Annotated in this window: 59 protein-coding genes, 1 tRNA gene and 1 other RNA gene (2 of these 61 cut by a window edge); 56 read left to right on the top strand and 5 right to left on the bottom strand. The window is 41.1% G+C overall.

What is annotated here, in order from left to right:
• The 17 genes from RCG22_RS19070 to RCG22_RS19150 form a co-directional block, all read left to right on the top strand.
• On the top strand, positions 1 to 859 hold the final stretch of the coding sequence (locus RCG22_RS19070) for a bifunctional 2',3'-cyclic-nucleotide 2'-phosphodiesterase/3'-nucleotidase (protein ID WP_308104246.1). The gene continues 3,110 nt to the left of window position 1, outside the view; only the last 859 of its 3,969 coding nucleotides appear in the window; the start codon falls outside the window, past its left edge; the stop codon is at positions 857 to 859.
• A 413-nt stretch (positions 860 to 1,272) separates the two neighbouring features.
• On the top strand, positions 1,273 to 2,445 hold the full coding sequence (locus RCG22_RS19075; protein WP_308104247.1) for an ATP phosphoribosyltransferase regulatory subunit: 1,173 nt from the start codon (positions 1,273 to 1,275) through the stop codon (positions 2,443 to 2,445).
• Complete coding sequence (gene hisG / locus RCG22_RS19080; RefSeq protein WP_308104248.1) at positions 2,438 to 3,073, top strand: ATP phosphoribosyltransferase; 636 nt, start codon at positions 2,438 to 2,440, stop codon at positions 3,071 to 3,073. The genes RCG22_RS19075 and hisG overlap by 8 nt, the downstream gene beginning before the upstream one ends.
• Before the next feature lies 1 nt (position 3,074).
• On the top strand, positions 3,075 to 4,355 hold the full coding sequence (gene hisD, locus RCG22_RS19085; RefSeq protein ID WP_308104249.1) for a histidinol dehydrogenase: 1,281 nt from the start codon (positions 3,075 to 3,077) through the stop codon (positions 4,353 to 4,355).
• A gap of 152 nt (positions 4,356 to 4,507) precedes the next feature.
• Complete coding sequence (gene tnpB, locus RCG22_RS19090; RefSeq protein ID WP_308104251.1) at positions 4,508 to 5,683, top strand: IS200/IS605 family element RNA-guided endonuclease TnpB; 1,176 nt, start codon at positions 4,508 to 4,510, stop codon at positions 5,681 to 5,683.
• A 103-nt stretch (positions 5,684 to 5,786) separates the two neighbouring features.
• The gene (hisB, locus tag RCG22_RS19095) at positions 5,787 to 6,374 is read left to right on the top strand and encodes an imidazoleglycerol-phosphate dehydratase HisB (RefSeq protein WP_308104253.1); all 588 of its coding nucleotides are present in this window, start codon (positions 5,787 to 5,789) and stop codon (positions 6,372 to 6,374) included.
• A gap of 82 nt (positions 6,375 to 6,456) precedes the next feature.
• Positions 6,457 to 7,083, top strand: coding sequence for an imidazole glycerol phosphate synthase subunit HisH (gene hisH / locus RCG22_RS19100; protein WP_308104254.1), 627 nt, complete (start codon positions 6,457 to 6,459; stop codon positions 7,081 to 7,083).
• Positions 7,080 to 7,802 carry a 1-(5-phosphoribosyl)-5-[(5-phosphoribosylamino)methylideneamino]imidazole-4-carboxamide isomerase gene (gene hisA, locus RCG22_RS19105; protein WP_308104255.1) on the top strand — a complete coding sequence of 241 codons (723 nt, stop codon included), beginning with the start codon at positions 7,080 to 7,082 and terminating at the stop codon, positions 7,800 to 7,802. The genes hisH and hisA overlap by 4 nt, the downstream gene beginning before the upstream one ends.
• Before the next feature lie 55 nt (positions 7,803 to 7,857).
• Entirely contained in the window at positions 7,858 to 8,619 is a 762-nt protein-coding gene (hisF, locus tag RCG22_RS19110; protein WP_308104256.1) for an imidazole glycerol phosphate synthase subunit HisF, read from the top strand.
• Positions 8,616 to 9,233, top strand: coding sequence for a bifunctional phosphoribosyl-AMP cyclohydrolase/phosphoribosyl-ATP diphosphatase HisIE (gene hisIE / locus RCG22_RS19115; RefSeq protein ID WP_308104257.1), 618 nt, complete (start codon positions 8,616 to 8,618; stop codon positions 9,231 to 9,233). The genes hisF and hisIE overlap by 4 nt, the downstream gene beginning before the upstream one ends.
• Before the next feature lie 502 nt (positions 9,234 to 9,735).
• The gene (locus RCG22_RS19120; RefSeq protein WP_308104258.1) at positions 9,736 to 11,229 is read left to right on the top strand and encodes a tetratricopeptide repeat protein; all 1,494 of its coding nucleotides are present in this window, start codon (positions 9,736 to 9,738) and stop codon (positions 11,227 to 11,229) included.
• A 221-nt stretch (positions 11,230 to 11,450) separates the two neighbouring features.
• On the top strand, positions 11,451 to 12,407 hold the full coding sequence (gene trxB / locus RCG22_RS19125; protein ID WP_098260037.1) for a thioredoxin-disulfide reductase: 957 nt from the start codon (positions 11,451 to 11,453) through the stop codon (positions 12,405 to 12,407).
• A 397-nt stretch (positions 12,408 to 12,804) separates the two neighbouring features.
• Complete coding sequence (locus RCG22_RS19130; RefSeq protein WP_098260036.1) at positions 12,805 to 13,263, top strand: NUDIX hydrolase; 459 nt, start codon at positions 12,805 to 12,807, stop codon at positions 13,261 to 13,263.
• Between the two features lie 19 nt (positions 13,264 to 13,282).
• The gene (rapZ, locus tag RCG22_RS19135; RefSeq protein ID WP_098260035.1) at positions 13,283 to 14,176 is read left to right on the top strand and encodes an RNase adapter RapZ; all 894 of its coding nucleotides are present in this window, start codon (positions 13,283 to 13,285) and stop codon (positions 14,174 to 14,176) included.
• Positions 14,173 to 15,156: a gluconeogenesis factor YvcK family protein gene (locus RCG22_RS19140; protein WP_308104260.1), complete on the top strand. Its 984-nt coding sequence runs from the start codon at positions 14,173 to 14,175 to the stop codon at positions 15,154 to 15,156. Before rapZ ends, RCG22_RS19140 begins: the two co-directional genes overlap by 4 nt.
• 48 nt (positions 15,157 to 15,204) lie before the next feature.
• Positions 15,205 to 16,152 carry a DNA-binding protein WhiA gene (gene whiA, locus RCG22_RS19145; RefSeq protein ID WP_098260034.1) on the top strand — a complete coding sequence of 316 codons (948 nt, stop codon included), beginning with the start codon at positions 15,205 to 15,207 and terminating at the stop codon, positions 16,150 to 16,152.
• A 144-nt stretch (positions 16,153 to 16,296) separates the two neighbouring features.
• Positions 16,297 to 16,554 (top strand): HPr family phosphocarrier protein, encoded by a 258-nt coding sequence (locus RCG22_RS19150; RefSeq protein WP_066258757.1) that lies wholly within the window; start codon positions 16,297 to 16,299, stop codon positions 16,552 to 16,554.
• 94 nt (positions 16,555 to 16,648) lie between these two features.
• Here the strand turns inward: RCG22_RS19150 and clpP are convergent, their stop codons facing one another.
• Positions 16,649 to 17,260, bottom strand: coding sequence for an ATP-dependent Clp endopeptidase proteolytic subunit ClpP (gene clpP / locus RCG22_RS19155; protein WP_098260033.1), 612 nt, complete (start codon positions 17,258 to 17,260; stop codon positions 16,649 to 16,651).
• A gap of 204 nt (positions 17,261 to 17,464) precedes the next feature.
• Between clpP and RCG22_RS19160 the strand changes: the two genes are divergently transcribed.
• A tRNA-Arg gene (locus RCG22_RS19160) sits at positions 17,465 to 17,536 on the top strand.
• 340 nt (positions 17,537 to 17,876) lie between these two features.
• Positions 17,877 to 18,881: a quinone oxidoreductase family protein gene (locus tag RCG22_RS19165; RefSeq protein ID WP_308104261.1), complete on the top strand. Its 1,005-nt coding sequence runs from the start codon at positions 17,877 to 17,879 to the stop codon at positions 18,879 to 18,881.
• Positions 18,882 to 19,097: 216 nt separating this feature from the next.
• Here RCG22_RS19165 and RCG22_RS19170 read toward each other — a convergent pair whose 3' ends face one another.
• Positions 19,098 to 19,691 carry a TetR/AcrR family transcriptional regulator gene (locus tag RCG22_RS19170; protein WP_308104262.1) on the bottom strand — a complete coding sequence of 198 codons (594 nt, stop codon included), beginning with the start codon at positions 19,689 to 19,691 and terminating at the stop codon, positions 19,098 to 19,100.
• A gap of 334 nt (positions 19,692 to 20,025) precedes the next feature.
• On the opposite strand from RCG22_RS19170, the gene RCG22_RS19175 reads away from it, so the two are divergent.
• From RCG22_RS19175 to RCG22_RS19300, 26 genes are all read left to right on the top strand, one after another.
• Positions 20,026 to 21,204 carry an acetyl-CoA C-acetyltransferase gene (locus RCG22_RS19175; protein ID WP_308104263.1) on the top strand — a complete coding sequence of 393 codons (1,179 nt, stop codon included), beginning with the start codon at positions 20,026 to 20,028 and terminating at the stop codon, positions 21,202 to 21,204.
• Positions 21,205 to 21,247: 43 nt separating this feature from the next.
• A complete protein-coding gene (locus RCG22_RS19180) occupies positions 21,248 to 22,099 on the top strand; it encodes a 3-hydroxybutyryl-CoA dehydrogenase (RefSeq protein ID WP_308104264.1) in 852 nt (283 codons plus the stop codon).
• A gap of 45 nt (positions 22,100 to 22,144) precedes the next feature.
• A complete protein-coding gene (locus RCG22_RS19185) occupies positions 22,145 to 23,332 on the top strand; it encodes an acyl-CoA dehydrogenase (protein WP_308107205.1) in 1,188 nt (395 codons plus the stop codon).
• A gap of 76 nt (positions 23,333 to 23,408) precedes the next feature.
• On the top strand, positions 23,409 to 24,383 hold the full coding sequence (locus tag RCG22_RS19190) for a CoA transferase subunit A (protein WP_308104265.1): 975 nt from the start codon (positions 23,409 to 23,411) through the stop codon (positions 24,381 to 24,383).
• Complete coding sequence (locus RCG22_RS19195; protein WP_308104266.1) at positions 24,383 to 25,213, top strand: CoA-transferase subunit beta; 831 nt, start codon at positions 24,383 to 24,385, stop codon at positions 25,211 to 25,213. The genes RCG22_RS19190 and RCG22_RS19195 overlap by 1 nt, the downstream gene beginning before the upstream one ends.
• A gap of 135 nt (positions 25,214 to 25,348) precedes the next feature.
• Positions 25,349 to 26,128, top strand: a complete 780-nt coding sequence (locus RCG22_RS19200) for an enoyl-CoA hydratase (RefSeq protein WP_308104267.1) — start codon at positions 25,349 to 25,351, stop codon at positions 26,126 to 26,128.
• A gap of 35 nt (positions 26,129 to 26,163) precedes the next feature.
• Positions 26,164 to 26,931, top strand: coding sequence for an electron transfer flavoprotein subunit beta/FixA family protein (locus RCG22_RS19205; RefSeq protein WP_308104268.1), 768 nt, complete (start codon positions 26,164 to 26,166; stop codon positions 26,929 to 26,931).
• A 15-nt stretch (positions 26,932 to 26,946) separates the two neighbouring features.
• Positions 26,947 to 27,924, top strand: a complete 978-nt coding sequence (locus RCG22_RS19210; RefSeq protein ID WP_308104269.1) for an electron transfer flavoprotein subunit alpha/FixB family protein — start codon at positions 26,947 to 26,949, stop codon at positions 27,922 to 27,924.
• 102 nt (positions 27,925 to 28,026) lie between these two features.
• Complete coding sequence (locus tag RCG22_RS19215) at positions 28,027 to 30,147, top strand: (Fe-S)-binding protein (RefSeq protein WP_308104270.1); 2,121 nt, start codon at positions 28,027 to 28,029, stop codon at positions 30,145 to 30,147.
• A 363-nt stretch (positions 30,148 to 30,510) separates the two neighbouring features.
• Positions 30,511 to 31,833, top strand: coding sequence for an RNA polymerase factor sigma-54 (gene rpoN / locus RCG22_RS19220; RefSeq protein ID WP_308104271.1), 1,323 nt, complete (start codon positions 30,511 to 30,513; stop codon positions 31,831 to 31,833).
• 13 nt (positions 31,834 to 31,846) lie between these two features.
• Positions 31,847 to 32,110 (top strand): glutaredoxin family protein, encoded by a 264-nt coding sequence (locus tag RCG22_RS19225; RefSeq protein WP_098260066.1) that lies wholly within the window; start codon positions 31,847 to 31,849, stop codon positions 32,108 to 32,110.
• 128 nt (positions 32,111 to 32,238) lie between these two features.
• The gene (locus RCG22_RS19230) at positions 32,239 to 33,261 is read left to right on the top strand and encodes a sugar-binding transcriptional regulator (protein ID WP_098260031.1); all 1,023 of its coding nucleotides are present in this window, start codon (positions 32,239 to 32,241) and stop codon (positions 33,259 to 33,261) included.
• A gap of 53 nt (positions 33,262 to 33,314) precedes the next feature.
• A complete protein-coding gene (gap, locus tag RCG22_RS19235) occupies positions 33,315 to 34,322 on the top strand; it encodes a type I glyceraldehyde-3-phosphate dehydrogenase (RefSeq protein ID WP_098260030.1) in 1,008 nt (335 codons plus the stop codon).
• A 156-nt stretch (positions 34,323 to 34,478) separates the two neighbouring features.
• A complete protein-coding gene (locus RCG22_RS19240) occupies positions 34,479 to 35,663 on the top strand; it encodes a phosphoglycerate kinase (protein ID WP_308104272.1) in 1,185 nt (394 codons plus the stop codon).
• A 34-nt stretch (positions 35,664 to 35,697) separates the two neighbouring features.
• A complete protein-coding gene (tpiA, locus tag RCG22_RS19245) occupies positions 35,698 to 36,459 on the top strand; it encodes a triose-phosphate isomerase (protein ID WP_166253097.1) in 762 nt (253 codons plus the stop codon).
• Entirely contained in the window at positions 36,452 to 37,984 is a 1,533-nt protein-coding gene (gene gpmI / locus RCG22_RS19250; protein WP_308104273.1) for a 2,3-bisphosphoglycerate-independent phosphoglycerate mutase, read from the top strand. Before tpiA ends, gpmI begins: the two co-directional genes overlap by 8 nt.
• A gap of 37 nt (positions 37,985 to 38,021) precedes the next feature.
• Positions 38,022 to 39,320, top strand: coding sequence for a phosphopyruvate hydratase (gene eno, locus RCG22_RS19255; protein ID WP_088089549.1), 1,299 nt, complete (start codon positions 38,022 to 38,024; stop codon positions 39,318 to 39,320).
• Between the two features lie 137 nt (positions 39,321 to 39,457).
• Positions 39,458 to 39,691 (top strand): preprotein translocase subunit SecG, encoded by a 234-nt coding sequence (gene secG / locus RCG22_RS19260; protein WP_166253105.1) that lies wholly within the window; start codon positions 39,458 to 39,460, stop codon positions 39,689 to 39,691.
• Between the two features lie 181 nt (positions 39,692 to 39,872).
• Positions 39,873 to 40,619 (top strand): alpha/beta hydrolase, encoded by a 747-nt coding sequence (locus tag RCG22_RS19265; RefSeq protein ID WP_308104274.1) that lies wholly within the window; start codon positions 39,873 to 39,875, stop codon positions 40,617 to 40,619.
• Positions 40,620 to 40,646: 27 nt separating this feature from the next.
• Positions 40,647 to 43,076 (top strand): ribonuclease R, encoded by a 2,430-nt coding sequence (gene rnr, locus RCG22_RS19270; protein WP_308104275.1) that lies wholly within the window; start codon positions 40,647 to 40,649, stop codon positions 43,074 to 43,076.
• Positions 43,077 to 43,592: 516 nt separating this feature from the next.
• Complete coding sequence (smpB, locus tag RCG22_RS19275) at positions 43,593 to 44,060, top strand: SsrA-binding protein SmpB (protein WP_066258732.1); 468 nt, start codon at positions 43,593 to 43,595, stop codon at positions 44,058 to 44,060.
• A 183-nt stretch (positions 44,061 to 44,243) separates the two neighbouring features.
• Positions 44,244 to 44,580: a transfer-messenger RNA gene (gene ssrA, locus RCG22_RS19280) on the top strand.
• 463 nt (positions 44,581 to 45,043) lie between these two features.
• The gene (locus RCG22_RS19285) at positions 45,044 to 45,616 is read left to right on the top strand and encodes an IMEF encapsulin system ferritin-like cargo protein (protein ID WP_308104276.1); all 573 of its coding nucleotides are present in this window, start codon (positions 45,044 to 45,046) and stop codon (positions 45,614 to 45,616) included.
• Between the two features lie 40 nt (positions 45,617 to 45,656).
• Positions 45,657 to 45,851, top strand: coding sequence for a hypothetical protein (locus tag RCG22_RS19290; protein ID WP_308104277.1), 195 nt, complete (start codon positions 45,657 to 45,659; stop codon positions 45,849 to 45,851).
• A gap of 34 nt (positions 45,852 to 45,885) precedes the next feature.
• Positions 45,886 to 46,734, top strand: a complete 849-nt coding sequence (locus tag RCG22_RS19295) for a family 1 encapsulin nanocompartment shell protein (protein WP_308104278.1) — start codon at positions 45,886 to 45,888, stop codon at positions 46,732 to 46,734.
• 3 nt (positions 46,735 to 46,737) lie between these two features.
• Positions 46,738 to 47,118, top strand: coding sequence for a 2Fe-2S iron-sulfur cluster-binding protein (locus tag RCG22_RS19300; RefSeq protein ID WP_308104279.1), 381 nt, complete (start codon positions 46,738 to 46,740; stop codon positions 47,116 to 47,118).
• A 41-nt stretch (positions 47,119 to 47,159) separates the two neighbouring features.
• Here the strand turns inward: RCG22_RS19300 and RCG22_RS19305 are convergent, their stop codons facing one another.
• The 3 genes from RCG22_RS19305 to RCG22_RS19315 all read right to left on the bottom strand — a co-directional run bounded on the left by RCG22_RS19305 (position 47,160) and on the right by RCG22_RS19315 (position 49,849).
• The gene (locus RCG22_RS19305; protein WP_308104280.1) at positions 47,160 to 47,627 is read right to left on the bottom strand and encodes a hypothetical protein; all 468 of its coding nucleotides are present in this window, start codon (positions 47,625 to 47,627) and stop codon (positions 47,160 to 47,162) included.
• A 212-nt stretch (positions 47,628 to 47,839) separates the two neighbouring features.
• The gene (locus RCG22_RS19310; RefSeq protein ID WP_308104281.1) at positions 47,840 to 49,195 is read right to left on the bottom strand and encodes a M20 family metallopeptidase; all 1,356 of its coding nucleotides are present in this window, start codon (positions 49,193 to 49,195) and stop codon (positions 47,840 to 47,842) included.
• Between the two features lie 327 nt (positions 49,196 to 49,522).
• Positions 49,523 to 49,849, bottom strand: coding sequence for a DUF192 domain-containing protein (locus RCG22_RS19315; protein ID WP_308104282.1), 327 nt, complete (start codon positions 49,847 to 49,849; stop codon positions 49,523 to 49,525).
• 288 nt (positions 49,850 to 50,137) lie between these two features.
• Here RCG22_RS19315 and RCG22_RS19320 point away from each other — a divergent pair, with 288 nt between their 5' ends.
• From RCG22_RS19320 to RCG22_RS19370, 11 genes are all read left to right on the top strand, one after another.
• Positions 50,138 to 50,299, top strand: coding sequence for a Flp family type IVb pilin (locus RCG22_RS19320; protein ID WP_308104283.1), 162 nt, complete (start codon positions 50,138 to 50,140; stop codon positions 50,297 to 50,299).
• Positions 50,300 to 50,426: 127 nt separating this feature from the next.
• Positions 50,427 to 50,588, top strand: a complete 162-nt coding sequence (locus RCG22_RS19325; RefSeq protein ID WP_308104284.1) for a Flp family type IVb pilin — start codon at positions 50,427 to 50,429, stop codon at positions 50,586 to 50,588.
• Between the two features lie 128 nt (positions 50,589 to 50,716).
• On the top strand, positions 50,717 to 50,878 hold the full coding sequence (locus RCG22_RS19330; protein WP_308104285.1) for a Flp family type IVb pilin: 162 nt from the start codon (positions 50,717 to 50,719) through the stop codon (positions 50,876 to 50,878).
• A 95-nt stretch (positions 50,879 to 50,973) separates the two neighbouring features.
• Positions 50,974 to 51,483 (top strand): A24 family peptidase, encoded by a 510-nt coding sequence (locus tag RCG22_RS19335; RefSeq protein ID WP_308104286.1) that lies wholly within the window; start codon positions 50,974 to 50,976, stop codon positions 51,481 to 51,483.
• Entirely contained in the window at positions 51,483 to 51,881 is a 399-nt protein-coding gene (locus RCG22_RS19340; protein ID WP_308104287.1) for a TadE family protein, read from the top strand. The genes RCG22_RS19335 and RCG22_RS19340 overlap by 1 nt, the downstream gene beginning before the upstream one ends.
• Positions 51,882 to 52,829, top strand: coding sequence for a pilus assembly protein TadG-related protein (locus tag RCG22_RS19345; protein WP_308104288.1), 948 nt, complete (start codon positions 51,882 to 51,884; stop codon positions 52,827 to 52,829).
• A gap of 28 nt (positions 52,830 to 52,857) precedes the next feature.
• Positions 52,858 to 53,493, top strand: coding sequence for a Flp pilus assembly protein CpaB (gene cpaB / locus RCG22_RS19350; RefSeq protein ID WP_308104289.1), 636 nt, complete (start codon positions 52,858 to 52,860; stop codon positions 53,491 to 53,493).
• The gene (locus RCG22_RS19355) at positions 53,490 to 54,665 is read left to right on the top strand and encodes a CpaE/TadZ family protein (protein WP_308104290.1); all 1,176 of its coding nucleotides are present in this window, start codon (positions 53,490 to 53,492) and stop codon (positions 54,663 to 54,665) included. Before cpaB ends, RCG22_RS19355 begins: the two co-directional genes overlap by 4 nt.
• Positions 54,666 to 54,678: 13 nt before the next feature.
• Positions 54,679 to 56,058 carry a TadA family conjugal transfer-associated ATPase gene (locus RCG22_RS19360; RefSeq protein WP_308104291.1) on the top strand — a complete coding sequence of 460 codons (1,380 nt, stop codon included), beginning with the start codon at positions 54,679 to 54,681 and terminating at the stop codon, positions 56,056 to 56,058.
• 2 nt (positions 56,059 to 56,060) lie between these two features.
• Positions 56,061 to 57,023, top strand: a complete 963-nt coding sequence (locus RCG22_RS19365) for a type II secretion system F family protein (RefSeq protein WP_308104292.1) — start codon at positions 56,061 to 56,063, stop codon at positions 57,021 to 57,023.
• Between the two features lie 52 nt (positions 57,024 to 57,075).
• Positions 57,076 to 57,671 carry the 5' portion of a type II secretion system F family protein gene (locus tag RCG22_RS19370; RefSeq protein ID WP_308104293.1) on the top strand. 289 nt of this gene lie beyond the right edge of the window, so the window shows 596 of its 885 coding nt (coding positions 1-596); it begins with the start codon at positions 57,076 to 57,078; the stop codon falls past the right edge of the window.

A 57,671-nucleotide genomic window follows, 5' to 3' on the forward strand; every position in this document is an offset into this window, starting at 1 on the left:
CGGTGAACAAGTAAGAACGCTATTAAATCAGCAATTTGCAGCAGATAGAAACCGTATCATGCAAATTTCAGGTTTAAAGTATACCTGGACCAATAATTTGCCACTTGGGCAAAAGGTGCTCGATATTTACCTGCCGAATGGTTCAAAAATTGACCCAAATAAGGTGTATTCTGTTACGGTCAATAACTTCATGGCGGACGGCGGCGATGGATTTGTTGTCCTTAAACAAGGAACGAATCGTGTCACAAGGATGACGGATATCGATGCGTTTATTGATTACGTTAAATCCTTCACTGGTCCAGTTTCAGCCCAAATTGAAGGCCGAATTTTAATTGACAAGGTCGCACCTAATGCGCCAACTGTTAATGAAGTGACCGATCAATCGACACAAATCACTGGTAATACTGAAGATGGTGCAAAGGTTGAGGTAAAAGCCGATGGTCAAGTGATTGGTACGGCTAAAGCACAAGCTGATGGCTCGTTTACACTAACCATAGCTGCTTTAAAAGCGGGAACTGAAGTCGTGGTTACAGCAACAGACGCTGCTGGTAACACTAGTGCAGAAACAAAGGTAGTAGTAAAAGATGTAACGGCTCCAGACGCACCGGAAGTTGGACAAATCATTGCCCCGGCTAAGAGTGTTACTGGAAAAGCAGAGGCTGGTTCAACTGTGGAAGTCTTTGAAGGAAAATTATTGTTAGGCAAGGCAGTTGCTGATGAAAACGGAGTATTCACTATTTCATTTAAATCAGCACAAACCCATGGAACAGTCCTAACCTTTACCGCAACGGATGCAGCAGGGAATACTAGTAAGGCTAGCTCCGTTACTCTCGTTAAAAGCAATTCAAAGTTCTGGTAAAAGACTAGCTTTGTAACTCGGAGCACCCCTGAAACTTTTCAGGGGTGCTTCTTTTTATGGATGGAAAAAGTAAAATATTGCAAATTTTTTTAGTCTGGTTTTCGCAACTGGGCTTTTTTGTAGTAAACTTACTATTAAAATTGTCGTTTCGCGGAATTAATCAGAGTTTGGCGGAATAGTTTGTCAAGTTGGCGGAATCCTCCTCAAGTTCGGCGGAATCTTTACCGAGTTTGGCGGAATCCTACCCAAACCAGGCGGAATCCACTCCAAATTGTTTCAATTTTTTGATTGACGAAATGTTTCCCTAAGAGTAAACTAAAACTACTTTACTTCATTATCACATTAGCAGACTAAAGTAATTAGAAAATATTCAATATACTAATAAAGTATTCTAACGATAAAGGATGAGCAGGATGAGTCGCTTATTTATGTTTGAAAAACCCTTGGGCATGAGAGACACGCTGCCAGAGTTATATGAAAAGAAACATCGTGTTCGTACCTTAATGGAGGATACGATCAAACTTTGGGGCTGCCAATTTATTGAAACACCAACACTTGAATACTATGAAACCGTTGGAACCGCATCGGCCATTCAGGATGCCCAGCTGTTTAGATTGCTTGATAAAGAGGGCCATACACTGGTGTTGAGGCCCGACATGACCGCACCGATTGCCAGAGTGGCAGCTTCCAAACTACTGCAGGATGACATGCCGCTTCGGTTAGCTTATTCTGCTAACGTTTACCGGGCACAGCAGCGCGAAGGCGGCCGTCCGGCTGAATTCGAGCAAATTGGTGTCGAATGCTTGAATGACGAAACCGTTTCTTGTGATGGAGAGGTCATCTCCCTGCTTATTTCCTCTTTGAAAAAATCAGGATTATCAGAGTTCCAGGTATCGATCGGCCATATTGGCTTTGCTCAGGAATTATTTTTACAAATCCTTGGCACAGATGAACGAGCCAATTCGTTAAGAAGATTCCTTTATGAAAAAAATTATGTCGGTTACCGGGAGCATGTTAACTCACTATCGCTATCGTCGATTGATAAGCAAAGACTTCTGCAATTCCTTGACCTTAGGGGCGGAGTAGAAATCATCGGTACCGCACTCGACTTGATTGAAAATGAACAAGGCAAGCAAGCTATTTTACAATTAAAGGAATTATGGGATTGTCTCAATGATTATGGTGTACAGGATCAAGTAAAATTTGATTTAACCATCGTCAGCCATATGAGCTACTATTCTGGTATTTTATTTGAAGTATATGCAGGAAAAGTCGGCTTTCCAATCGGGAATGGCGGTCGCTACAGCTTAATTGAGAAATTTGGAAAAAATGCAAGTGCGACCGGGTTTGCGGTTCACCTGGATCGATTATTAGAGGCACTCGGCAGCTATGACATTGCAAACACTGTGACCTGTATCTTTTTCAGTCAGGAGCGACGAAAGGAAGCCTTTCAATTAGCTGAAGAAATGCATGAACAGGGTCATCGGACCGTACTTCAGGACATCAATGGTGTTAAGAATCTTGATGCCTATACAAAGAAATTTGCGGATACAACCTACTTACTCGGAGGGCGTGCCGATGAATAATGTGCTAACGATTGCGATGCCGAAGGGGCGGATTTTTGAAGAAGCAGCTGACCTGCTTAGAAAATCTGGTTATCAGCTTCCGCCTGAATTTGATGATTCACGAAAATTAATAATTGAGGTTGAAAATGAGGGGCTGCGGTTTATTTTAGCAAAACCGACAGATGTTCCAACATACGTCGAGCATGGGGTCGCCGATATTGGGATTGCCGGTAAGGATGTATTGCTTGAGGAAGAGCGCGATGTCTACGAACTTCTCGATTTACGAATCAGCGCTTGCTATCTAGCGGTTGCTGGACTTCCAGGAACAAAGATGAATGATGTAGCACCAAGAGTGGCCACTAAATATCCGAATGTAGCCGAGGCTTATTTCCGTGAGCAAGGGGAACAGGTTGAGATTATTAAACTAAATGGTTCGATTGAATTGGCACCAATTATCGGTTTATCCGATCGAATCGTCGATATTGTTTCGACCGGACGGACGATGAGAGAAAACGGCCTCGTCGAGTACGAGAGAATTGTTGATGTGACATCAAGGCTGATTGTCAATCCAGTCAGCTATCGAATCAAAGACAATCAAATCGACGATTTAGTGACACGACTTAGTAAAGTTGTTTCAGTGGAGGATTAACATGAAAATACTTAAAGTGAGTGAACTGATTTCGATAAAACGTTCGATTGAAACTGGGACTTCAGAACAGCTGGATGTTGTCAAAAAAATTATCGCGGAAATTCGCACGCGTGGTGACAAAGCGTTAAGAGAATTCACGGAAAAATTCGACCGAGTCAGCTTATCTACTTTTTCCGTCACAGAAGAAGAAATTGAGACTGCCTACCAGCAAGTGGATGAACGCTTTATTTCGATCGTCCAGGAAGCGGCCGAAAATATTCAAAACTTTCATGAAAAGCAGCTTCGGCCATCCTGGATGACCACGGAAGAAAATGGAACCGTTCTGGGTCAAAAAATAACACCGCTTGATTCGGTTGGAGTGTATGTGCCAGGAGGAACAGCTGCCTACCCATCATCCGTCCTCATGAACGTTATTCCGGCAAAAGTGGCTGGAGTGAAACGGATTGTGATGGTCTCACCTCCGGACGACCAAGGTCTTTTGCCAGCAGCGGTCCTTGTCGCAGCGAAAGAAGCAGGTGTTGAAGAAATCTATAAAGTTGGCGGGGCACAGGCGATTGCCGCCCTAGCCTATGGAACTGAAACGATTCAATCGGTTGATAAAATTACCGGTCCGGGAAATATCTTTGTGGCACTCGCAAAACGAGAAGTTTTCGGGGATGTTGATATTGATATGATCGCCGGTCCGAGTGAGATTGCCATTTTGGCAGATGACACGGCGAAGGCAGACGAGTTAGCGGCAGACTTGCTTTCACAAGCAGAGCACGACCCGCGCGCATGCAGTGTTCTCGTGACTCCATCGATTACGCTGGCCGAAGCAGTGGCTGAGGAAGTGGAAATGCAACTATCAACGTTGCCGCGAAAAGATATCGCCGCACGTTCCATTTCCGATTACGGTGCCATTTACGTCACCGCTGATATCGACGAAGCAGTCGAAACGGTTAATCAATTGGCACCTGAACATCTAGAAATTATCACCGAGAACGCCATCGAGCTGCTCGGGAAAATTCGCCACGCTGGGGCCATCTTTATTGGCCGGTACAGCTCTGAACCCGTGGGAGACTATTTTGCAGGTCCCAATCATGTGCTGCCAACAAACGGTACAGCACGATTTTCAAGTCCGCTTAATGTCGATGATTTTCAAAAGAAATCAAGCGTAATTATCTACAGTGAGAAGGCTTTAACTGAGAATGGCGCAAAAATTGCTGAATTTGCCCGGATGGAAGGGTTAGAGGCCCATGCCAGGGCAGTGGAAATTCGTTTGAAAAATGACGGAAAGTTATAGTTTTTATCATCTTTCTGACAGAATACCCCTTCCTCAAGGAATGTGAAGGGCGAAGCCCAATGAGTAGGGAGGGAATGAATGTCGGTTGGTGATAGCCAAAACATTCCTCCCTATGCTATAATAAGAACAAACGTTCCCTTGAGGTGAAATATATGCTTGTAAACAAGGCATTCAAGTTTCGCATCTACCCAAACAAAAAACAAATTGAACTGATTAACAAAACTATTGGCTGTTCAAGATTTGTATACAATTTCTTTCTTGGCAAGCAAAAAGAAAAAGATGCTTACTGGTATATCGTAGAAGAAATGAGGCAAAACGGTCAGCTCCAAGCGAATAACTGGAAAGGAAAATTCTTCAACAAATATGAAACAGTGAAATCACTTCCTGAACTAAAGAAAAATTACTCATTTTTGAAAGAAGTCGATAGTATTGCTTTGCAAAAATCAGTAGAAATTTTAGCTGATTCCTATATTCGCTCCTACAAAAAGCAAAACAAACAACCTCGATTTAAGTCAAAAAAGAATCCAGTGCAATCTTATACAACAAAGTATACAAACGGAAATATAGCTGTCATAGACAATTACATCAAACTTCCCAAACTAGGGAACGTCCGTTTTGCAAAAAGTCGTGAAGTCGAAGGTCGTATGATAAGTGCCACGATCAGGAGAAATTCCTCTGGCAAATATTTTGTTTCTTTAGCTACTGAATCGGAAGTAAAAGAATGGCCTAAAACCAATTCAGCCATTGGAATTGATGTCGGACTGAAGGATTTCGCTATTCTTTCGAATGGAACGATTTACTCTAATCCGAAGTTTTTTCGTTCATTAGAAGAAAAATTGGTCCATGCACAAAAAGTTATGAGTAGACGAACGATAGGTGGTGAGAACTGGTATATAGCCAAAAGAAAAGTCGCTCGTATTCATGAGAAGATTGCGAATGCAAGAAAAGATTATCTGAACAAGATTTCTACCGAAATTGTCAAAAACCACGACATTATTGGAATGGAAGACTTGTCAGTATCGAGCATGTTAAAGAACCACCATCTTGCCAAAGCAATCAGCGAAGTATCTTGGTCACAATTCAAAAGCATGATTGAATACAAGGCGAAATGGTACGGTAGACAAGTAGTAACCGTTTCAAAAAACTTCGCTAGTAGTCAGCTTTGTTCTTGTTGTGGCTATAAAAATAAAGACGTTAAAAATCTCGGATTACGTGAATGGGAATGCCCTAAATGTCATACCCATCATAATCGAGATATTAACGCAGGAATCAATCTTAAAAACGAAGCATTAAGACTTCTAACCGCAGGGACTGCGGGGATAGCCTAATAAATAACTGGTGGATACACTGGTGTTCTTAGGAATCCTCTTCTTCAAACAACCCGTATGGGTGTTAAGGAGGGGTAGTTCAACACATAAGGGGGTCGCTTTCATGGAAAGAATCGCAAGTATCGAACGGAATACTAATGAAACGCAAATACAATTGAGATTAGAAGTAGATGGTGAAGGTCAGTCTAATCTTGAAACGGGTGTCCCGTTCATGAGCCATATGCTTGATTTATTCACGAAGCATGGTCAATTTAATCTGACTGTCAATGCCAATGGGGATACCGAAGTCGATGATCACCATACAACAGAAGATATCGGGATATGTTTAGGACAGGCACTTCGTGAAGCCCTGGGAGACAAGCGCGGCATTAAGCGCTACGGAAATGCCTTTGTACCAATGGATGAAGCGTTGGCACAGGTAGCCGTCGACCTCAGTAACCGTCCTCATCTCGAAATGCGGGCAGAATTTCCGGGACAAAAGGTTGGTACCTTCGACACCGAGCTTGTTCATGAATTTCTATGGAAGCTTGCCTTAGAGGCGCGGATGAATCTTCATGTCATTGTTCATTACGGGAAAAATACACACCATATGATCGAAGCCGTCTTTAAAGCACTCGGACGTGCCCTCGACGAAGCTACCACCATCGACCCGCGTATCAAAGGCGTACCATCGACCAAAGGGATGCTCTAAGATAGGAAAAGTAGTGGTGTCAGGCACCATTCAAGATTGGTGTCAGGCACCAGGATAATGCACCAGGAAAGGGATGTTTTCGATGATTGGCATTGTTGATTATGGGATGGGGAATTTATTCAGCGTGAGTAAAGCACTTGAGCGACTCGGTGCTGAATATTTTATTTCCGCCAATAAGAAGGATTTGCTTCAAGCTGATGGATTGATTCTTCCTGGGGTTGGTTCCTTTCGAGATGCGATGGAACGCCTGCCAGTGGAGACCATCAAGGAATTTGTGGCAACGGGTAAACCGCTTCTTGGTATTTGCCTTGGGATGCAGCTGTTGTTTGAGCAAAGTGAGGAAAATGGTCCAACGAAAGGGTTAGGATTGCTACCGGGAAATGTTCGCCGCTTTCCAGGCCGAACACCAGAAGGCGAAACGTACAAAGTTCCGCATATGGGCTGGAACCGGCTTGAATTCGTCAACGAATCGCCTCTTTTAAACAATGTAGAAGAGGATTATGTGTATTTCGTCCATTCCTATTATGTGGATGCAACAAACAGCGATGTTTTGCTGGCAAAGACTGATTACCACGAACAAGTATCAGCAGTTGTTGGCAGGGACAATGTGATGGGGATGCAATTTCATCCGGAAAAAAGCAGCAAGCTTGGGATGGCCCTTCTCAATAATTTTTTACAAATGGTGGAGGAAAGGAAGGCAGTTCGATGAGCTTAACAATTTATCCTGCAATTGATATGCGGGGAGGCAATTGTGTCCGTCTTCTTCAAGGAGACTATAATCAAGAAACGGTTTACGGGAACTCGCCCTTTGATATGGCCAAAAGTTTTGCTGCTGACGGTGCCGAGTGGATTCATATGGTCGACCTTGACGGGGCAAAGGATGGCAAGCGTGTCAATGACCGGTTTGTGATTGAAGCCGCGCAAAAGTTACAGGTTAACATTCAAATTGGCGGCGGCATTCGTTCCGAAGAGGACATCGTCCACTATCTTGAAAATGGGGTCGACCGGGTTATCATTGGAAGTATTGCAGTCTCGAAGCCGGAGTTTGCAATTGAGATGATTAAGAAATACGGTGGAAAAATTGCCGTGGGGATTGATGCGAAAAATGGCTATGTGGCGACACATGGCTGGCTGGATACCTCCGAGCTAAAGGCAGTCGACCTCGGCAAGCGTTTCGCCGAAGCCGGTGCAGAGACGTTTATTTTTACCGATATTGCCACGGACGGAACGCTTGCGGGGCCGAATATTGCGGCTGTATGTGAAATGGCTGAAGTAACTGGAAAAAATGTAATTGCTTCAGGCGGGGTTAGCAGTCTGGCCGATTTAAAAGCAATCGCTGCAAATAGAATTCAAGGTGCGATCGTTGGGAAAGCACTATACGAAAATCGATTTTCGCTGAAGGAAGCATTAGCATTGGCTGGCGTATGATACAGGCGTTTACATAGTATTCCCTGCAAAAAGAGGCATTGGAAGGTGAGAATGTATGACATTAACGAAACGAATTATTCCCTGCCTTGATGTAAAGGACGGACGAGTGGTAAAGGGCATTCAATTTGTCCAGCTGCGCGATGCAGGCGACCCGGTTGAATTGGCACGGTTTTACGATGAACAAGGCGCAGACGAGCTAGTTTTCCTAGATATCTCTGCATCAGTTGAAGGCAGGAAAACGATGGAGGACGTCGTCAAGGCAGTTGCCTCCCAGTTAGCGATTCCGTTTACGGTAGGTGGGGGCATTAATGCTTTGGAGGATATGAAAAGAATTCTGCGTGCCGGGGCGGATAAGGTCTCACTGAATACAGCAGCCGTCTTGAATCCAGAGCTGATCAAGGAAGGCGCCGGCTACTTTGGTTCGCAGTGCATCGTCGTAGCCATTGATGCGAAATTTGATGATACGGTTGGGACGTGGCGCGTATTTACGCATGGCGGTCGGACACCTACTGATAAACTAGTCATCGAATGGGCAGTCGAAGCGGCTAAGCTCGGTGCAGGTGAAATTTTATTAACAAGTATGGACAGTGACGGCGAGAAGAATGGATTTGATCTAGAACTGACCAAGGCAGTGAGTGAAGCTGTTCCGATACCAGTCATTGCATCGGGTGGGGCAGGAAATTCAGTACACTTTGAAGAAGCATTTTTAGCAGGGAAGGCAGATGCTGCCCTGGCTGCGTCTATTTTTCACTATAAAGAGACTTCAGTTCATGAAGTAAAAAACTATCTACGGGAAAAAGGAGTGACGGTTCGATGAATGTACGATTTGATGAAAAAGGCTTAGTGCCAGCCATTATCCAGGATGCCGGGACGAAAGAAGTGTTAACACTCGCATATATGAACGAGGAATCACTTGCGAAAACGATTGAAACGGGAGAAACCTGGCTTTTCAGCCGTTCGCGTCAGGAATTATGGCATAAAGGAGCAACAAGCGGTAATACACAAACGGTTGTCAGCATCAACTATGACTGTGATCAAGATGCATTATTAGTGCTTGTTTATCCAAAAGGACCAGCCTGCCATACGGGTGCAGTTAGTTGTTTTTCAGAACGAAGCTATACTGGAACATCCAGCCTAGCGGACTATCAAATCTTACAATCGCTTGAAAAAGTGATCGTCGATCGTGAACAGGAGCGTCCGGAAGGGGCCTACACTACCTACCTTTTTGAAAAAGGCGTCGATAAAATTTTGAAAAAAGTCGGCGAAGAAGCGGCGGAAGTGATTATTGCTGCCAAGAACCGTGACGCTGAGGAGTTAAGGTGGGAAGCAGCCGATTTACTTTATCACTTGCAGGTATTGCTGGTCGAACAAGGCCTTCCATTCAAAGAAGTTTTACGGACATTAGAAGAGAGACACAAGGACCGGTCGTAAATTGACTGGTTTTATTTATTGTATAGGAAATTATAAAATATTAAATTGTAGATAAATTGATTTAGTCTCTTTGAATCCAGCTCCAGCGCCCAACGGCTAGTGTCCTTCGCTCTCCGCCCTACGATAAGTCAACATCGAATCGCCTCCGGCTCTTCGTGTTTCCTTTATCTCAGTTGGAGCGCTCCAGGCCATACGCCGCTGAACGGGCGCTTGCGCCTTTTGTTCTTTTGAAACGGCATGGAAGGAAAATAGAGTGCTAATTAAACAAAGTGAACATTAATTATACGAAAGTTAGCACTAATTTTACAAAACTGAGCTCTTATTTTACAAAACACACCGATAATTATACGAAATTTTGATTAATTCAACAAAAATTGTAAAAATATTACCAGTCCTCCAAATCTACCTAACTCAAGGTAAATCTCTCCCTTACTATCCCTTCTCGAATAACTCCCAATTGTGGTATACTACATTAGTTATGTTAAAAATTGTGGAGGGCTTCATGGGTAAAGACGCGAAAGCAAGACTGCATATGGGAAAATTACTTACATTTGTTCCTACGGGGGAATATTATTTCACGAAGGGTTTAAAGGCATTCCATCGACGTGATTTTATCAAAGCAAAAAAATATCTTGGGCGAGCGATGCAGCTTGAGCCGGGTGAACCGATGATTATATGCCAGTTGGCGATTGTGTCAACAGAACTTGGCGAGTTTGAAAATTCCAACCGGCTCTTGCACCTCATCCTTGAAGAACTAGATCAAGAAATGGTGGAATGCCATTACTTTTTGGCGAATAATTATGCCCATATGGGATTTTTTAAAGATGCTTATCACCACGCCAAGCTGTATTTACAGCTGGATCCGGATGGTGATTTCAGCGAAGATACAGAGGATTTGCTTGATGTGCTAACATTTGAGGCTGAAGATCTGGAGGATGACCTCTATCAGCAGGATGACTTAATCGTCAAACAAGAACAAGCGCGTGACCTGCTTGAGTCAGGATACTTTCCGAAAGCAATCGAACTTCTCAAAGATGTTGTGAAAGATTATCCGGAGTACTGGTCGGCGTACAATAACTTGGCACTCGCTTATTTTTATTTAGGAAAAACGGAAAAGGCTGAATCGATTTTAGACGATGTATTGGAGCGAAATCCCGGAAATCTTCATGCCTTATGTAATCGGCTGGTATTTGCCCATTATCAGGGTCAAGCAAAGAATGTTGCCGGGTTAACAGAAATATTGAAGAAAATCCAGCCGCTTCTCAGTGAGCAGAAATTTAAGATTGGTGCCTCATTTGCTTTAGTGGGAGAATATGAACTCGCCTATTTATGGCTGAAAAAATTATATAAACATGGTTTTGATGGGGACGGTCCATTTTACTATTGGCTTTCACATTCGGCCTATTTCACAGGCAATGAAAACTTTGCAAGAAGTATTTGGAAAAAGGTGCTGGAGCTTAATCCGGACAAAGAAGGCTCGGAACCATGGAATAAAGAAGATGCACTGCCTACCGGTTTTGAAGACCTTTCAGGATCTATTTTTCAAAAACTAGACAGTGACTATGTGGAAGAGCGCCTATTCGCCCTGTTCTTAACAACCGTTTCAAGTAAAAAGGAAGAAATCATGACTTCCAAGCGGCTGTTTCAAAATCAAAAATTTACGTCTTTAGAAAAGGAATATATTTCACTTATTCGGTCGGGTAAACCATCAAAGACTGCTGAAGCACAGGAAATTGCCGAGCTTTTTTATGAGAATTATCAACCGATTGGAACGGTAGAGGCCGGTTTATACCTCATGTGGTTTTCCGTATATGTCGAGGTTTCGAAAGACAAACTACAATTGAAAAATAAACATGCCTGGGCTGGAGCGGTCGAGTATATGTGGCATAAGCTGCGCAGTGAAAAAGTTTCCCAGCAGGAGATTGCCGATCGATACGGTATTTCCTCAGCGACCATTGGTAAGTATGTAAAAATAGTGAATAACTATTTAAATTAAGCATATTGGTGGACGATAAAACGATTGTTATATACGATTAAGTAAGGGAACAATATACTTAATCGTATTTTTAATTTTATGGCTAGCTGCAGCGCCTAGGGGCTCGAGGTCATAAGCCAATCCGTCGAGAAGGTTAAAGAACAACCTTCCCGCCGGCTCGTCTTATGCTTGTCGCCCCTGCCCAAGGCGCTTCCGCTTTTCTAATTAAGGAGTGACAAGTTATGTCTGAAGATAAAATTTATGACATCATTATCGCCGGTGCTGGTCCTGCGGGGATGACAGCGGCTGTTTATACATCTAGAGCAAACCTTTCAACACTAATGATTGAGCGCGGGATGCCGGGTGGTCAAATGGCTAATACCGAAGACGTTGAGAATTATCCCGGCTTTGAAAGTATTTTAGGCCCGGACTTATCAACGAAGATGTTTGAACATGCGAAAAAGTTTGGTGCGGAATACGCCTATGGCGATATTAAGGAAATTATTGATCATGGCGACTATAAAATTGTCGTGGCCGGTTCCAAACAATATAAAGCCTACGCTGTAATCATTACAACTGGTGCAGAGTATAAGAAAATTGGCGTTCCAGGTGAAAAAGAGCTGGGCGGACGCGGCGTATCCTATTGTGCGGTTTGTGACGGGGCTTTCTTTAAAGAAAGAGAACTCTTTGTCATCGGTGGCGGGGATTCGGCTGTCGAAGAAGGTGTGTACTTGACCCGCTTCGCTTCGAAAGTAACGATCGTCCATCGCCGAAGCGAGCTTCGTGCGCAAAAAATCCTCCAAGACCGTGCGTTTGCTAATGAGAAAGTAGATTTCATTTGGAATCACACGATCAAGTCGATTAATGACAAAGATGGTAAAGTCGGCAGTGTGACATTAGTTTCCACTGAAAATGGTGAAGAACAAGTTCTGCCTGCTGATGGAGTGTTTATATATATCGGCATGGTGCCGCTATCGAAACCATTTATGAGCCTAGGTATTACCAATGAAAACGGCTATATTGAAACGAATGACCGTATGGAGACGAAGGTACCGGGAATTTATGCAGCCGGGGATATTCGTGAAAAAACATTGCGCCAAATTGTAACGGCAACCGGTGATGGCAGTATTGCCGCTCAAAGTGCCCAGCATTTTGTCGAAGAGCTTAAGGAAGAACTGAAACAAAAGAGCAGCAAATAGAAAAAAGCGATGTTTACAAAAACGTAACTATGTTTTAATTCTTCTGTAACAAAAGCGCAATATTTTTAGGGTATGATAAGAGCAGTAATTGACCCCCTTTAAAAATATATTCCTTTCATGCACAGGCCCGTAGCCTGTGCTATTTTTTTAGGCTGGTCAGCCTGTCCGTGTTTTTTTAAAAAAGTATGTTAGGAATGGTAATAAACTTAATAATAATTAACCGAAATATCAACTTTGTTTCATTGTGACTGTATCCTAAAAATAGTATAATAATAAGAATGAATTTAAAGTTATAGTAGGATATTTAGCATTACCGCTCCTAAGGTCGAATGCGACTCTTTATCAAGAACCCCGTGAACGGCTAAATAGCGTATGCTTTATAAAGAGGGTGAATGTTGTGCAGCGTGTCACCAATTGTGTATTGATCAGAGACGAAAAAATATTGTTGCTGCAAAAACCGCGACGCGGCTGGTGGGTAGCTCCCGGTGGAAAAATGGAGCCGGGCGAATCGGTTCGAGACTCTTGCATCAGGGAATACCGCGAAGAAACGGGAATCTATTTAAAAAATCCGCAGCTAAAAGGGATTTTCACAATGATTATGAAGGAAAACGACCAACTTGTTTCCGAGTGGATGATGTTTTCATTTGTAGCAACGGATTCAGATGGTATCGATTTAGACGAATCCGAAGAAGGTAAGCTAGAATGGCAAATGATTGACCAATTAAAAAATTTGCCAATGGCTGCCGGCGATTATCATATTCTTGATTACATGATTCACGGAAAAGGAATCATTTACGGTACTTTTACTTATACAAAAGACTTTCAACTAATCAGTTATCGATTAGATCCAAGCTAACTTATAGGAGGAATTATTAATGAGTACCGGTGCTGCAAGTGACATCCAAATGGTCATTATTACGGGAATGTCTGGTGCGGGAAAAACTGTGGCCATTCAGAGTTTTGAAGATTTAGGATTCTTCTGTGTTGATAATTTACCTCCAACACTCCTTCCAAAATTCCTTGAACTTATGAAGGAGTCCGGGAATAAGATGAATAAAGTTGCCCTTGTGATGGACCTGCGTGGAAGAGAATTCTTTGAACATTTATTTAAAGGATTAGATGAACTGGCCGAAACCTCATGGGTAACTCCGCAGATATTATTTCTAGATGCAGATGATGCGACATTAGTGCGCAGATATAAAGAGACTCGGAGGTCGCATCCATTAGCACCAACAGGACTGCCGCTTGAAGGAATTACACTTGAACGCGAGCTCCTGGAAGAATTAAAAGGCAGGGCACAATTAATTTACAACACTTCCCAGATGAAACCACGGGAACTTCGTGAGAAAATATTAACGGAATTTACGGCGAATAAACAATCAATCTTCACAGTCAATGTCATGTCATTTGGCTTTAAGTATGGAATTCCTATTGATGCGGATCTAGTGTTTGATGTGCGTTTCTTGCCGAATCCTCATTATATCGAGCATATGAGACCGAAAACAGGACTCGATGAGGATGTTTCTAGTTATGTATTAAAATGGAATGAAACGCATAAGTTTTTGGAAAAGGTAACGGACCTGCTTTCCTTCATGCTTCCGCATTATAAAAGAGAAGGCAAGGCACAGTTAGTGATTGCGATTGGCTGTACAGGCGGCCAGCATCGTTCGGTTACATTAGCTGAATATCTAGGTAAATTTTTCCAAAGCGATTATAAGACATGTATTTCTCATCGTGACATTGAGAGGAGAAAGGAAAAAACAACATGAGCATTTACGGACAGCCTCGAATTGTCGTCATTGGCGGGGGAACAGGGTTACCGGTTTTATTGCGTGGATTAAAACAGTATCCTGTGGATATTACCGCCATTGTGACAGTCGCGGATGACGGCGGCAGCTCTGGGCGCTTGCGTGAGGATCTTCATATCCCTCCTCCTGGAGACATTCGCAATGTGTTAGCATCCTTATCGGATGTAGAGCCGCTCGTTGAAGAAATGTTTCAACATCGCTTTAAAACGTCCAATGAACTTTCCGGACACTCGCTTGGAAATTTAATCTTAGCAGCAATGACTTCCATTACGGGAAATTTTGTCCATGCGATTCAGGAAATGAGCAAGATCTTAAATGTTCACGGGAAGGTCCTGCCTGCTGCCAATCAGAGTGTTGTTCTTCATGCTGAAATGGAGGACGGGACGATTGTCTCAGGTGAATCAAAAATTCCCTACTCTGGAAAAAGGATTAAAAAGGTGTTTATGACACCGGAAAATATTCGTCCGATACCAGAAACCCTTCAAGCAATCCGTCAGGCTGATTTGATCATCATTGGGCCAGGAAGCCTATATACAAGTATTCTTCCAAATTTGCTTGTCCCGAAAATTGGAGATGAGCTATGCCGGTCACAAGCAAAGAAAGTATATATTTGTAATTTGATGACCCAAGCTGGGGAAACTCATGGCTTTACCGCAAGTGACCATGTGAAGGCCCTATATGATCATATGAGCTGTGCATTTATTAATACGATTCTTGTAAATAATGAAGAGATTCCACAGGATATTCAGCTCCGCTATAATGAAGAGCTGGCTGACCCTGTTCTATATGACCTTCCGCGCCTGTTTGAATTAGGGCTTGAGGTAGTTCATGCGGATATCGCTTACCAGGAAAATGGGGCACTAAGACATGATCCGAAAAAGGTCGCAAAAATTTTATATAATTTGCTTTTAATTGAAACCAAAAAGCGTTATGAAACGTAAATATAGTACTTACTAAAAAAGTACGAGTTTGTAAAAGGGGGTGAAGGGATGTCTTTCGCTTCGGAAACGAAAAAAGAATTAACCAACTTGGAAGTAAAAACCTGCTGCATTCAGGCAGAACTATCAGCTTTAATCCGGATGAATGGTTCCCTTTCATTCTCAAGTCGTAAGTTAGTTGTTGATATTCAAACTGAAAATGCCGCGATCGCTCGAAGGATTTATACATTATTAAAAAAGAGTTACGATGTCCAAGTCGAGCTGCTTGTTCGGAAAAAGATGCGTCTGAAAAAGAACAACGTCTATATTGTCCGATTATCACAGCGGGCACGGGAAATTCTCGAGGATACAAAAATTATTGGTGAGGGTTTTACGATTATCCATAATATAGCACCGGAACTCATTAAGAAGAAATGTTGTAAGCGTTCTTATCTCCGCGGTGCATTTCTAGCCGGCGGTTCCGTCAATAATCCGGAAACATCTTCTTATCATTTAGAAATTGCTTCGCTTTATAAAGAACATAATGATTCTTTATGCGAATTAATGAATACATTTGAACTAAATAGCAAAACACTTGAGCGTAAAAAAGGATATATTACCTATCTCAAAGAAGCGGAGAAAATCACCGAGTATTTAAATATTATTGGAGCGCATAACGCCCTGCTTCGCTTTGAAGATGTACGAATTGTCCGAGATATGCGGAATTCTGTTAATCGTCTGGTAAACTGTGAAACCGCCAATCTTAATAAAACAATCGGTGCTTCGATTAGGCAAGTTGAAAATATCCGTTACATCAATGCTACGGTCGGGCTGCAAATTTTACCGGAAAAATTGAGGGAAATTGCAGAACTCCGCTTGAATTATACAGATGTTACCCTGAAGGAATTGGGGGAAATGGTTTCCGGTGGTACCATCAGCAAATCCGGGATTAATCATCGGCTGCGTAAAATTGATGCGATTGCTGAGAAATTGCGCTCGGGGGATGTCATTACTCGGTAGTAGCGAATGCTAAGGTGCAATAACCCTTTTAAAGGATCACATGTGAAAGAGATAACATGTATCGAATGAAGAGTGACCCTTAGATCATAATATGAACAAAGATCCAAGAAAAATAGAGTAAAAACCATGAGGAGGAATTGTGTAATGTTAGTGAAACAAGTGGAAGTAAAATTAAAAACGGGTCTTCAAGCACGACCGGCAGCTCTTTTTGTTCAGGAAGCCAACCGGTTTTCTGCAGATATTTTCCTGGAAAAGGACGGCAAGAAAGTAAATGCAAAAAGCATTATGGGCTTAATGAGCCTTGCCGTTGGCTCGGGTGTCATGATTGATATCGTCGCTGATGGCGATGATGAAGCATCTGCGATTGAAGCGTTAGCAGATTTTATCCAAAAAGAACATTAATGAGAAAAGAGGGCCGGAACCAATTGGAACCGGCTTTTTGGGTTACAAAAAAAGCAATCGGTTAAATGCCGATTGCTTCTGCTTTTATTATTTATTATTTATTTTTATTCTTCTCGTCTTCGATTAGATTACGAGTGATAATGTGGTCAATTAGACCGTATTCTTTTGCACGTTCTGCAGTCATGAAGTTGTCGCGGTCTGTATCTTTACCGATGACTTCAAGCGACTGTCCAGTACGCTCTGCTAAAATACCATTTAATTTTTCACGAAGGAAAAGGATCCGTTTTGCAGCAATCTCGATTTCAGTTGCTTGCCCTTGAGCACCACCTAGTGGTTGGTGAATCATGACCTCAGCATTTGGAAGCGCATAACGCTTGCCTTTTTCACCCGCAGCAAGTAAGAATGCACCCATGGATGCTGCCATACCGATACAGATGGTTTGGACCTTTGGTTTGATGAATTGCATCGTATCATAAATCGCCATACCTGCAGTGATACTGCCGCCTGGGCTGTTGATATAGAGCGAAATATCTTTTTCAGGGTTATCCGCTTCTAGGAATAATAATTGTGCGACAATGCTGTTAGCCACATGGTCATCGATCGCACTGCCAAGCATAATAATCCGGTCTTTTAAAAGACGGGAATAGATGTCATAGGCACGCTCGCCCCGATTTGTTTGTTCAATAACTGTAGGGATTAAATTCATTTTTCTTCCTCCTTTGATTGTAAAGAATAAAGTATTATGTATAGTTATCATACACTGATGGTCAATAAAGGTCAAACAATACCTCTCTAAAACTGTTCGACAACTTTCCATCATTCAGCATAACCATTCTTGTCTTTTTTAAACCAATTCTTTACTTGCAATATGAGGGAAACTGGCATATAATATGTAAGTCGCAACAAATTAGCGCTCGTGGTGCAACGGATAGCACGCAAGCCTCCGAAGCTTGAAATGCAGGTTCGATTCCTGCCGAGCGCATCAGAAAAGTTATCACTACGTTTTTTTACGTAGTGATATTTTTTTTGCACATTTTCAAAAAAATGATTGCCAGTGTATTGTTGTCGAAAAATTCGCAACTGAATAAAAAACATTATACAGGAATAATTATTTAAAGAATCATTGCTTTTTTAAAATATCGAAATATTAGGAAAAGTTGCTAAAAAACCTTGACACTTGATGGCAATTTTTTTAAAATTTCAATGCAGACTGCAGTCTCCTATATTAAATTGATAAAAAAACAGAGGTAGTTTTGTGCAAAAAAAGAGCAGATCTATTTAATTGTACTACATTAAGAAAATAATCATAAAGGAGGGGTAAAATGAAAGCGGTTGTATTAAGAGAATTAGGAGGTCCAAACCTGCTCAAATATGAGGAGGTAGAATTGCCTAAATTGGAATCGAATGAAGTATTGGTTCGTTTGAAATACGCGAGCCTTAATAGAAGGGATGTTTGGATTACTTTTGGAAAGTATCCCGGGTTAAAACTTCCCTCTATCTTAGGAGCAGATGGTACAGGGGAAGTGGTTGCCATTGGAGATAAGGTGGAAGGAGTTAAATTGGGCAGCCATGCAGTAATCAATCCGGCACTAAATTGGGGAGAGAATCCAGATTTCAACGGGCCGAACTTTTCTATATTAGGGATGCCTACTGATGGAACGTATGCCCAATATGTTGCTGTCCCTTGTGAAAATGTATCTGAAAAACCCAACTACCTTTCCTGGGAGGAAGCTGCTGCTTTGCCCTTGGCAGGATTAACCGCCTATCGGGCATTATTTACCAGAGGGGGTCTAAAAAAGGGAGAAACCGTTCTAATTCCGGGAATCGGGAGCGGAGTAGCATTGTTTGCTCTTCAGATGGCTGTCGCAAAAGGGGCAAGGGTATTTGTAACATCCAGTAGTGGTGAAAAAATTGAAAAGGCCAAACAACTTGGCGCTTCGGGAGGAGTTAACTATCGCTCAGATCAATGGGTAAAAGAATTGAAAAAGGTGATGGGGGGTGCTGACTTGATTATTGATGGAACAGGTGGAGAAAATTTCATCAACTTGATTAATCTAGCTAAGCCAGCAGGGCGAATTGTCAATTTCGGTGCAACAACAGGACCCGTTCCGCATTTGGTCCTCCCGAGGATATTCTTTAAGCATTTAGATATAAGAGGGACTACGATGGGCAACCCTCATGAATTTCAGCAAATGCTTCAATTATTTGACGAGCATCAATTACATCCTGTCATTGATCAATGCTTTCCGCTTTGTGAAGCAACACAAGCACAAAGGTATATGGAGAAAGGTCAACATTTCGGCAAGATTTTATTGGAGATTCCTTGAGGAAAGGAATAAATTCATTCATCCTAAGACTGTAACTGAATAAAGACAAAAAAATTATTTTAATAAAACATTAGATTTGGAAGCAGAAAAAACCTGCTTCTTTTTTTATTTATTCCTCTTGTTTCTCCTACATGCAAAATCTAAAAAATCCAAAATTCAATTCAAATGTTCTGATAATACTATCGCAGACCGTAGTCCCCTATGTATCCTTAAAAATTATGACTTCAAGCCCTCAATGATAGTACGCATTAATTTCCGGGTTTCAAGAATTAAATCTAAATCATCGGGACTAATGCACCAATCAAAAAGTGTCCCACGCATGCATCGCATAATTAAGATCGATATCTCATTGGCGGAAAGATCTTCTTTAATTTCGCCTGATTTCTGTCCTTCCGTTACAAACTGATTGATGATATTAGGTAGGACTCGCTTTTGATCCATAAAATAATTATGATCCGGTGATGCGTTGGTATATAAGGTATGGAACAGTTCCTTTCCCCAACAATCCCTAAGAAAAATCATTTGAGATTCAGAAAAAAGCATCAATTTTTCTGTTGCACTCTTTTCCTCTGGGAGTGACTGAGTCAATTCTAAATAAAACTCATCAATCTCCTTAAATTTTTCCAAGAAAATTTCGTATTTTGATTTGAAATGTGTGTAAAATGCACCTTTTGAAGTACCACTTAGTTTGACGATCTCATCAACTGTGGTTTTGTCAAAAGGTTTTTTACTAAAAAGAAATAATGCAGTCTCTAAAATCTTTTTTCGAGTTTGTCTTGCTTTTATTTTTCGAGGGGTTATACCTGACATCTTATAAATCTCCTTAAGTATACTTAAACAATTTTTGTTGTTGGTCCTTTAGTAGGTAATTTTAACATAAATGAATCAATATTTGAAATTAAGAAAGAAGTTTTTTCTCTCGAAGGAGGGAAAACACGCCTAAAATTCCGACTTGAAAAAATTATCAAAATACATTGACGAATGAAAGCGCTTAAATTAAAATAAATTCACAGACCATAGTCCGGGACCACAGTCAGGGACTACAGTCCTAAGAAGATTGGTATTTTTCTTCAAAATGGCTGGCCAGCCTCATAAGTTACAGCAAAATTGTTATTAACTTATCTTTTAGGGAGGAAAGCAAACAATGAGAAAAACGGTAATTGTTAGTGCGGCAAGAACCCCGTTTGGTAAATTTGGCGGTGCTTTAAAGGACATGCAGGCTGTAGAGCTTGGTGGAATCGCAATTAGAGAAGCTTTGGTTCGGGCAGGCATTGAAGGGGACCAGGTTGACGAAGTGATCATGGGAATGGTTCTCCAGGGTGGTGCAAAGCAGATTCCATCAAGGCAAGCTGCCAGAAAAGCGGGATTACCTTGGGAGGTCCAGACAGAAACGATTAATAAAGTCTGTGCTTCCGGACTTCGTAGTGTTACACTCGCGGATCAAATCATTCGTGCCAATGATGCGGATGTTATTGTTGCTGGCGGGATGGAGAGCATGAGCAATGCACCGTATCTATTGCCGAATGTTCGTTGGGGTTTACGAATGGGGGATGGAAAAGCGACTGATTTAATACTGAATGATGGGCTTACTGATGCCTTCGATGGGTTACATATGGCTGTTCATGGCAGCAAGGTTGCCGCTGAGTATGAGATATCACGTGAAGCGCAGGATAGCTGGGCATTGCGAAGTCAGCAACGTGCCATTGAGGCGATGAAAAACGGCAATTTTGACGAAGAGATTGTGCCCGTGCTACTGACTCAACGTAAGGGTGAACCGATAGTAATTGATAAAGATGAAGCACCGCGTGAAACAACCATTGAACAATTACAAAAGTTACCTCCCGTGTTCACAAAAGATGGTTCTATAACCGCCGGAAATGCTCCGGGATTAAATGATGGGGCTGGGGCAATGGTCTTGATGTCAGATGAGAAAGCTGCACAGCAAGGAATAAAACCGATAGCCACAATCCTTGGTCATGCCGCTGTTGGACAAGAGGCGCCTTATATCGCCACAACCCCGGGCCTTGCCATTAACAAGCTTTTAAAGAAAACAGGATATACAATCGATCAGATTGATTTGTTTGAGGTCAATGAAGCATTTGCTGCTGTCACACTAACAAGTGAAAAAATTGCCGGATATGATCTTGAGAAGGTAAACGTAAATGGCGGCGCAATTGCATTCGGCCATCCGATTGGCGCAAGTGGAGCGCGTATTATCATGACGCTGGTTTATGAACTGCAACGTCGTGGCGGTGGCCTTGGCATTGCGGCAATTTGCTCGGGAGCAGCTCAAGGTGACGCAATTCTTGTGGAAGTGCGATAGATAAATAATTTATAAGAGGTTGAAGAAATAGGGAGGTAGAACGATGGAAATTAAATCATTTATGGTGATTGGTGCAGGACAGATGGGAAGCGGCATTGCCCAGGTAGCAGCACAAGCCGGGCTGCAGGTGATTCTCCATGACATTAAAGAAGAATTTGTAAATCGTGGTCTTGGCATCATCACAAAAAATTTATCCAGAGATGTTGAAAAAGGGAGAAAAACAGAAGCTGAGAAGCAGGCAATCCTTGATCGCATTCAGCCTTCTACGAGTCTATCAAATGCCAAGTTTGCCGATTTTGTCGTGGAAGCTGCTGTAGAAAATATGGAAGTCAAAACACAAATTTTTAAAAAGTTGGATGAGATAGCTCCTCCACACGCCATTTTAGCAAGCAACACATCTTCTCTTCCAATTACAGAAATTGCGGCTGTGACGAACCGGCCAGAGAAGGTAATTGGTATGCATTTTATGAATCCGGTGCCTGTCATGAAACTAATTGAAATTATCCGAGGTTTGGCTACATCCGATGAAACCTATCAGATTGTGGCTGAATTGTCTGAAAATATGAAGAAAATTGCAGTTGAAGTAAATGACTTTCCGGGTTTTGTTTCGAACCGTGTGTTAATGCCGATGATTAATGAAGCTGTTTACTGTTTATATGAAGGAGTAGCAACTGCTGAATCAATTGATGAAGTAATGAAACTAGGTATGAACCATCCAATGGGACCATTAACCTTGGCTGATTTTATCGGTCTTGATACTTGCCTTTATATAATGGAAGTTCTCTATGAAGGGTTCGCTGATTCGAAATATCGTCCGTGCCCATTGCTTCGTAAATACGTAAAAGCAGGATGGCTGGGACGTAAATCAGGTCGTGGGTTCTACCAATACGAATAACAGAAGAAAAATAGGACAATGAGAGGCAGGAGAAAAATTATGTGTATGGATTTTACAGAAGAGCAAGAAATGATGCGAAAAATGGTGCGGGATTTTGCCCAAAAGGAAATTGCCCCATTTGTTGAACGAATGGAAGAGACGGATGAATATCCATTAGAAATTATCCGGAAGATGGGTGAATATGGACTGTTGGGCATCCCTATTCCAACTGAGTATGGCGGAGTAGGTGCAGATTTCACATCCTACATACTGACGATTAATGAGATTGCCAAAGTCAGCGCCACAGTCGGTGTAATCTTATCGGTCCACACCTCCGTGGGCACCAATCCGATCCTTTATTTTGGGACGGAAGAACAAAAGCAAAAATATATTCCGAAACTGGCATCTGGTGAGTACATAGGCGCTTTCGCGTTAACAGAGCCTAATGCGGGGTCGGATGCAGGAAAAATCCGGACAAGTGCAGTGAAAAAAGGCGACAAATATATACTAAACGGATCCAAGATCTTTATTACAAATGGTGGAATGGCAGATACATATGTGACATTTGCCGTAACCAATCCTGAAGCGGGTTCCAGAGGTATTTCTGCATTTATCGTAGAAAAAGATACCCCTGGGTTCTCCGTTGGGAAAAAAGAAAGGAAAATGGGATTACACGGTTCTAGCACAACAGAATTAATTTTTGACAATGCGGAAGTTCCAGTTGGAAATCTGTTGGGGCAAGAAGGTGAAGGTTTTAAAATTGCAATGGCTAACCTCGATGCAGGTCGGATTGGCATCGCTGCACAAGGGCTTGGAATAGCCGAAGCAGCTCTGGAATCCTCCATCCAATATGCGCAGGAGAGGATTCAGTTTGGCAAACCAATCGCGGCCAACCAGGGGATATCCTTTAAAATTGCTGACATGGCCACTGAGGTAGAAGCTGCAAAACTATTAGTCTATCGGGCAGCCCAGCTTCGCAGCCGCGGCATTAAATGTGGTAAGGAAGCTTCAATGGCCAAGCGATTTAGTACGGATACAGCCATGAAGACAGCAACAGAAGCGGTCCAAATTTTCGGAGGCTATGGCTACACGAAGGACTATCCGGTTGAAAGATTATTCCGCGACGCAAAAATAACACAAATCTATGAAGGAACGAATGAAATTCAAAGAGTGGTTATTTCAAAATATCTTTTAGATGATAAAAATAAAACAACGCAAAACATTCCTAGGAAAAAGGAACCTGTCACAGTATAAAATGTCCTACTCATGTTAATTTGTTCAAATAGAATAATTGACTATTAAAGTGATGATAGATAGGAGCGAAAGAAGTATGCAGGACAAACAATGTTCGTTAAAAGAAGCCGTGCAGATGATTCCGGATGGAAGTATGGTCACGTTCAGCGGATTTACCATTTGGCGACGTCCAATGGCTGCAATCTATGAAATGATTCGCCAAGATAAAAAAAATCTTCATTTAATAGAGGTCAACTCTGGATCACACTCTGAGATGATGATTGGTGCTGGCAATGTGTCTATTTGGGAATCATGCTGGATCGGTCATGAACTGTACGGAAAAGTTCCGTATTGTTTAGACAGGAAAATTAAATCAGGAGAAACGATCGCTGAAGATTACAGTCATCAACATATCCTTTACCGAATGCAGGCCGGAGCTGTTGGAGTTCCTTTTCTTCCAACCTGGGCTTCACGGGGAACAGACATTTTAAACCCTAATTATGACATGCTGGGAAAAGCAGGTCTAAGAGATGGGCAGAATCCTCATATCCCACGTCAAAAGTTTGGATACGCACAGGATCCATTTTACGATGAAGGTGAAATTATTCTTGTTCCTGCCGCTAAGCCGGATGTATGTATCATTCATGCCCAGCAGGTAGGGGAAGAGGGCACCGTTCGGGTGACGGGTCAGACATTTTCTGATGAACAAGCTGCAAAAGCAGCCGAAAAAGTCATTGTCATTGCTGAAGAAATTGTTCCGGAGTCCTATCTGCGTGAGGAACCAGACCGCAACTTGCTGCCAAGCTACTTGGTAGATGCGATTGTGGAAGTACCATGGGGAGCTCATCCAACCGGTATTTACGGCTGTTATGATGTGGACGCTCCTTTTATCAGTGATTTTGCAAAAGCCTCAAAAACTGAGGCCAATCTTGAGGCTTGGCTGGATGAATGGGTATACGGGGTCAGAAGCCATGATGAATATTTAGATAAACTGGATGTCTCTCGTCTGATGGCGTTGAAAGCGAACAGCTATTACAAATATAGTACACGAGTAGCAAGGGGGAGTAAGTAATGGAAAAGCTATTGGTGAAAAATACCGATTATGCTGCCCCTGGAGAATACACATCTGCTGATTTACTTGCCGTGGCCGCTGCCCGGGAAGTACAAAACAATGAGATCGTTTTTGCCGGAACCGGACTGCCGATGCTTGCAATTATGCTGGCCGGACAGACCAACGCACCTAATTGTAAGGTAATATACGAGGCGGGGACAATCGAATCCAGAGGTTCGTCACTTCCTTCCTCTGTGGGCGACCCGCGCTGTGTAAAGGGCTGTTCGATTGCCTCCGGATTATTGGATGTTTTCAATCAATTGCAAAGAGGGGTCGTTGACTTAGCCTTCTTAGGAGGTGCTGAAATCGACCAGTATGGAAATGTGAATACGACAGTTGTCGGCGATTATTTAAATCCGAGTGTACGCTTTCCCGGCAGCGGAGGAAATTCCGATATAAACTCTTTAGCAAAGAGAACTGTCTTCTTGATGGTTCAAGAAAAACGGCGCTTTAAAGAACAGGTCGACTATCTTACTTCACCTGGCTGGCGCGTTCGTCAATGGCCATCTGGCGAAATGGTCCACCGCCGTCAAGCGTACGGAAAAAAGTTTAACGGGGGACCTTCTGCTGTTATTTCGAACATGGCAGTGTATCGTTTTGATGAGGAAACCGGAAAAATGTATGTGGATACAATGCATTCTGGGGTAACAAAAGAAATCCTGCAGGAGCAAACTGGTTTTGCCCTTGACTTTTCTCGTTGCAAGGGAGAAACCTTGCCACCGACCTACGAAGAGCTGGATATCCTTTATCGAGTGGTTGACCCTGAAGGGATATTTCTCCCGAAAAAATAACAGGTAAAGAATCCCTTCTACTCACTTTCCGCCCCGAGAATCTTTTAAGGTATCGTACGGCGGGGCGGAAAGAATAAATATAACTACTTAATTCATGCAGTTTTATAGAGAATCTAGATGGAGAGGGAAAATGACATGGAATTTCAAACCTTAAAGATAAAGATTGAAAACCAGATTTCTTACATTACCATTGCCAATCCCCCGGTTAATGCGCTTAGTGTGCAAACACTTCGGGAATTGGAAAAGGCAATTGATTCAGCTGTAGAAGATTCTGAAGTAAAAGTAATCGTCCTTACCGGTGAAGGGAAATTCTTTATTGCAGGTGCGAATATCAAAGAATTATCAGATATTGAAACATCCCAAAAAGGGAGAGAGTACAGTCAATATGGGCAGTTTGTATTCAACAAGATAGAACAATCGCCAAAACCTGTTATTGCGATGATTAATGGCGCCTGTCTTGGCGGCGGATTAGAGATTGCCATGGCCACGCACATCCGAATAGCTGCTGAGTCAGCTAAATTAGGGTTGCCTGAGTTGAATTTAGGATTGATTCCAGGTTTTGGAGGAACCCAACGGTTTGCCCTTTTAACTGGCAGGGAAAAAGCTATTGAAATGATCCTCTCAAGCGATGCAATAACAGGAAAGGAAGCCTCCCGCATTGGTTTAGTTTCGAAAAGTGTTCCACTTGAGGACCTCGAAGCTACTGTTAGAAGCATGGCAGAAAAAATATCTGCAAAAAGTTCAGTAAGCATTTGCGCTGCTCTAACGGCTATTAACAGGGGAGTTAGCTATGGCCAGGAGCAAGGGTACTTAGTTGAAGCCGAATTGTTTGGAAATTTATTTACGAGTGAAGATGCAAAAGAAGGAATACATGCTTTTATCCAAAAGAGATCACCGGTATTTAAGAACTGTTAATTATTCTCAAACTTATGTAATTGGAGTGGCTGCTGATGAATATTCTGGTTCTATTAAAACAAACCTTTGATACTGAAGAGAAAATATCCATTCAAAATGGACAAATTGAAGAAGATGGCCGTGAATTTATTATTAATCCATATGATGAGTATGCCGTGGAAGAAGCCATTAAGCTAAAGGAAGAGCATGGGGGAGAAGTCACGGTGATTACCGTAGGTCCCGACCGTTCGGAAACTGCTCTTCGAACCGCTATGGCAATGGGAGTCGACAAAGGAATTCTTGTGGATGATGAAGCGCTTGTCAGTGACGAATATACGATTTCCAAGGTTTTATCAACGATTATTAAAGACCGGGCATATGACATCATCTTAACGGGTAATATGTCGGTGGATAATGGTGCTGGACAAGTCGGGATCCGCCTGGCAGAGGAATTAGGAATTACCCCACTTTCTACCGTTGTCAAATTGACGATTGAGGATGAAAAAGTAACGGTTGTAAGGGATGTGGAAGGAGATTCTGAAATAATTGAAACTCAACTGCCACTGCTTATAACTGCCCAGCAGGGCTTAAATGAACCACGCTATCCATCCCTGCCTGGCATTATGAAGGCCAAAAAGAAACCGATTGAAAGAATTGATGGAGATGATCTTGAAATTAGCCTTGCAGAAATTCAAGCAAAATCAATCATTATCGATCAGTTTATGCCAAAAGCAAAGGATGCAGGACGCATTTTAACAGGAGACCCAGCTAATCAAGTAAAAGAGCTTGTGCAAGTTCTACAAAATGAAGCAAAAGTCTTATAAGGGGGAAACAAACAAATGAGCAAAAAAGTTCTTGTATTAGCAGAGACTCGTGATGGGGGGCTAAGAAATGTTTCCCTTGAATCTTTATCTGCAGCAAAGAGGATAGTAGAAAAGGGAGAAGTTATTGCTGTTTTATTAGGAAGCGACACACCTCAGCATATTTCCACATTAGCTCAATATGGGGCTGATAAAGTATATGTTGTTTCGAATGATCAGGTAAATCAATATACATCCGATGCATATACTCAGGCCATAAGCCAGATATTTAAAGATATCGATCCCGACTTTGTATTTATGGGTCATACAGCTATCGGTAAGGATTTGGCTCCACGTGCTGCAGCTAGATTAGGTTTAGGACTCATTTCCGATTGTATAGATATAAATATAGAAGGAAATGATGTAGTTTTCACACGACCAATTTATGCAGGAAAGGCTTTCCAAAAGAAAAAGAGTGTTAATAATAAGGCATTTGCCACTATCCGCCCAAATAATATCCCTGTTCTTGAAGTGGATTCGAGCAAGACGGCTGAGGTTATTCATTTTTCCGTTGAGATTAAGAATCTGCGAACGATTGTAAAAGAAGTTGTCCGGAAAGCAGTTGGTGGTGTTGATTTATCCGAAGCTAAAATAGTAGTTTCGGGAGGAAGAGGGGTCAAAAGTCCCGAGGGCTTTTCCACATTGCAGGAATTGGCAAATGTATTAGGTGGAGCCGTCGGTGCCACTCGAGGTGCATGTGATGCTGAGTATTGCGATTATTCCATCCAGATTGGCCAAACAGGAAAGGTAGTAACCCCCGATCTATATATTGCATGCGGAATCTCTGGGGCCATTCAACATTTGGCCGGGATGTCCAATTCAAAAGTAGTGGTAGCAATAAATAAAGACCCGGAGGCACCAATTTTCCAGGTCGCCGATTACGGTATTGTTGGAGATTTGTTTGAAGTGATGCCTTTGTTAACGGAAGAACTTAAGAATATGTTTGTTGTATGCTAGAAAACCTCGAAGATAGTAATGATAAAAATATCTAAGATTCATAGAGAATGGACGGTGGAATACCGTCCATTCTAAACTCAAATTTTTAGGGGTGGAAAGTGAATGAACGCACTACCATTGCTTAACCTCGCAATTTTTCTTGCCGCAACTGGGTATGCTCTGTATCTTTTCGCACATCTTGTTTACAGCCGAATTACATTTATAAAACTAGGAAAACCAGCTAATTTGCGTGAAGATGCAGGGAAGCGACTAAATGTATTTCTCGTTAATGTTTTTGGACAAAAGAAAGTATTAAAGGATACCAAAAGCGGTTTGATGCATTTGGTTATATTTTATGGATTTATCCTAGTTCAATTTGGTGCAATTGATCTCATTTGGAAAGGATTAAAGCCAGGTTCACACCTGCCATTTGGTTCAGCATATCCTTATTTTTTGTTTTTTCAGGAAATAGTGGTCATTGCTGTTCTTGTTGCAATTCTTTACGCATGGTATCGTCGGAATGTAACGAAATTAAAACGTTTAAAACGCGGATGGAAAGCGAACCTAGTTGTCTACCTAATTACGACACTAATGATCAGTACACTTTTTGCTGATGCGACAGATATGATTTGGCAGGAATCTGGTACTGTATTATTTCTTTCGACACAGCCGATTGCCTCAAGTCTTGCTATTATTTTAACTTTTCTAGGTACGAAGGGAGCCATTGTATCCTTTTATGTTTTTTGGTGGATTCATTTATTAACAATATTATCTTTCCTAGTTTACGTACCACAGGGCAAACATGCACACTTAATCTTTGCCCCGTATAACTGGATTACGAAGGACAAATCCCGGCCGGTCGGTCGTTTAAGTTCTATTGATTTTGAAAAGCTAGAAGAAGAAGGAGCAGAAGAATTCGGCGTAGGGAAAATTGAGGATTTTACAAAATCTCAGTTGGTCGACCTATATGCATGTGTGGAATGCGGCCGCTGTACGAGCATGTGTCCGGCTGCTGGTACGGGAAAGACCTTGTCGCCAATGAATTTAATTTTAAAAATGCGCGATCACCTGACAGAGAAAGGGGCAGCTGTTACTAGACGTACACCATGGATGCCAGCGTATTCATTTAAGCATACAAAAGCAAATACACTGGCGGTTCAAGGGGCGAACTTGGCACATGATGAAGCAGCAGCTGCCACTGAGGGAACTTCAGCATTAAAGATACAATATGGTGTGGAATTAATTGGAGATGTGATCTCGGAAGAAGAAATTTGGGCGTGCACAACATGCCGAAATTGTGAAGACCAGTGCCCGGTTGGAAATGAACATTTGGGCTTTATTGTGGACATGCGCCGTTATCTTGTCATGACACAGGGCAAAATGCCTTCAGATGCGCAGCGTGCCTTAAGTAACATCGAACGCCAGAGCAATCCTTGGGGGATTAACAGAAAAGATCGGATAAAATGGAGATTGGGAATGGAGGAGATGGTACCGACCGTTAAAGAATTAAATGAATTTGAATATTTATTCTTTGTGGGCTCCATGGGGTCTTTTGACAACCGTACGATAAAAATCACGCAGTCTTTTATACGTGTGATGAATAAGGCTGGCATTAAATTTGCAATTCTCGGTAATGACGAGAAAAATTCGGGGGATACAGCCAGACGTCTTGGTAATGAAATGCTTTTCCAGCAGCTTGCTGTGGAAAATATTTCAACCTTCAAAAAGTACGGAGTGAAGAAAATTGTAACCATGGATCCACATGCATTCAATACCTTTAAAAACGAGTACCGGGAATTTGGACTTGAAGAAGTAGAAGTCTATCACCATACAGAGCTGCTTGCAAAGTGGATAGACGAAGGGCGTATCAAACCAGTAAATGCAGTAAAGGAACGTGTTACATATCATGATTCTTGCTATCTTGGCCGCTATAACGAAATATATGATGCTCCGCGAAAAATCCTATCCGCTATTCCAGGGATCAATATCATAGAGATGGAGCGTTCCGGTAGTGATAGTATGTGCTGTGGTGCTGGCGGAGGGATGATGTGGCAAGAAGAAAACCAGGGCATTCGCGTAAATATTGCCCGGACTGAACAAGCGCTTGCATTACAGCCAACCGCGATAGGAAGTGCATGTCCGTACTGTTTAACGATGTTCTCGGATGGGACAAAGGCAAAAGAAGTGGACGAAAAGGTCAAAACCCTTGATCTTGTGGAAATTTTGGAAAGTTCTCTAGTCTAGGGGATATCAAAAAAGGCTGCATATTTTCGACTGGATAGGTCCTAATATCAAAAGGTTTGCAATTTCAACAAAACCTCCTGTTTAGTGTAAACAGGGGGTTTTTTATGGTGTTCATCCTCTTCTATTTTTCCATTAAATGTCTAATTGTACAAAACCCTTCGAAAAATCGACAAAACTCATTCAAAAATGAACAAAACCCCATGAATTATGAACAAAACCCTTCGAAAAATCAACAAAATCCCAAAAAATCCATACAAAACAAAAACCCCACTCTAAAATAACGGCCAGAAAACTTCCCAGATATCATTTTTCATTCCCGAATCTCTCTCTATCGTGTAGAATAGAAAACAGGGGGGGATACGGATGAACTTAAAGGCTGGTTTATGGCAGCAGCAAACCTTAAAATTGGCGATGACGCAGGAGCTTTCACAGGCGATTGCATTGTTGCAGTACTCTGCCCATGAGTTAACTGCTTTTTTAGAAGATAAGGCACTTGAAAATCCCCTATTGCAGATTGATAATAGCAATATAAAGCCTATGAATCCGCTCATTGACCGCAATCGCCGCAAACATCAAAAGGCAGAAAAAGACTGGATTGATCAAATTGCTGACAAACCATTTTCACTTGAGGATTATTTACTCTCTCAATTAAAAATAACCAACTTATCGGCGGATCAATTACGGGTGATTCGTCATCTAATCCAGAATTTAGATGAAAACGGTTACTTTCTTGGTGATCAAACCGAAATTGCCCAAAAGCTGAGAATAGAGGAGGATTTAGTCGAAGAATGCCTGGCAATCATCCAAACACTCGAGCCGGCGGGTATCGGGGCAAGGAACCTACAAGAATGCCTGTTGATGCAAATATATTATCTAAATCCCGATAACGAATTAGCGCATAAGATCATCGCTGATTATTTCATTCCCTTCGTCGAAAAGAAATGGAAACCGATTGCGAAAGAACTGAAGATAACACTTAAGGAATTACAAGATATCTTTGACCAAATTCAAACATTAAATCCTAAGCCAGCTGCAATTTTAGGGAAAGAAGCAACGACCTATATTATCCCGGATGCCATTGTTGAGCAATCGAGCGACGGGTTAACCGTAAGGATGTCTGATGAGTCACTTCCTAGAATCAGTCTCAATGAGAAGTATTACCATAAATTCAAAGATCAAGATCAGCAGGTAAGCCGGTTTTTACAGGATAAACTTCAGGATTATCAGTGGATCCAAAAAAGTATTGAGCAGCGGAAAGAGACGCTGACAAGAGTTGTTGCCAAAATTATTGAAAAACAGGCTTCTTTTTTCCAAAAAGGGTCACAATATTTAGTACCAATGACGATGAAGGAAGTTGCTGCGGAACTTGATATTCATGAATCCACGGTTAGCCGAGCCGTCAGGGAAAAGTATGTGCAAACACCGATTGGAACGTTTGGATTAAAAACATTTTTTACTAGTACCATACAAACTGTATCAGATGACGAAAATACTTCGTCCACACAGGTAAAAAAGAAAATTGCCACTTTAATAGAAAAAGAGAATAAACAAAAACCGCTTTCGGACCAGGAAATTGTTGAACAACTTAAAACAGATGAAGGTATGGTTGTATCAAGACGAACGATTGCCAAATACCGGGATCAATTAGGTATTCCCTCTTCTTCGAAAAGAAAACGGTTTGACTGAAAGGACAAAAACGATGGAGCAAACGACAATCACATTATATACAAGAAAAAGCTGCCCACTATGTGACAAAGCAAAGGACACGCTTCTTGAACTAAATAGAGACTGGGACTTCACTTTAGAAGAAATTGATATTGAATCCAGTGATGATTTAACCGAACAATACGGGTTGATGATTCCGGTTGTATATATTGATGGAGTAGAAGCTGGTTTTGGTGTCATTAACAAATTTGACATAGGTAACCGTTTGCAAGAAAAAAAAGCCAATCTTAACAGTTGAAATAGATTTTCACACCTGTTACAATGAAAAACGTAGCAGGGGTGATTTTTTTTAGATGTAGTGGGACATTATATGTCTATGGTGGACGTTTTAAGGCCAACTACATATAATAAAGGAGCATGAGATTCATGCAGTCATTAATCGATATCCAAAAAAGATTATTACCCGACCTCCTACAGGTCCTACAGAAAAGATATTCTATCCTAAGATATATAGGTTTTATGCAGCCAGTAGGAAGACGGAGTTTAGCAGTAAGTCTGGGGTATACCGAAAGAGTTCTTCGAGGCGAGGTTGATTTCCTAAAGGAGCAAAATTTAATTTACACAAACAATGTGGGAATGAGTTTAACGACTGAAGGGAAAAATTTGCTAGAAGACTTGGAAGGTTTTATGCGTGAATTAAAGGGTATTGATGTAATGGAGTTGGAACTGAAGCACAAGCTAGGTATTAAAAAGGTTATCATTGTACCCGGCGATAGTGATGAATCGTTGATGGTCAAAGGTGAACTTGGCAAAGCAAGTGCAGTGTGCATGAAAAAGCTTCTCAGCGGAAAAAATATCATTGCTGTAACCGGCGGTTCAACAATGGCTGCTGTCGCAGAAAGACTTTCACCAGAGCTTACTCAAAAGGATTTATTGTTTGTCCCGGCCAGAGGCGGAGTAGGTGAGGACGTTCAAAATCAGGCGAATACGATTTGCTCAATTATGTCGAGAAACACCCATTCCAAGCATCGAGTGTTTTATGTACCTGATCAAGTCAGTACCGATATCTATGAATCGCTTATCAAAGAGCCCGACATTCATGAAGTTCTAAAACTTATTAAATCAGCTAGCATGGTTCTCCATGGAATTGGAGATGCTATCACAATGGCTGAACGGCGAAAATCCAACCCCGAGATTCTAAATATGCTTGAAAGCAGTAAAGCTGTGGGTGAAGCTTTTGGCTACTATTTTAACGAACAAGGCGAAATTGTTCATAAGGTTTTAACGATTGGCCTGCAGTTAGAGAATCTGGTTGGCATTCCGAATGTCATCGCCGTCGCGGGTGGAAACTCCAAGGCAAAGGCTATTAAGGCCTATTTAAAACAAGCACCAGCATCAACTATTTTAATCACAGATGAAGGTGCAGCAAGAAGTTTATTAAAAGGGTAAATCCTTTTTAAAATAAAAAACATCCTTACCCAATTTAAAGGAGGAAATTTATCATGACAGTAAAAGTTGGTATTAATGGATTTGGACGTATTGGTCGTAACGTATTCCGTGCGGCTTTAGGAAATAGCAATGTAGAAATCGTAGCAATTAATGACTTAACCGATGCAAATATGCTTGCACATCTTTTAAAATATGACACTGTTCACGGAACACTTCAAGAAGATGTTACAGTTGATGGTGAATACCTAGTAGTTGGCGGACAAAAAGTGAAGGTTCTTGCTGAGCGCGATCCTGCACAATTAGGCTGGGGCGGTCTTGGAGTTGATGTCGTAGTTGAATCAACTGGCCGTTTCACAAAGCGTGAAGATGCTGCGAAACATCTTGAAGCAGGCGCTAAAAAAGTAATCATCTCTGCACCAGCATCTAACGAAGATATCACTATCGTAATGGGTGTAAATGAAGACAAATACGATGCTAATAACCACCATGTTATTTCTAATGCATCTTGTACAACAAACTGTCTTGCTCCGTTTGCAAAAGTATTAAATGATACTTTTGGTATCAAACGTGGTATGATGACAACGATTCACTCTTACACAAATGACCAACAAATTCTTGACTTACCACACAAGGACTACCGTCGTGCACGTGCAGCAGCTGAAAACATGATTCCAACTTCAACTGGTGCGGCTAAAGCAGTTGCTCTTGTTTTACCAGAACTTAAAGGTAAATTAAACGGTATGGCAATGCGTGTTCCAACTCCAAACGTTTCAATCGTTGACTTAGTAATGGAGTTAGAAAAAGATGTAACAGCTGAAGATGTTAACGCAGCATTAAAAACAGCTGCTGAAGGCCCATTAAAAGGAATTTTAGCTTACAGTGACCTTCCACTAGTTTCAACTGATTATAACGGAGCGAAAGTTTCTTCAACTATTGATGCATTATCAACAATGGTTCTTGAAGGCAACATGGTAAAAGTATTATCTTGGTATGATAACGAAGTTGGTTATTCTAACCGCGTTGTTGACCTTGTTGGTTACCTTGCAGAAAAAGGACTTTAAAATAGCGGAACGGACGATGATTGGTTTCCAATCATAAGAAGTTGATAAATACAAAGGTTTTCCAAAGGGGAGCGGGGAGTATATGCCCCCCTCCCCTTTTTACTGATTTTAGATGCTGATTTTTCTAAAAAAGCAAACACTTTATGGAGGTCCTTTATGAATAAGAAAACTCTCAAAGATGTCGATGTAAAAGGTAAACGCGTATTTTGTCGAGTGGATTTTAACGTTCCAATGCAGGATGGAAAAATTACTGATGAAACGCGGATTCGTGCCGCACTTCCAACCATTCAATATCTAGTCGATCAAGGCGCTAAAGTCATTCTAGCAAGTCACTTCGGCCGTCCAAAAGGAAAAGTAGTCGAAGAAATGCGCTTAACTCCAGTTGGTGTCAGACTTTCTGAACTGCTTGGTAAAGACGTGAAGAAGGCAGATGAGGCTCATGGGGATTCTGTCAAAGCGTTGATTGGAACGATGACAGAAGGCGATGTCCTGCTGCTTGAAAATGTACGCTTCTACCCCGGTGAAGAAAAGAATGACCCGGAATTGGCAAAATCTTTTGCTGAACTAGCAGATGTATATGTAAATGATGCCTTTGGTGCCGCACACCGTGCCCATGCTTCAACTGAAGGAATTGCACATATTCTGCCGGCGGTTTCAGGTCTGCTGATGGAAAAAGAATTAGATGTATTAGGTAAAGCACTTTCCAATCCAGAACGTCCGTTTACAGCGATTATCGGTGGAGCAAAGGTTAAGGACAAGATTGGTGTTATTGAAAACCTATTAGAATTAGTTGATAACTTAATTATTGGCGGCGGACTTGCTTATACCTTTGTCAAAGCACAAGGCCATGAAGTCGGAAAATCATTGCTTGAAGCTGACAAAATTGATTTGGCAAAATCGTTTATTGAAAAAGCGAAGGCAAAAGGTGTTAATTTCTACATGCCTGTCGATGCGGTCGTTGCGGATGATTTCTCAGCAGATGCAAATTCTAAAGTCGTAGCGATTGAGGAAATTCCAGCGGACTGGGAAGCACTTGATATCGGACCGAAAACAGCCGAAATCTACCGCGATGTCATTCAAAAATCAAAACTAGTGATTTGGAATGGACCAATGGGCGTATTTGAAATCGATAAATTTGCTAACGGCACAAAAGCAGTTGCGGAAGCACTTGCCGAAGCAGAAGGTACATATTCAGTCATTGGCGGCGGAGACTCAGCAGCAGCAGTTGAAAAGTTCAACCTTGCAGAAAAAATGAGCCATATCTCCACAGGAGGCGGCGCTTCCCTTGAATTCATGGAAGGTAAAGCACTGCCAGGTGTAGTGGCCTTAAACGATAAATAATAGTTTTAGTTAATCATGGAAGGACGTGTAGTGTATGCGTAAACCAATTATTGCAGGTAACTGGAAAATGAACAAAACACTTTCTGAAGCAAAAAGCTTCGCTGAGGAAGTAAAAGGTCTCGTACCAGCGCCAGAAAAAATGGACTCAGTCATCTGTGCACCAGCTTTATTTTTACAAAGTCTTGTCGAAGTGACAGAAGGAACCAATGTAAAAATTGGTGCCCAAAATATGCACTTTGAAGAAAGTGGAGCATTTACTGGTGAAATCAGCCCAAATGCATTGGCTGACCTAACTGTTCAATATGTCATTATCGGACACTCAGAACGCCGTGAAATGTTTAATGAAACCGATGAATCAGTAAACAAGAAAACTCTTGCAGCTTTTAAATACAATTTAACACCGATTGTCTGCTGTGGTGAAACACTAGAACAGCGTGAAAATGGTGAAACCAACCAATTAGTTGGGGATCAAGTAGCGAAAGCACTAAAAGGCTTATCAGATGAACAAGTGAAGCAAACAGTCATCGCCTACGAACCAATTTGGGCAATTGGAACTGGTAAATCTTCAACTTCAGCAGATGCGAATGAAGTGTGTGCACATATTCGTCAGGTTGTCGCACAACAATTTTCACAAGATGTTGCGGATGCAGTAAGAATTCAGTATGGCGGTAGTGTCAAGCCTGAAAATATTAAAGAATACATGGCACAACCAGATATTGATGGTGCTTTAGTAGGCGGAGCAAGCCTTGAAGCACAATCCTTTTTACAGCTACTGGAGGCAGGTAGCTATGAGTAAATCTCCAGTTGCTCTGATCATCCTTGATGGCTTCGGATGCAGGGGCGAAACCAAAGGGAATGCAGTCGCACAATCAAAGAAACCTAATTTTGACCGTTTTTGGAGTGAATATCCACATTCTCATTTAACCGCATCTGGTGAGGCAGTCGGCCTTCCAGAAGGACAAATGGGTAACTCAGAGGTTGGACATTTGAATATTGGTGCCGGCCGGATTGTTTACCAAAGCTTAACACGAGTGAACATTGCGATTCGTGAAGGTGAATTTGAAAAAAATGAAACCTTTACAGGCGCAATGGAGCACGTCAAGAAAAATGGCACCGCCCTTCATTTATTCGGATTGCTGTCTGATGGCGGTGTACACAGCCATATTCAACATATGTTTGCCTTACTGAAGCTGGCAAAAGATGAAGGCGTCGAAAAGGTATATGTACATGCATTCCTTGACGGCCGTGATGTCGGTCAGAAAACAGCTGCTAAATTTATCCAGCAAACCTTGGATAAAATGAAGGAAATTGGTGTTGGTGAATTTGCAACAATTTCAGGGAGATACTACTCTATGGACCGTGATAAGCGCTGGGAGCGTGTCGAGAAATCGTACCGTTCGATGGTCTATGGTGAAGGCCCTACTTACACAAATCCTTTAGAAGTGGTGGAAGATTCTTATTCTCATGGAATCTTTGACGAATTCGTTATCCCGTCTGTTATTACTAAAGAAGATGGGCAACCTGTTGCTACGATTCAGGACAATGATGCGGTTATATTCTATAACTTCCGTCCTGACCGTGCGATTCAGATTTCGAATACATTTACAAATGATGACTTCCGTTCCTTTGACCGCGGACCAAAGCATCCAAAGGATTTGTTCTTCGTGTGCTTAACTCACTTCAGTGAATCAGTGGATGGATATGTTGCCTTCAAACCAACGAATTTAGATAACACACTTGGTGAAGTTTTAGCCCAAAACAACTTGAAGCAATTACGAATTGCTGAAACAGAGAAATACCCTCATGTCACGTTCTTTATGAGTGGCGGCCGTGAAGAAAAGTTCCCTGGTGAAGAGCGGATATTAATCAACTCTCCAAAGGTGGCAACCTATGATCTTCAGCCTGAAATGAGTGCTTACGAAGTAACGGATGCACTTTTAAAAGAAATTCAAGCAGATAAATTTGATGCCATTTTGCTAAACTTTGCGAATCCAGACATGGTCGGTCACTCAGGTATGCTTGAGCCAACGATTAAAGCGATTGAAACCGTCGATGAATGTCTAGGGAAAATTGTTGATTTAATCCTTGAAAAAGGTGGATCGGTGATTATTACCGCTGACCACGGAAATGCGGATGAAGTCATCACGCTTGAAGGCGATCCAATGACCGCACACACAACAAATCCTGTGCCGGTAATTGTGGCAAAACAAGGAATTCAATTACGAGATGGCGGGATTCTTGGGGATTTAGCGCCAACTATGTTAGACTTATTAGGTCTTCAACAGCCGGTCGAAATGACTGGGAAATCATTGATAAAGTAAACCAAAAATAAACTTAATTTTTAAGGAGAGATTTTACATGCCATTTATTGCAGACGTATACGCTCGTGAAGTACTAGATTCCCGCGGGAATCCTACAGTTGAAGTTGAAGTATTTACAGAATCAGGTGCATTTGGACGCGCTATGGTTCCAAGTGGTGCTTCTACTGGTGAATATGAAGCGGTTGAACTACGTGACGGTGACAAAGAACGTTACCTTGGAAAAGGCGTTCTAAAAGCAGTTGACAACGTAAATGAAATTATCGCTCCACATCTTGTAGGCGAAGAATTCAGCGTTCTTGACCAAGTTTCAGTTGACCAAGCTTTAATCGAGCTTGATGGCACAGAAAACAAAGGTAAATTAGGTGCAAACGCAATCCTTGGTGTATCAATGGCGGTTGCTCATGCAGCAGCAAATTACTTAGATATTCCTTTATACCAATACCTTGGCGGTTTTAACTCTAAGCAGCTTCCAGTGCCAATGATGAACATCGTTAACGGTGGGGAACATGCGGATAACAACGTAGATATTCAAGAATTCATGATTATGCCTGTTGGTGCTCCAAACTTTAAAGAAGCACTTCGTATGGGTGCAGAAATTTTCCATACATTAAAATCAGTACTTAAAGGCAAAGGCCTGAATACTGCTGTTGGTGACGAAGGCGGATTTGCTCCAAACTTAGGATCAAACGAAGAAGCTCTTCAAACGATTGTTGAAGCAATTGAAAAAGCTGGCTACAAGCCTGGTGAAGAAGTTATGCTTGCAATGGATGCTGCATCTTCTGAGTTCTACAACAAAGAAGACGGAAAATACCATCTTGCTGGAGAAGGTGTTGTCAAGACTTCTGCTGAAATGGTTGACTGGTACGAAGAACTTTCTTCTAAATACCCAATCGTTTCTATCGAAGACGGTTTAGATGAAAATGACTGGGAAGGTCACAAACTTCTAACGGAACGCCTTGGCAAAAAAGTTCAATTAGTGGGTGATGATTTATTCGTTACCAATACTCGTAAGCTTGCTGAAGGTATTGAAAAAGGAATCGGTAACTCCATCCTTATCAAAGTTAACCAAATTGGTACCCTTACTGAAACATTTGACGCAATTGAAATGGCGAAACGTGCTGGTTACACTGCTGTCATCTCTCACCGTTCAGGTGAAACAGAAGACAACACTATTGCTGACATCGCTGTTGCAACAAATGCAGGTCAAATCAAGACTGGTGCGCCATCTCGTACAGACCGTGTGGCAAAGTACAACCAATTGCTTCGTATTGAAGATCAATTAGGTGAAACTGCTCAATACTTAGGTAAGAAAACTTTCTACAACCTAAGCAAATAATTTCCCATGTGAATATAGAGGCACACATTTTCGGATGTGTGCCTTTTAAACATTTCTGTGAACCTTATTGTTTTGAAGGACAAAATGTGATAAATTTAATTTACTGTGAATTGTACGTCTAACAGGAGGTGGCCTTTATGCATACATTAGTTGTAATCTTATTAGTAATCGTAAGTATCGGACTTATTGGTGTTGTTATACTTCAATCAGGTAAAAGCGCTGGATTATCCGGTGCCATTTCAGGTGGTGCTGAATCATTATTTGGTAAGCAAAAAGCTCGAGGACTTGACTTGATTCTGCATCGTATTACGGTTGTATTATCCGTATTATTTATTCTGCTTGCTATTGCAGTAACTTACTTTAAAATCTAATATGTACACTCAACCTGGCCTGAGCGCCAGGTTTTTTGTTTTTTAAGTTAGCAAGGCTGTGGATTTCCGTTCCAGGCGCTTGCGGTAAAATAATTCCCGGTTCTATAAGCGTTTTTCTGGCATGTTCATGCTTGCTTTGCTAAAACTAAACTAATGACTTGAAATTAAGGGAGTTTTTATCATGAAAGTTGCTACACCGAAGCCATTTACCTTTAAAGGAGGAAAACGAGCGGTTCTCCTCTTACATGGCTTTACTGGAAATTCAGCTGATGTTCGCATGTTAGGGCGTTTTTTAGAAAAAAAAGGCTACACCTGTCATGCTCCGCATTACAAAGGGCATGGCGTTCCACCGGAAGAGCTTGTTCATACAGGTCCTGAAGATTGGTGGCAGGATGTCTTAAAGGGCTATGATTTTTTAAAAAATAAAGGCCACGCAGAAATTGCAGTGGCGGGATTGTCACTTGGCGGCGTATTTTCTTTGAAATTGGGATACACTGTACCTATAAAAGCGATTGTATCAATGTGCGCACCGATGCATATAAAAAGTGAAGGGGTCATGTATGAAGGAATTCTCGAATATGCTCGGGAATTTAAAAAACGTGAAGGAAAAACAGACGAGCAAATCGAAATGGAAATGAATGAGTTTAAGAAAACACCGATGAAAACATTAAGAGCACTACAGGCATTAATCGCCGATGTGCGTGAAAATGTGGATATGATCTATGCGCCTACGTTTGTCGTTCAGGCACGTCATGACAACATGATAAACACAGAAAGTGCGAACATTATATACAACGAAATCGAATCAGTTGACAAGGAATTAAAATGGTATGAGGAGTCTGGTCATGTGATCACGCTCGATAAAGAACGGGAACAATTGCATGAGGATGTCTATGCATTTTTAGAAAAACTCGACTGGCACGATTAACAAAGCACCTATAAAGGAGGATTAGATTTGGAAGATAATATACAAATGCATATTGATAGGGTACTACAATATATGAAGGATGAGGCTTACAAGCCATTAACCGTACAGGAACTTGAGACAGCCTTTGGCATCCAAGATTCAAGCGATTTTAAAGAGTTTGTGAAAGCACTCGTCCAAATGGAGGAGAAAGGGTTAGTTGTCAGAACGCGCAGTAACCGTTATGGACTGCCGGAGAAAATGAACTTAATTCGCGGTAAGCTTATCGGTCATGCAAAAGGATTTGCCTTTGTCGCACCGGATGAGCCAGGAATGGATGATATCTTTATTCCGCCTAATGAAACCAATACGGCGATGCATGGGGATATCGTTTTAGCGCGTGTTTCTTCTGAAAGCGCGGGGCAACGCAGGGAAGGCAGCATTATCCGTATTATAGAACGTGGTGTCCAGCAAATTGTTGGAACGTATGTGGAAAGCAAAAGCTTTGGCTTTGTCATTCCAGATGATAAAAAATTTGCGAGTGATATTTTCATTCCAAAGGCAGCGTCTAAAGGAGCAGTCGAGGGACATAAAGTGGTTGTGAAGCTAGTAACCTATCCAGAAGGCCGCAAAAGTGCTGAGGGCGAAGTCATTACAATTCTCGGGCACAAAAACGACCCAGGCGTGGACATTCTTTCCGTCATACATAAACACGGTTTACCGATGGCCTTTCCTGACGAGGTGTTAAAACAAGCAAACGAGGTGCCTGACACCATTGATGAAAGTGAATTAGCCAACCGCCGTGACCTTAGGAATGAAACGATCGTCACGATTGACGGTGCCGACGCGAAAGACCTAGATGATGCAGTAACGGTGACCAAGCTTGCGAATGGCAACTATAAGCTGGGCGTCCATATTGCTGATGTTAGCTATTATGTAAAAGAAGGCACACCGATTGACCTCGAAGCAGAGGAACGGGCGACGAGTGTGTATTTAGTCGACCGGGTGATCCCGATGATTCCACACCGTTTATCGAATGGAATTTGTTCCTTAAATCCGAAAGTAGACCGTCTGGTGTTATCTTGCGAAATGGAAATTAACTCGGAGGGCGCAGTTGTTTCGCATGAGATTTTTCAATCTGTAATTAAAACAACCGAGCGGATGACCTATTCAGATGTGAATCTGATTCTGGCTGAACATGATGAAGCAACACGCACGCGTTACGAACCGCTCGTGCCAATGTTTGAAATGATGGAGGAGTTAGCCGCTATCTTACGGAACAAACGGATGAAGCGGGGCGCGATTGACTTTGATTTTAAAGAATCTAAGATTCTGGTCGATGAGGAAGGAAAGCCCACTGATGTGGTTCTTCGGGAGCGCTCGGTAGCAGAAAAGCTAATTGAAGAGTTTATGTTGGCCGCAAATGAAACAGTGGCAGAGCATTTCCATTGGATGGAGGTTCCCTTTATTTACCGTATCCACGAGGATCCAAAGGAAGATAAACTGCGCAGATTTTTCGAGTTTATCACCAACTTTGGCTACATCGTAAAAGGGACTGCAAATGATGTTCATCCGAAGGCACTCCAAGAGATTATTGAAGAAGTGCAAGGTAAACCTGAGGAAATGGTGGTCTCGAAGGTGATGCTTCGCTCAATGCAGCAGGCCAAATATGATCCGGAAAGTCTCGGACATTTTGGTTTATCAACCGAGTTCTATACCCACTTCACCTCACCGATTCGCCGTTATCCGGATACCATTGTGCATCGCTTAATCCGGACATACTTAATCGAAGGAAAGCTTGATTCAACCACCCAGGAAAAATGGAATGTGCGCTTACCTGAGATTGCTGATCATTCTTCAAAAATGGAGCGCCGCTCTGTGGATGCTGAGCGGGAAACGGATGATTTGAAGAAAGCTGAATTTATGGAAGACAAGATTGGTGTTGAGTACGACGGCATTATCAGCTCTGTAACGAATTTCGGTATGTTTGTGGAGCTGCCAAATACCATTGAAGGACTTGTCCATGTCAGCTATATGACCGATGATTATTATCGCTATGATGAGCGCCAACTGGCGATGATTGGCGAGCGGACAGGGAATGTGTTCCGAATTGGCGACGAGATTACCATTCGTGTTGTAAAAGTCAATAAGGATGAGCGTGCGATTGATTTTGAAATTGTAGGCATGAAGGGTACTCCTCGTCGCGAACGGTCAGAAACGCCAAGGGTCTTCAGTACGGGCAGTGATACCAAGAAGCCGCGGAGGAATAAGCAGCAGGGCGGCAGTGGTGGTCGCGGCCAAGGTCAAGGCAGCAGTGGAGGTCGTGGTCAAGGTGGCGGCAATAGTCGTGGTCAAGGCCAAGGCGGAGGTTCCAATGCTAAGTCTGAAGGCGGCAGCGGTCAAGGAAATAAAGTAAAGAAGAAACGTAAATTTTATGATAATGTGCCTAAAAACAAAAGTACGAAGCGGAAAAATAAATAATCCTAACGGGAGCCCATGATCTAGTTATGGGTTCCGTTAACTATTACAAACATTAATACTGTAATGCAAAATGACCTTCAAATTGTATGGCAATTTGGAGGTATATTTTTGTAGATATAAAGGGATTTCGATAAACGGAGAAATTCCGGCTAAATTGGGAAATACCCATATTTCCTTAAAAATAAGGGTAGTTATTCAGCTTATATGATCCAAATCTTTAGATTTTGTCTTATTAAGAGTAGCTAATCGGAATAACTCCGCTTATATCCGCTTCACAAGCTTCCTCTATATACATTAGGCGGAAATTCTCCGCCTATGAATTCTCAAATCTACTCACCTTACAAATTGCCCTACATTTTATAGTGCAAAAATGATTACATTTTGGTTTGCATTTTCCTTTGCAATAAGCTGACGTATTGCGACAGGAAACGGAAACCTTTAATGAGTTAGGGCTCTCTTTCAATTGTAGTAGCTATTATATTCTGCTAAAATAAATTTTAAGATGAGGTGAAAAAGATGCCAAAAGGTGAAGGAAAAGTTTGTGCACAAAACAAAAAGGCTTACCATGATTATTTTATTGAAGAAACCTACGAAGCTGGAATTGTTCTGCAGGGGACCGAAATTAAGTCAATTCGTGGGGGAAAAGTGAATCTTAAGGATGCTTATGCACGGATTCAAAATGGGGAAGCCATACTTTTCGGGATGCATGTCAGTCCGTATGAACAAGGAAACATTTTTAATCATGACCCATTACGAACACGAAAGCTATTACTCCATAAGCGCGAAATTAATAAACTAATCGGTGAAACAAAAGAGGCAGGTTATGCACTTGTTCCATTAAAGCTTTATTTGAAAAATGGCTTTTGCAAAGTGTTAATCGGACTTGCGAAAGGTAAGAAGAATTACGATAAGCGAGAATCTTTAAAGCAAAAAGAAGCAAAGCGTGAGATTGAACGGGCCTTCCGTGACCGTCAGAAGATGTAACCAGAGTGAATTGGAAATTGTTTTACAGATACTTACAATTGAAAAATCCTTACAGTGTGTTATAATAAGTTTGTCGCTAAGTTAGCGATGTGATACTTTTGCTCAAAGAACGTTGTTGAGCTTCCTAACGTCTACAGCTTTAATCCTTAACAGGGGTTGCAGCTCCTTTTATAATGGGGACGCTACGGATTCGACAGGGGTAGTTTGAGCTTAGGTCGCGAGTCGAGGGGATCGGCCTCGTTAAAACGTCAAAGCCATAACTGGCAAAACTAACAACAACCTAGCTTTCGCAGCTTAATAACTGCATAGCTGTTCGCCCCTCCATCGCCTATGTGGTAGGGTAGCGGACTCACTCTTAGTAGGCTACGCCGGAGTCCACCGCCTGAGGACGAAGGAAGAGAACAACCAGGCTAGCTGACCGGACGCCGGTCGATAGGCATATGGCTTCAGCGAAACACCAATATATCGACTACACTCGTAGAAGCTTAAGTGGCGATATCTTTGGACGTGGGTTCGATTAGTATTAGTCGCCTTATGTGGTAACACATAAGTGAAAATTCGGCTTTATCGGTGAAACCTAAGTCACTTCAATGTGATAGGGCAATGCCGAGCGGTATGTGGAGTAATCCAACAGCCGTGTATCGACTTATAGGCTGCCATGTTTAAGTGGTAGTACTAGGATGTGAAATCATACCTTGAAGAGGTAAATTTATGATTCGCATAAGACGCCGGAGGACCTGTTTGATGGCAGGTTCAAGATATAGTCAGTGCCATGACGAAAGCATGGAAGAGCACGTCCCACCGTCTCCACTACATAGTGGAAAGAAAGACCAGCAGAGATGCTGGTCTTTCTTTATAGCTCGAAATATAATAATTCTAAACTAGATTAGCTGAGGCTAGTCTTTTTTTATTTTAATAAACAGTTTTAAAAACGTATCCACGCGTCAATAATGACAAGTAGTTGAAATCCGGGGGTGCATTTAATGAAAGAAGAATTAAAGATTTTTTATCATATTTTTACGACGACCAAAGATGCTATTGAAAAATTTATGAATATGCTCGATCCTGTTATTCAAAATGCCACAGATGACCATGAACGTCTTTATTATCATCATATTTTTGAAGAAGAGGAGCAGCGGCTCTCTCGATTAGTCGAGCTGATTCCACTGATCAGTAAGTTTGAAAGCGAAAAAGACGAGAAGGATTTCGCTCCCACTAATAATGAGTTTAATCGACTATTGCAGGAATTAAACCTTGAAAAGTTTGGCTTACATAATTTTGTCGAACATCTTGATTTAGCCCTGTTTCGCTTTACCGATGAGGAACGTAGCACGATGCTGAACCAGTTGCGAGAAGTTTCTTACTCGGATTACCAGCAGGTGAAAGCTATGTTGTTGGAGATTAATCAACGATTTGATAATGACTATGTAGACCCGCATGCCCATCATGATCACGATCATGACCATTTAGACCGGTCAGGTACCACTTCAGGTGCTGTTCCAGTTGTATCTGCAGCTAAATATAAAAAGGGTTTTACGGTTGGGAGCTTAATTTAGGTAGTTTTTACATGAGTGAACAGTCTTAATTTAGCTGTTTTTGTTGTTTGGCGGAATAAGTAGTGAAGTTGGCGGAATCCATCTTCAGTTTGGCGGAATAACTGGGAAACTTGGCGGAATCCCCGCTCCAAACGGCGGAATAAAAACAAAACTTGGTGGAATCCCGCCTAGATACAAGCAAGCGGAATCCCGTCCTCCCTTATCCAAACAAATCCCCATCATAAGAACCAAATAGAAAAATATATACGAAAAGAAGAGAGGATCAAAAAATGAACAAATTGCACTTATATCCAGATTCACCGTTAAATGAACAAGAATTTCTCCAATTAGATCAAACAGTCGTCGAATCGGCCCGCAGACAGTTAGTAGGCAGACGTTTTATCGAACTGTATGGACCACTTGGACGAGGCATGCAAAGTATCTCAAATGATATCTTCTTAGAAAATATGGAAGCCAAAATGGATTTCCAGGGTTCCTTTGATACCACTGTTGAATCCAGTAAACGTGTAAATCACACGATTCCATTACTCTATAAGGATTTTATCCTCTATTGGCGTGATATCGAACAGGCGAAGACACTTGATATTCCGATAGATTTTTCCCCAGCTGCTAATGCCGCCCGCGACGTCGCTAATCTGGAGGATCAAATGATTTTTCACGGCGCAAGAGAATTTGATATCCCTGGTTTAATGAATGTTCAAGGCCGCCTGACCCACCTAATTGGAGAATGGTATGAATCAGGGACGGCTTTTCAGGATATTGTCGAAGCGAGAAGCAAACTGCTTGAAATGAATCATCACGGACCGTTTGCGCTTATCTTATCACCCGAACTCTATTCACTCATTCATCGTGTTCATAAGGATACCAATGTTCTGGAAATTGAACATATTCGTGAGCTAGTGACTGATGGAGTATTCCAATCCCCCGTTTTAAAAGGGAAGACGGGAGTGATTCTTAATACAGGACGAAACAACTTGGATCTTGCCGTGTCAGAGGATTTTGATACAGCCTACTTGGGCGTGGAAGGGATGAATCACCCGTTCCGCGTTTATGAAACAGCGGTATTACGAATCAAGCGGCCTGGGGCTATTTGCACTCTAGAGGCAATCGAGGATTAATGGGTGAATAATCGAGTTTTTACGGTAGGCTCACTCATTCCTGGAAAAATTGCACCGGTACAGAACTCTCCCACAAGAACTCTTTTTGAAAAAGAAGAACCAAAACAGCAATCGGGTGAAATCAAAAATCACTTCGAAAATATAATTGTGGTTCAGGGGTCGGATCCATTTGAAATCACACCAGCTAAAGGAAAGTTGCTTGATGCTGCATTAAACCAAGGGAAGCCCATCAACTATAAATGCCGAAAAGGAACCTGCGGACAATGTACCGTACAGGTCCTGCAAGGTCCCGAACTATCAAAACCAAATGAACAAGAGAAAATTAAGCTTGGGAATGAATTAAACAATGGCTATCGATTGGCCTGCCAAGCTGTCATTCTATAAAATACAAAACGCGGTCCACCATAAGGCGGACCGCGTTTTTACTAAGCAAATAATTGAACTAATTTATCTTCAACTGGGAATGGAAGCGAGATATTGTGGTTCTTCAATTCTTTTACACTGATATCACGAACAAGCTTCAGTGCCTCTTTTTTAAAAGAGCTTGTTACAAAACCTGCATTTACTTCACAAAGCTTTTGTAAATATTTCAATGTATCGTGAAGTAGGTATTGCTTAATATACGTATTATTGAGCTGGCAAATTAATTTGTGTTGTAATCCTTTAATGACAGCAATTTGATCAACATGGGCAATCACGTTTGCGCCATCTTGGTCGATGAAGCCAACCGATACATAATGACCTTTGGAGATATCAACATTGGTAAACACAGGGTTTAGATACGTTTCACCTGATGATAACCGAATCGAATCAGCCTCAACCGCACCGCCGATCTTACGTTGATTCGAAATAACCGTGTGAATATCCTTCAACCCATATAGCATGTTAAACATGTTGTATCCCCCTCCAAAGTAATCTCTATAATGTTATCTTAAAGATAATGAGAATCATTGTCAATGGGTGTCAGGCACCAAAATATGGAGGTTGTTTGAACAATTTCATTGCCAAGTAAATGCTGAGATACCACAATATTTAAAAAATATTGTTTACGCCGTGAGTATCATGATTCTTTCCAATCAATATCTCCATTACAAAACGGGTATATCTACCGGGTTAATTTATAGATGGCTTCTGCATAGATCTGCATCGCTTTAAACATTTCTGCTAAGTCAATGTGTTCATTTGGCTGATGCTCGGTTTTCGTTTGATGTGGAAAAACAGCACCGAACGCAACAAAATTATCCATCGCTCTTGCATAGGTGGCACCGCCTGAAGAAATCGGTTCTGAAACCAGATCATTGGTAACCTCCTGGTACACATTCATTAAGGTTTTGATTAAAAAATGATCCTTTGGAATATAGATGGATTTTAAGTAATCGATTTCTTTGTAGGCCAATCCGTATTCCAAGGCCAATTGCGAGAGTCTGTCCACAATTTCTTGTTTATCTGCTGTCACAGGGATGCGAATATCGATCGATAACCTCTCGACCTCATCGTTACATTCGATTTTTCCTACATTGAATTTCAATTTACCAGAAGCTTCATCTTCACATTCACCGAAAATTTTCACCGCAAACGGATCTTCCTTGATTAAATCGTAGACGAATTCGATGGTTTTGGATGTGTAACCTATTTTTTTGAGTGCAATCAATAAACGGTTTATCGCATTGATTCCTTTTTCCGTCACCTGGGCATGGACCGCTTTGCCAAGGACGACAATCCCGTCTTCATCTGTTTCATAAGCAAAATCCAACGCTCTTAATGCAGCGATTAACTCGGTTTGCTTTTCACCGGAATAACGTGCGGTGTCAGGCACCGCATTGAAAGCATTACCTGATATCAACCGTAAACCTGTTTCGTTCTTACCTTCTAAATGCAGTTGGAGCAGGCCTTTTTCGGCATATACGAGCGGGAAGACGGAGTCTGGGCTAAAACCCATGTTTGGGATTTCCTCGAGTTCGCAGTAGCGATTCATACAGCGCCATAATGTTTCTTCATCCGTGCCAAAAATTAATCGAATTCTCTTGGTAAATGGAACACCGAGATTCATTAACGCTTTTACAGCAAAGAGGGCAGCAAGTGTGGGTCCTTTGTCATCCTGTGTTCCCCGGCCGTACATTTTTCCTTCTTTGATGATGGCTTGGAAGGGGGGTGTCACCCATTCATCCAGTTTTCCAGCAGGAACGACGTCCAGATGGCCAAGGACGCCAATCATTTCCTTACCGTTGCCAATTTCGGCATAGCCGTAATAGCCCTTCGGATCACAAAATGTCCTAAAACCCAGCTGCTCACCTATCGAAAGTGTCTTTTTAAGTGCCAAATCAATCTGTTTTCCAAAAGGATAATCGCCATCCTGTTCATTGATGACACTTGGAATTTCGATGAGCTCCATTAATACTTGATGAAAATCTGTTTCTATTTTTTGAAGTTCCGGTAGTAAAAGTTCAGAGATATGGTCCATACTATTCCTCCATTACAGCTTTTTAAGACGACTCCTAATGAAGTAATCATCAATTTATTGTATATCAACGGAAAAATTCACTCAATCAGCGAATTTTGCTTTTCTATTGATGAATCCAAATTTCAAGTAGAGTGATAAGACGCCAAGAACGCGCTCCCCCAAAGTCCAAGATCTTTGCTACATTATTTCTACCTTCACTAACAAAAACGAATTTAATTCCCTCTAAGCGTTCAAATCAGTGAACCATATTTAACAAAGACAACATAAAAAGGACTGAGCCCAAAGTTTGAATTTGAGTTCAGCCCTGTTTAAGTGAAAGTTTACTATTTACAACTTAATTATTTCTCCCTTTTGTAAACCTAATTGTGCTACTGTACCGGCTGGAAGTTCTATTACTGAGTAGGCATTCTTGACTGGTTTTACAAACCCCCATGGTCGAAGTGCTTCAATCATTTTAACAATTCGACCCTCTTTATTTAGAAAAACAGCATCAATTTCAAAATTCATAAAGCACATATGTATCGAATTGCACGGAATAATCCATAATCCCTCGTCAACCAATTGATCCTTCCGAAACATAAGTCCTTTTAACCTCTTAAAAAAAGAATCTGCTAAGTTAATAGAATAGGGAATTGTCCTCATTAATTGCTCCATTATTTTTATCTCCTTCCATAAATTCGTTCTATATATTGAATATACAACATTTTAATTTAGTTCTCAATATAAAACGATGTAGAAAAATGTCGTTTTTTATTTAGAACGAATTTACTAAAAAACTATTTACATCCTGGGATAATCATACTATTATTGTTTCATGGGATGTTCATTATACAGAACAAATGACGGTGGATGCTAAGAAATATAGAACAACTTGCATGAAGGTTAGTGTTCGATGGGATGAACAAAACTCAAGAAACAACAAAATTTTAGGAGGAAAAGAACATGTTGAAAAAGATGAAAGATCTAGTAGTACAAGAAGAGGGACAAGGTTTAGTTGAGTACGGATTAATAATCGGGTTGGTTGCTGTAGGATGTATCCTTGCACTCACTACTTTAAAAGGAAGTATTTCAACTCTATTAAGTGGTATTAAGTTTACTGAATAGAATGTAGAACAAACGTCCTAGAATGTTATATAAAAGGTTTCTTGTGAAAATTAAGAACTGAAACCAGTACAACAAATCTTCAAAGGATGAATAATATCAAAAAAAACCATATCAAGGGGGAAACACCATGTTGAAAGGAATAAGGAATTTAGTAGTACAAGAAGAAGGGCAAGGTTTAGTAGAGTACGGACTAATAATCGGGTTGGTTGCTGTAGGATGTATTCTTGCACTCACTACTTTAAAAGGAAGTATTTCAACTCTATTAAGTGGTATTAAGTTTACTGAATAGAATATAGAACATACGTCGTGGAATGGTGGTATAAGAGGTTTTTTGTGAAATTAAGAACTGGTAATCAGTACAATAAATCTTCAAAGGATGAATAATATCAAAACAAACCATGTCAAGGGGGAAACACCATGTTGAAAGGAATAAGGAATTTAGTAGTACAAGAAGAAGGGCAAGGTTTAGTAGAGTACGGACTAATAATCGGGTTGGTTGCTGTAGGATGTATTCTTGCACTCACTACTTTAAAAGGAAGTATTTCAACTCTATTAAGTGGTATTAAGCTTAAAGAGTAAAAATGGAAGTTAATATTAGAATTTGAGACCTCACCCTCCCTGCTTTTCAAACTCGAGAAGCAGGGCATATTTATAGAATAAGGAGGATCGGAATCATGGAAAAGATCATATTAGTAATTGTTCTTGTAATTTGCCTGTTTACTGACATCAAATCACGAAAGATACTAAATATCATAACCTTACCAACAATCGTCTTTGGATTACTCTATAACATTTTTAATATAGGTGTTGAAGGAGTCCTTTTCAGCGGCAAAGGTTTCCTAATTGGCCTCGGCTTACTCATCATCCCTTATCTATTAGGTGGCATGGGTGCAGGTGATGTAAAGCTAATGGCAGCGATTGGAGCTCTAATGGGAACCAGCTTTGTGTTTTATTCGTTTATTTATACCGCATTAATAGGTGGAGTTATCGCACTGCTATTAATCATCAAAACACAAGGTCTGAAAACCTCTATTAAATCATTATTCTTTAACGTAGTTTTTTTAAGTAGTAATCTTGGATCTATGATTTTACCAAATGGAGAAAAGAATAGTAGTATATCATTCCCTTATGGAGTCGCCATCGTTCTAGGGACATTAAGTTGTCTTGTATGGGGTGGGTTTTAATGAAGTCGGAAAAAGGTCAGGCACTAGTAGAATTTGCACTATCACTTACAGCGCTTGTTATTCTACTGCTTGGAATCATAGATTTTGGAAGAGTTTTTTTTGTCTATTTAACATTAGATAATGCAGGCCGTGAAACGGCGCGTGCTGTAAGTGTTGGAAAAATCAAAACAGATATCGATATACAAAACTACGCAGTTAGTAGTTTTAATAAGAATACAGGACCACTAAATATCAGCCCTTTAACAGTTGGTGATGTAACCCCAGGCGGAACACGTACCTCTGGTCAGGAATTTGTACTCAAAATAAGCTATAATGTAACGTTTTTAACCCCTATAATTGGACAGATCTGGGGAGAAAATCGCCCCATTAAGAATACCACAACAATGAGGGTGGAATAGATGAAGAGGATATTAGAATTATTAACCTTGCGTGAAGAAAGTGGTGCAGTTTTAGTAATAGTGGCCTTTTCGATGGTTGCTCTACTTGGCTTCACAGCTTTAGCTATAGATGGGGGAAGAATTTATTCAGAGAAAAGTAAGCTACAAAAAGCGGTTGATTCAGCAGTACTTGCTGGGGCCCAGGGACTCCGGACTACTAATAGTTCTAGTTCCGCTGAAGAGATAGCAAATGATATCTTCTATGAAAAATATGGTTATGATAATAGTTTAGTTTTTGATTTAACGGTAGTACCGGGTCAATCCATAGAAGGCGAAGCCAAAAATATCCCGGTCTCCATGACTTTTGCTAAAGCAGTTGGTACAGATGAAGCATTTATAAATGCATCAGCAAAGGCGGTTGTTGGCCCTATAACAAAAGCAAGTGGGATTGCCCCATTTGTTATTCTGAAAAGCGATATTCCTAATAGAACAGTATTAAATTGTGGATCGACAAATCCAGGTGATCTTCAAGGAAATTGTGGGTATCTTAAATTTTCTGACGGGAATCTCCGTGATGCTATTTTGAACGGAGCAACCTACGATGTAAGGAATACAGTTTTTACTGACCCAGGGGGCAGTGTCGGCCAGGTTGAACAAGCCATTGATGGAGTGGATGGAATCATTGCAAAAGATGCATCTAAACCTCATTGTCAAAGTCCTGATACTGCAGATAATTCATGCGCAAGGGTAATTACTACAGTAGTAGTTGACAATTGGGTGGATGTGGAGGGAAAACCGATAACCGGAAAGAGTGAATTAAATATTGTTGGTTTTGCATCCTATTGGATAGATAGATACGAAGACAAAAAGCTATATGGCAAATTTATTAAAATGGTTGCACCGGGAGAAATTGGTACAGGAACAGGAATTGGTGATTATAACCTGTTCGGTGTAAAGCTTTCTGAATGATAATCTTCATTTGTTGTAGGAGGACAAAATGAACACCAAAAAAATTTGGATCATCTCATTATTATTAGGAATGACTGTGGCTGCTTTTGCTTATGTAACAATATTCCAAAAAGAAAAGGTTTCAACTGCTTCGGAAGGAAAAGTTACCCAAAAACAAGAACAGAAAATAGACCCTCAAGCTGAAAAGCAAGCGGAAGAAAAGAAAAAGGCTGAAGAAGAGAAGAAAAAGCTTGATAGGAAAGTTAGCAATCCATTAGTGGAGGTCAGCAAAGGGAAGCGGGCAATCTCACTAAAGGTGAATCTCGAGGGTGGCGTTTCAGGCTATATTGCACAAAATTCAAGAGTAGATGTCATTGCTTATGAAACAACCAAAAATGAAAAATCAAAAAAGGAATATAAATCAGCTGTTCTGATTCTAGAAAATGTAAAAGTCCTAACATCAGGGAAATCATCTGACAACCCGGAAGAGGCACTTCATTATGAAACCGTTACATTGGAAGTTACTCCTGATGAAGGGGTCATGCTTGGATTAGCAAGCAAAGATAAGGATGGATTCTATTTGATGCTTAGAAATACGGAGGACACTGGAACTGGCAAAGCAGGACTAAAACATTCCAGAGAAGTAATTAAGGATGACAAAGAGGAGGGTAATAATTCGAAATGAGTATAAATTGGATTTTCTTTTCTGATACAAATGCTCCTCCCGGAGATATAAAAACACTTTTAGAAAAGCAGCAATTTCAGTTAACTTGTACGAATCAAATGGACAAAATGCATAGCCTGCTTGTCGAGAATAATCAGTCCGTACTGTTCATTAAAGCACATACACTCTTTAACGTATTTGAACTTTGTCAGGAAATTTCTGTTCTTTATCCATATGTTTATATTATCTTAATTGTTCCTGATAATATGGAAAATTTAAGAAAGTCAATGCTTATGGGGGCATCGGATACTCTTCGTTCTTCTTTTACTCACGAAGAATTGGGGGAAGCAATTGTTCACGCTAAGAAATATATGAGTCATAGGGCAAAAAAGGATAATCTATTTTTTTTAAAAGAAAAAAGTAGAGTAATTGCCGTTGCTAATCCAAAGGGTGGTGTGGGAAGAACGCTGGTAACCGTTAATCTAGCAGTCGCATTCGCTAGAATGGGGAAAAAAGTTGCGGTTATTGACGGGAATCTCCAATTTGGTGAGGTTGCCATGTACTTTAACCAGAGGCCAAAAAGAACAATTTATGAATGGGTTAAAGAGGGGTATGGCAAAGTGAATTACTCCATCACCCAATACATGAGTACCGTTGATGGGGATGTATCCGTACTTGCGGCTCCAAATCGGCCAGAGTTTTTCGAAGGAATCACAGAAGAGCACATGAAAGAGGCGATTAACGAGGTAAAGAAGTTATTCGATATTGTCTTAATTGATATGCCGGTAAATTTATCAGAAATCCATTTACAATGCCTTGATTCTGCAGATGATATTTTACTGCTAGCATTCAATGAAATATCCGTTTTAAGGTTGAGCCAGCTTTACCTTGAAACGCTAGAATCGATAAAGCAAAAGGATAAAGTAAAATTAATCTTAAATCGTCACGTCAATGGGCAAGGGCTTGATATAAAGAAGATAGAAGGGATCTTCGGATTTTCTCCTTATCACACCTTACCAGATCAAGTAAAAGTGGCTACAGCTTCGATAAAATCAGGTCAACCCTTTATATTATCCAATTCACGAAGCCACTTAGGGAAAGAAGTATGGAAACTTGCAGAGAAGCTATTAGAACAAATGAATGAGGCGCCAAAAATTAAAAAGGAGAAGCGCTGGTTTCTAGTAGGAAAGTGAGGAGAGAAAGTAAATGTCACTATTTGAACGGTTTAAAGAAGGATTAATTACAAATACGAGTGATAGTAAAAGTAATGTAACCAGCATTGGTAGCCTTGATAAAGATGTTCTCGAGGTTACTTCCCAAACCAGGTCACAGGATTTCTGGAAACTTGAAGCAGAACTTCACGACTACCTATTAGAGGAGTTGAAGAGACATCCTGGACAGAATAAAGAAGAAGAAAAACAAAAAATCGAGGAATGGGGACAAGTCTTCTTTGACCAATCAGGCGGAAGGTTAACATTTGAAGAAAAGCAAGAAATTTTGAATTATGTTGAAAATGAATTGCTGGCGTACGGACCAATTACTCCGCTTCTAGAGAATCCGATGATTAGTGAGGTCATGGTGAATAGCTATGATGAAATTTATTATGAGAAGAATGGAAAGATTTTAAGGAGCACAATTAATTTTGTTGATAATCAGCACGTCATGCGGGTGATTGAAAGGATTGTTTCACCGATAGGGCGTCGTGTGGATGAAAGTTCACCGATGGTGGATGCGCGATTACCAGATGGATCTCGTGTGAATGCAATTATTCCCCCACTTGCGTTAAAGGGACCAAGTTTAACGATTCGTAAATTCTCCGATACTCCTTTTACAATTAACGACTTAATCAGATTCGGAACTTTAAGTGTAGATATGGCGGAATTCCTGGATATCTGTGTTAAATCAAAGCTTAATATCTTTATTAGCGGTGGGACAGGGTCAGGTAAAACTTCAACCTTAAATGTGTTATCGTCCTTTATTCCGAACAATGAACGAATTGTCACCATTGAAGATGCAGCCGAGCTTAAGCTAAATCAGGAACATGTTGTTTCATTAGAATCCCGTCCACCTAATATAGAAGGTAAGGGTCAAATTTCGATTCGTGATTTAGTACGTAATTCACTCCGTATGCGGCCAGATCGAATTGTGGTCGGAGAGGTTCGTGGTGCAGAAGCGCTGGATATGCTTCAGGCCATGAACACGGGGCATGACGGCAGTTTAAGCACAGGACATGCCAACTCACCACGTGATATTCTATCCCGTTTGGAAACAATGGTATTAATGGCAGGATTCGAGCTTCCAGTAAAGGCAATTCGTGAGCAGATTGCAAATGCAATCGATGTTATTGTCCAGCAAACAAGGCTGAAGGATGGCACAAGAAAAATAACTTATATAACAGAAGTATTAGGTATGGAAGGGGATACCATCGTTCTTCAAGATATTTATTTATTTAATGAGACCGGTCGTACGAATGATGGACGGATTGAAGGAAAGTTTACTAGCACGGGAATACGTCCAAAATTTACAGAGAAGCTTGAAATGAATGGACATGCCTTACCTGCTTCTTGGTTCGTTGGGGAGTGGTAGACATGAAAACAGTAATAGAGATCATGCTCATATTTTTGGCTTCAAGTGTCTTTATGTTTCTATTCCTTAGAAGGTACATAAATAAAAGGAGAATGGATCATCGAATCACTGAATTTTTGCCTGCCCCGATTGTGGTGGTAGCCGAGGTCAAAAAACAAAAAAGACCATCCCTTTTTATACGTTTTTTTCTATTGATTAGTTTGATTTTTAAAAATGTCCAATTCAGTGAAAAAACAGAAAAAATCTTACTAGAGGCTGGAAGTAAATTAAAGCCAGAAGAGTTTTTTGCTTTCAGATTATTAACAGCCGCCGGGGTGATTATGATGGTCGCATTCCTTGGACTACCATTGTTTCTAAGCCCTGTCGCGATAGTCATTGGATTTATTCTTCCAAAATATGTGATGAAACAAAAAAGGAAAAAACGACTGCAATTATCCTCTCAGCAATTAATTGATGTTTTGGGGATGATGGCCAATTCCATGCGGGCAGGATTTAGTTTCATGCAGGCGATGCAGCTTGTTGGCAAAGAAGTGCCAGATCCACTGGGGCCAGAATTCGATCGGGTTGTTAGACAATCTGGATTGGGGATTCCGTTGGAGGAGGTATTTGAGGAATTAGTCGAACGTTTGCCAAATAAAGAACTCGAAGTAGTCGTTCGGGCAATCCTAGCACAGCGAAAAAGCGGGGGGAATCTTGCTGATCTACTTGAAACAATGGAAGAAACAATTAGAGGAAGAGTGCGGATTCTTGAAGAGCTAAAAACATTAACTGCGCAAGGGAAAATGTCATCATGGATTATCACCTTGTTACCGGTGGGGCTTGGATTATATTTAGCTATGATGAACAGAGAATATTTTGGCCCTATGCTTGAACATCCATTAGGATGGGCAATGCTCTCGGTATGCGTCATATCAAACTTTATTGGCTGGTTGTTTATTCAAAAAATTATTCGAATAGAGGTGTAGGAATGTGCAGGGTTTCGTTCTTATAGTTTTAATAACTGCTTTCCTTACTTTTATGTTGGCAGGAATCCTATTAACAATTTTCAAAAGAGAAATTGCTTATAATAAACGTGTGGGCAGATACTTTGATACCCAGGTTAAGAAAAGAAAGATTGATCCTGCTAAGAAAAGTAACGAAAGCAGATTAAAACAAAAACTAGGTATTTATTGGAATAAAGGAACCGTTTTATTAAATAAAAAGGTTTCTAAAACAGATCGAAAAAAATTGGATATGTTACTCAGAAATGCCGGATACCCTTTTAAATCGGCCATTGACTTTAGGTTATTTCAAATGGTTCTTAGTATAGCAGCAAGTGTACCCTTTATTCTGTTTATTTTACCCACTGCTGATAATAAAATGTCCACCTGGATGATGGCGATCACGATGGCAATTTTAGGGTTTAGACTCCCTATTTTCTATTTAGGTAAGAAAAAAACAGCTAGAATTAAGGAAATTAATAAATCTATGCCTGATTTTTTTGATACGGTAAACCTCTTGCTGGAGGCCGGTATGGGGCTCGACTTAGCTCTTGCGGAGGTATCCAAAAAAATAAAAGGGCCACTCTCTGAAGAGTTCTTTCAAACATTAGAAGATATGAAGTTAGGTAAATC

The sequence above is a fragment of the Neobacillus nitrireducens genome (assembly GCF_030915405.1).
In the GTDB taxonomy this organism is placed as follows: domain Bacteria; phylum Bacillota; class Bacilli; order Bacillales; family Cytobacillaceae; genus Neobacillus.

Coding starts and splice junctions, on each gene's coding strand:
- RCG22_RS19075 (WP_308104247.1), top strand. CDS start 1,273: ATGAGTCGCTTATTTATGTTTGAAAAACCCTTGGGCATGAGAGACACG.
- hisG (WP_308104248.1), top strand. CDS start 2,438: ATGAATAATGTGCTAACGATTGCGATGCCGAAGGGGCGGATTTTTGAA.
- hisD (WP_308104249.1), top strand. CDS start 3,075: ATGAAAATACTTAAAGTGAGTGAACTGATTTCGATAAAACGTTCGATT.
- tnpB (WP_308104251.1), top strand. CDS start 4,508: ATGCTTGTAAACAAGGCATTCAAGTTTCGCATCTACCCAAACAAAAAA.
- hisB (WP_308104253.1), top strand. CDS start 5,787: ATGGAAAGAATCGCAAGTATCGAACGGAATACTAATGAAACGCAAATA.
- hisH (WP_308104254.1), top strand. CDS start 6,457: ATGATTGGCATTGTTGATTATGGGATGGGGAATTTATTCAGCGTGAGT.
- hisA (WP_308104255.1), top strand. CDS start 7,080: ATGAGCTTAACAATTTATCCTGCAATTGATATGCGGGGAGGCAATTGT.
- hisF (WP_308104256.1), top strand. CDS start 7,858: ATGACATTAACGAAACGAATTATTCCCTGCCTTGATGTAAAGGACGGA.
- hisIE (WP_308104257.1), top strand. CDS start 8,616: ATGAATGTACGATTTGATGAAAAAGGCTTAGTGCCAGCCATTATCCAG.
- RCG22_RS19120 (WP_308104258.1), top strand. CDS start 9,736: ATGGGTAAAGACGCGAAAGCAAGACTGCATATGGGAAAATTACTTACA.
- trxB (WP_098260037.1), top strand. CDS start 11,451: ATGTCTGAAGATAAAATTTATGACATCATTATCGCCGGTGCTGGTCCT.
- rapZ (WP_098260035.1), top strand. CDS start 13,283: ATGAGTACCGGTGCTGCAAGTGACATCCAAATGGTCATTATTACGGGA.
- RCG22_RS19140 (WP_308104260.1), top strand. CDS start 14,173: ATGAGCATTTACGGACAGCCTCGAATTGTCGTCATTGGCGGGGGAACA.
- whiA (WP_098260034.1), top strand. CDS start 15,205: ATGTCTTTCGCTTCGGAAACGAAAAAAGAATTAACCAACTTGGAAGTA.
- RCG22_RS19150 (WP_066258757.1), top strand. CDS start 16,297: ATGTTAGTGAAACAAGTGGAAGTAAAATTAAAAACGGGTCTTCAAGCA.
- clpP (WP_098260033.1), bottom strand. CDS start 17,260: ATGAATTTAATCCCTACAGTTATTGAACAAACAAATCGGGGCGAGCGT.
- RCG22_RS19165 (WP_308104261.1), top strand. CDS start 17,877: ATGAAAGCGGTTGTATTAAGAGAATTAGGAGGTCCAAACCTGCTCAAA.
- RCG22_RS19170 (WP_308104262.1), bottom strand. CDS start 19,691: ATGTCAGGTATAACCCCTCGAAAAATAAAAGCAAGACAAACTCGAAAA.
- RCG22_RS19175 (WP_308104263.1), top strand. CDS start 20,026: ATGAGAAAAACGGTAATTGTTAGTGCGGCAAGAACCCCGTTTGGTAAA.
- RCG22_RS19180 (WP_308104264.1), top strand. CDS start 21,248: ATGGAAATTAAATCATTTATGGTGATTGGTGCAGGACAGATGGGAAGC.
- RCG22_RS19185 (WP_308107205.1), top strand. CDS start 22,145: ATGGATTTTACAGAAGAGCAAGAAATGATGCGAAAAATGGTGCGGGAT.
- RCG22_RS19190 (WP_308104265.1), top strand. CDS start 23,409: ATGCAGGACAAACAATGTTCGTTAAAAGAAGCCGTGCAGATGATTCCG.
- RCG22_RS19195 (WP_308104266.1), top strand. CDS start 24,383: ATGGAAAAGCTATTGGTGAAAAATACCGATTATGCTGCCCCTGGAGAA.
- RCG22_RS19200 (WP_308104267.1), top strand. CDS start 25,349: ATGGAATTTCAAACCTTAAAGATAAAGATTGAAAACCAGATTTCTTAC.
- RCG22_RS19205 (WP_308104268.1), top strand. CDS start 26,164: ATGAATATTCTGGTTCTATTAAAACAAACCTTTGATACTGAAGAGAAA.
- RCG22_RS19210 (WP_308104269.1), top strand. CDS start 26,947: ATGAGCAAAAAAGTTCTTGTATTAGCAGAGACTCGTGATGGGGGGCTA.
- RCG22_RS19215 (WP_308104270.1), top strand. CDS start 28,027: ATGAACGCACTACCATTGCTTAACCTCGCAATTTTTCTTGCCGCAACT.
- rpoN (WP_308104271.1), top strand. CDS start 30,511: ATGAACTTAAAGGCTGGTTTATGGCAGCAGCAAACCTTAAAATTGGCG.
- RCG22_RS19225 (WP_098260066.1), top strand. CDS start 31,847: ATGGAGCAAACGACAATCACATTATATACAAGAAAAAGCTGCCCACTA.
- RCG22_RS19230 (WP_098260031.1), top strand. CDS start 32,239: ATGCAGTCATTAATCGATATCCAAAAAAGATTATTACCCGACCTCCTA.
- gap (WP_098260030.1), top strand. CDS start 33,315: ATGACAGTAAAAGTTGGTATTAATGGATTTGGACGTATTGGTCGTAAC.
- RCG22_RS19240 (WP_308104272.1), top strand. CDS start 34,479: ATGAATAAGAAAACTCTCAAAGATGTCGATGTAAAAGGTAAACGCGTA.
- tpiA (WP_166253097.1), top strand. CDS start 35,698: ATGCGTAAACCAATTATTGCAGGTAACTGGAAAATGAACAAAACACTT.
- gpmI (WP_308104273.1), top strand. CDS start 36,452: ATGAGTAAATCTCCAGTTGCTCTGATCATCCTTGATGGCTTCGGATGC.
- eno (WP_088089549.1), top strand. CDS start 38,022: ATGCCATTTATTGCAGACGTATACGCTCGTGAAGTACTAGATTCCCGC.
- secG (WP_166253105.1), top strand. CDS start 39,458: ATGCATACATTAGTTGTAATCTTATTAGTAATCGTAAGTATCGGACTT.
- RCG22_RS19265 (WP_308104274.1), top strand. CDS start 39,873: ATGAAAGTTGCTACACCGAAGCCATTTACCTTTAAAGGAGGAAAACGA.
- smpB (WP_066258732.1), top strand. CDS start 43,593: ATGCCAAAAGGTGAAGGAAAAGTTTGTGCACAAAACAAAAAGGCTTAC.
- RCG22_RS19285 (WP_308104276.1), top strand. CDS start 45,044: ATGAAAGAAGAATTAAAGATTTTTTATCATATTTTTACGACGACCAAA.
- RCG22_RS19295 (WP_308104278.1), top strand. CDS start 45,886: ATGAACAAATTGCACTTATATCCAGATTCACCGTTAAATGAACAAGAA.
- RCG22_RS19305 (WP_308104280.1), bottom strand. CDS start 47,627: ATGTTTAACATGCTATATGGGTTGAAGGATATTCACACGGTTATTTCG.
- RCG22_RS19310 (WP_308104281.1), bottom strand. CDS start 49,195: ATGGACCATATCTCTGAACTTTTACTACCGGAACTTCAAAAAATAGAA.
- RCG22_RS19315 (WP_308104282.1), bottom strand. CDS start 49,849: ATGGAGCAATTAATGAGGACAATTCCCTATTCTATTAACTTAGCAGAT.
- RCG22_RS19320 (WP_308104283.1), top strand. CDS start 50,138: ATGTTGAAAAAGATGAAAGATCTAGTAGTACAAGAAGAGGGACAAGGT.
- RCG22_RS19325 (WP_308104284.1), top strand. CDS start 50,427: ATGTTGAAAGGAATAAGGAATTTAGTAGTACAAGAAGAAGGGCAAGGT.
- RCG22_RS19330 (WP_308104285.1), top strand. CDS start 50,717: ATGTTGAAAGGAATAAGGAATTTAGTAGTACAAGAAGAAGGGCAAGGT.
- RCG22_RS19335 (WP_308104286.1), top strand. CDS start 50,974: ATGGAAAAGATCATATTAGTAATTGTTCTTGTAATTTGCCTGTTTACT.
- RCG22_RS19340 (WP_308104287.1), top strand. CDS start 51,483: ATGAAGTCGGAAAAAGGTCAGGCACTAGTAGAATTTGCACTATCACTT.
- RCG22_RS19345 (WP_308104288.1), top strand. CDS start 51,882: ATGAAGAGGATATTAGAATTATTAACCTTGCGTGAAGAAAGTGGTGCA.
- cpaB (WP_308104289.1), top strand. CDS start 52,858: ATGAACACCAAAAAAATTTGGATCATCTCATTATTATTAGGAATGACT.
- RCG22_RS19355 (WP_308104290.1), top strand. CDS start 53,490: ATGAGTATAAATTGGATTTTCTTTTCTGATACAAATGCTCCTCCCGGA.
- RCG22_RS19360 (WP_308104291.1), top strand. CDS start 54,679: ATGTCACTATTTGAACGGTTTAAAGAAGGATTAATTACAAATACGAGT.
- RCG22_RS19365 (WP_308104292.1), top strand. CDS start 56,061: ATGAAAACAGTAATAGAGATCATGCTCATATTTTTGGCTTCAAGTGTC.